We start from the raw sequence: 54,704 nt of genomic DNA on the forward strand, positions 1-54,704 counted from the left end.
ATCATGGCGGTCGCGGCGGATGTGCTCGCCGAGATCGATCCGGCCGCGTCGGTGCCGCGGTCGGTTCGGGAGACGGAGGTGCGGCCCCGCGCCCATGCCGTCGATGCGAGCGAATTGCGCAGTGCGGTAGCGCAATTGGTAGCAGCGGAGACCGGCCCTGGTACCACGGCCGTCATCACACCGCACGAGATGGTCGCGGACTTTGCCGAGTTGGCGGGCGAATCCGTCCGTGTGCTCACGGTGCATGAAGTCAAGGGCCTGGAATTCGACGCGGTCTATCTGGTGGAACCCCAGGGGATCCTCGACGAATCGCCGCGTGGGATGAACGACCTGTACGTGGCGCTGACCCGGGCGACCCAGCGACTCGGCGTGGTGCACACCGGCAACCTGCCACCGGTGCTCAGCGCACTGGATTGACGACGACAGCCGCACACTCCGGGGAATGTGCGGCTGTCGCTTCGGCTTTACTGCTTACCTGACGGTGTGCACGATCAGCACATCGGAGCGGGACTTGCGCGCCACATCCGAAGGCACCGAACCCAACAATCGGCCGGCCAGGGTGTTCAGGCCGCGGTTACCGACGACCAACAGATCGCCCTCGACCTCCTTGATGAGCGCGAGCAGGGATTCGACGGGCTCACCCACGATCGCACGCTCGACGATCTGCTCGGCGCCCGCGGCGGTCGCGCGGTCGCGGGCGGTGCGCAGGATCTCGTTGGTGGGCGCGGAGCCGCGCACCTGGTAGGCCTCGTCCTTGAGCACATCGGCGGCGGCGGCCACATCGCGATCGTCGGTCGGGTAGTACGCGCAGGCCACGACCAGGGTCGCACCCGCGGCCGCGGCCAGCGAAGCGGCCTTGTCGACGGCGACGTACGACGAGTCCGAGCCATCGGTACCGACGACAATGGTCCGGTAGGCGGTCATGCCTCCACCTCGCTAGCGCTCGGCTCCGGCATGACCGCCTGTGGCGCTGCGCCCATTCGCTCGCTTCGCTCCCTCACGGCTTTCTCCTCCAACTATGTGGTGTCGGGTGCCTGCGCCGGTGCCACGTGGAGTCGTGGCACCGGCGCGGCGACTGGGGTCGACCATAGCGGCAAATCGGCCGGAAATAGCAGAAATCGCAACACATCACACTTCGGGTGTTCTGGGTTTACCGACACAGGTTCATCCGGCGAATGCCGCAGGACCTTTGCGACCTGGGCGGATCTAATTTCGGGGTCCGCGACTTGTGATCCATCACAACCGGCGCGAACGCTCTTGCCCCCCTGGGATATTCATCACATATACCCGACCGCAGCCGCTATACGACGGCAATGTCGACCCGACCGGGACCAGTAAGAACGTACTCGACCGGGCCGACGCCATCCACCCGGTTCCGCAGTTACCGCGATGGAGCTCCGTCGACCCGAAAATGCCGACGGCGTCTTTACGGCTCACAATATCGGCGCGATCGGCGCAATCCGGTCGTATCTATAGACCGGTGAAAAGCGGTCCGGTGATGGTCAATCCGAGTTCGTCGACATGTGCGAAGAAGGCGAACAACATCAGCGAGGCGCCGGCGAGCGCGAGATCCTTGTTGAAATGGATCATCTCGCCCTGCTGGGCCTGCGGATCGGTCTCCTTCCAGAACTGGTGCATCAGGAATGCCGTCGGCACCAGCATGATCACCAGCAGCAGCGCCCCGAGGTCGGCCCATACGCCGAGCAGCACGCTGAGGCCGCCCACCGCGAGAACGACGCCACCCGCCAGCACCGCGACCCGCGGCTGCGGCAGCCCGCGACTCCGCGCATAATCGGTCATCGCATCGGTCTGCGTGAAATGCCCGAACGCGGAACTGAAGAACAACACCACGAAAAGTACTCGCCCTATCAAGACCAAGACATCCATCACGAACTCCTCATTCACTGATGTGGAGGGCCGATTCCGATTCGTGCTCGAATGGTCGAACGCGAGCGATCCTGCAAACTATATTCTGGTCGGGACGACCTTCGAAGTCACCTCGTTACGGGAGCGTAGCGAATTCTTGGCGTATTCCAGTGGAGCCATTCCGACTTCCGCGGTGAACTCACGCGAGAAATGCGCTTGATCGAAATAACCCAACTCCGTGGCCAGTGCGGCCAGATCTTCGATGCGCCCGCGTGCGAGTAGATCCGCACCGTCCTGGAGCCGGTATCGGCGCAGCACCCATTTCGGTCCGGCGCCGACATAGCGCCGGAACATCCGCTGTAATGTGCGGATCGGGATATCGAACCGATCGGTGACCTGATCGACCCTGGTCAGTTCTTGGTCCTGTTCCATGGCGTCGACGATGCGTAGCACCAGTCGGTAGTTGGGATCCGTCGCGGCCATTCGGCCGATCAGGAAATCCTCGATTATGCTGCGGCGCTTGATATCCGAGGATTCGGCCGATACGCGCTCGGCCAGCCCGGCGGCCTCGGGCAGCACGTCCGTGAGCGGCACGGCGGTGTCCCGGAACGCACCGACATCCAATCCGGTGAACGCACCGAATCCACCGGCGCGAAAACGTGCGCCGAACGTCTCCCCCGCGCCGCTGAGTTCCCGGACGAACTTTGTGGTGCAGACGCCGTTGACAAATCCGCCGGTGCGGGTTTCGGTGCGTTCGAAGGTGACGTTCACGCATGGGAACGGCAGCACCTCGGCGTAGTACGGCGGCCGACCGGTCAGATCCCAGCGCACCGACCAATACCACTCGACGAACCGCCCGACCTCAGGCCCGGCCGACAACCGCGCCAACGAGCGATGTCTGGCCTGCTCATCGGGATGCAGAATGCCCTTCACATTGTCGAGCGCGGGCACCGGAACCGGCCCGTCGGCTGCGCCGGTCACGGTTGTCGCTTTCTTACAAGACCACTTCGCCGCGCTCGACGAGGCTTATCGGCATGAGCGAACGAAGTGAGCGAATCATCGACACAGCGCGCGTCGCGCATGGCGGAGCCGAGCGCCAGCGAGGCGCAGCCATGAGCGAAACAGCGAACACCGTGAACCCCATCGCCGACGGCTACCACTCCATCACCTGCTTCCTGGCCGTCCCGGACGGGAATAAGGCAATCGAGTTCTATACCAACGTCTTCGAGGCCGAGGTGATCAGCCGCAACGATCTCCCCGACGGCCAGCCCGCACACGCCGAACTGAAGATCGGCGACTCGACCCTGCAACTGGGCATGCCCATTCCGGACAACAATGTCCTGGCTCCCAACGGCGAATGGGTGCACACCTCGATCGTGCACTACTGCCCCGATGTCGACGCGGTCGTCAAGCGGGCCATCGAAAACGGCGCCCGCAGTGCGGAAGAGCCGCAGACATTCGTCACCGGCGACCGCTTCGGCGTGGTCCTGGACCCCTTCGGCCACCGCTGGGCGGTGATGACCAAGGTAGAGAATGTCTCGCGCGAAGAGGCCGAGCGCCGCGTGAACGAATGGATGGCCACCCAGAGCTGAGCCATGCCGAGTCCGGCGGCGGCGAAAGACGCCGCCGCTCAACTCAACCCCGCGGCATCCATCCCGCGCAGTTCCTTCTTCAGATCCGCGATTTCGTCCCGCAACCGACCGGCCAATTCGAACTGCAGCTCGCGGGCCGCATTCATCATCTGCGCGGTGAGTTCCTTGACCAGATCGGCCAATTCGGCCCGCGGCATCGACTTGACGTCGCGGCCCTCGTACACCCCCGCGCTGACCGCCCGCCCCGGCTCGCCCTGGGCGCGACGGCCGCGGCTGACATTGCGGCCGGAGCCACCGACGGCCACCTCGCTGTCGTCGGCCTCCTGATACACCTGATCCAGGATGTCGGCGATCTTCTTGCGCAGCGGCTGCGGGTCGAGGCCCATCGATTCGTTGTAGGCGACCTGCTTGGCCCGGCGGCGTTCGGTCTCCTCGATCGCGTGCTGCATCGAGTCGGTGATCTTGTCCGCATACATGTGCACTTCACCGGAGACATTGCGCGCCGCACGTCCGATGGTCTGGATGAGGCTGGTGCTGCTGCGCAGGAAGCCCTCCTTATCCGCGTCCAGGATCGCGACCAACGACACCTCGGGCAGGTCGAGACCTTCGCGGAGCAGGTTGATGCCGACCAGCACGTCGTACTCGCCCAGTCGCAGCTGTCGCAGCAGCTCGACCCGGCGCAACGTATCGATCTCCGAATGCAGATACCGCACCCGGACACCGAGCCCGAGCAGATAGTCGGTGAGGTCTTCGGCCATCTTCTTGGTCAGCGTGGTGACGAGCACCCGTTCGTCACGCTCGGTCCGCAGCCGGATCTCGTGCACCAGATCATCGATCTGGCCCTTGGTCGGCTTGACGACGACCTGCGGATCGACCAGACCCGTCGGCCGGATCACCTGCTCGACCACCTCGCCGCCTGCCTGACCGAGTTCGTACGGCCCCGGCGTTGCCGACAGATAGACCGCCTGCCCGATCCGCTCGGCGAACTCCTCCCAGGTGAGCGGTCGGTTGTCGATCGCCGACGGCAGCCTGAACCCGTACTCGACCAGATTGCGCTTGCGTGACATATCGCCCTCGTACATGCCGCCGATCTGCGGAACGGTGACATGCGACTCGTCGATGACGAGCAGGAAATCCTCCGGGAAGTAATCCAGCAGCGTGGCAGGTGCGGACCCCGCCGGACGCCCGTCGATATGGCGCGAGTAGTTCTCGATGCCCGAACAGAATCCGACCTGTCGGATCATCTCCAGGTCGTACTGGGTGCGCATACGCAGCCGCTGCGCCTCCAGCAGTTTGCCCTGGCGGTCGAGCTCGGCCAGCCGCTGTTCGAGTTCGGCTTCGATATCGCGAACAGCACGCTCCATCCGGTCCGGACCCGCGACGTAGTGTGTGGCCGGGAAGATCCGGACGGTATCGACCTGCCGCACCACATCGCCGGTGAGCGGATGCAGGTAGTAGAGCGCCTCGATCTCGTCGCCGAAGAATTCGATGCGGACCGCGAGTTCCTCGTAGGACGGGATGATCTCGACGGTGTCACCGCGCACCCGGAACGAACCGCGGGTGAAGGACATGTCGTTGCGCGTGTATTGCACGTCGACCAGCAGCCGCAGGAATGCGTCGCGATCGATTTCGGTGCCGACATCCAGCTGCACCGACCGATCCAGATACGACTGCGGGGTACCGAGGCCGTAGATGCACGACACCGACGCGACCACCACGACATCGCGACGCGAGAGCAGACTCGAGGTGGCCGAATGCCGCAGCCGCTCGACATCGTCGTTGATCGAGCTGTCCTTCTCGATATAGGTATCGGTCTGCGCGATATAGGCCTCGGGCTGGTAGTAGTCGTAGTACGAGACGAAGTACTCGACGGCGTTGTTGGGCAACATCTCTCGCAGCTCATTGGCCAGCTGCGCGGCGAGGGTCTTATTCGGCGCCATCACCAGCGTCGGCCGCTGCAGCCGCTCGATCAGCCACGCGGTGGTGGCCGATTTACCGGTGCCGGTCGCGCCGAGCAGTACCACGTCACGCTCGCCCGCATTGATGCGACGCTCGAGTTCGGCGATGGCCGCGGGCTGATCACCGGCCGGCTGGTGTTCACTGACGACCTGGAACTGCCCATCGGCCCGCTCGATCTCCCCGACCGGCCGGAACTCCGAATGCGCCAGCGGGGTGCCCCGGTCCTCGTAGCCTTCCGCCGGGATTTCGGTTGCGAATGCCATGGTCACCAGCCTAGGCGCAGGCACCGACAGATTCTGCGGCCCGGCGGATCCGCCGGCGTAGGGCTCGTCACCGGATCACGATCGGCGTATTCTTTCGCGATCTGAAGCATCATCGCGCCCAGGGCTGATGCGCAATCCGTTACCTGTCCTATAGGACAGGTAAACGGACATTAATGTCCGTTGCCGCAACGAGATTCGGCATTTTCTCGGCATCGGCGAGCCGGCCGCGGCAGGTGTAGCCTGATTTGGTTGTCGGACATGAGGATGAGGCCAATGAGCGCTCTGATTCCATTGCTTGCCGCCGCGCCCGCTGTGACCGGTATCGCCGGTTACGTTGCGCGTGACTTTCGGGGGGTCGCGCCCCTGATCCAGCCAACCACCACCGCCGCACCGGGATCGCCGATGACTACCACGCAGCTAAGACCGAAGATCGAACATTTCAATATCGCCGAGCTGACCATGACCGATCCCAAGGGTTTCGTGCGCCAGATCGACCGCGTGCACGTCGAGCCGTGGGGACTGTATGTGGCACGCACCGTCGGCGGTCCACGGATCCAATACATGGAGACCTGGCTGCTGCCCGAACTCTGGTTGCGCGTGACTATCGTGCACTACCAGCCAGGACATCACCGCGACCTGGACTATTGCCTGCATATCGGCGAGTACACCCGGATCGAGCCCAAGCGCTGGAAGTCGATGGACCAGTACCTCGAGATCGCGGTGCGCCACTCCCGCGCGGCCGAATTGCGCGGAGTGGACGATCTGCTGGCCGCCCATTCGGCGGGTCTGATCGACACGACGCATGCGCATCACGCGCTGGACCGGGCGACCAAGGCGATGGAGGGCCTGGCCGCGCACGGACACGAGGTCGAGCCCTGGCTTGCCACCAAGGAGATCACACTGACCTGGATGTAGCCGATCCGCCGGACGATGTGCCCAACCGCTGCCGTACCACTCGACGGCGCGGCAGCGGCGGTAGATTCTATTTGCATGACACAGGCACCATCAGTGGACGTGCACAGGCCCAAGGTCGAGTACTTCAATCTCGCGGACCTGACCAACACGGACCCGAAGGGCTTCGTCCGGCCGGTCGAGCGCTATTGGACCGAGCCGTGGGGCCTGTACATGGCGCGCACCTCGGATCATCCGCAGTTCCACTACATCGAATCGTGGCTGCTGCCCGGGCTTTCCATTCGGGTGACAATCTTCCACTATCACCCGGCGCATCAGCGCGATCAGGACTACTATGTCGACCTCGGCCAATTCGCCCAGGTCGGTCCGAAGAAGTGGAAGTCGGTGGACCACTACCTCGATATCGTGGTGCGCTCGGGACGTGAGATCGAGCTGCTCGACGTGGACGAGTTACTCGCCGCGCACACCGCGGGATTCATCACCCTCCGCGAAGCCCAGGCCGCCATCGAACACGCGTCCATCGCGATCGATGGCATCGCCGCCAACGGCTACTCGCTCGACAGCTGGCTCGCCACCCTGGACATCACCCTGACCTGGCTGTAGTACCGCCGCTCAGCGTTCGACGCTGTCGCGCCAGGCCGCGGCTCGCGGGTAGGCAGCATCGAACCATGGTTCCTTCACATCCAGATACGCCAAGGTCGCCGCCTCACCGGTCAGCCCGGCCGCCTTGTCCGCACCCTCGCGCTTGACCTCCAGATACTCCTCGCGCACCGCCGCATCGGCGATCAGCCAGTCCCGGAACAGCAGCGCGAACTCCTGCCCCGGCGAGCCCGCCACCCGGATATGTACATTCGCCAACCGCCCCGGATCGGCACTCTGGTGAAAACGCTTGGCCCACAACGCCGTATCGCTGCCCGCCGGATCCGCCGCGGTCGGCTTCGGGTTGTCGCGGGTGACATCGGGCCGAACCGGAAAACCGGCCGCCCCCAACGCGTCTCGCAGCCCGTCGGCGGCTGCCAGATCCGCGACGGTGATCTGCACATCGATCACATCCTTGGCGGGCAATCCCGGCACCGCGGTCGAGCCGATGTGGTCGATTCGCGATGCCGCCGGACCACACGCCACCCATAGCCGGGCGATGAGCCGCTGCGCCTGCGCCGCCCACTCCGGATTCGCGGGCACGACGCGCAGCTCCTTGCGCCGCGCCGGTGTCGCGGTGCGCAGGTTCTCCTCGAACGGCACCAACCGTTGCGTCCACAATTGCCGGACAACCGGATCGATGGCCCCCGGTTCACCGCTATTGTCCAACAGCACATCCGCGACGGCGTGGCGCTGTTCATCGGTGGCCTGCGCCGAAATACGCGCCCGCGCATCCGTTTCGGAAACGTCACGGAATTCCACCAATCGCCGTATCCGAGTTTCCGCGGGCACGTCGACGATCAATACGAGATTCATCAGCGGTGCGAGACCGTTTTCCACCAGAAGTGGAATATCTTGAACGAGAATCGCATCCGACGGCGCGGCGGAAATCAATTCCGTGGTTCGTTTACCGACCAATGGATGGACAATGGAATTCAACGTCGCGCGGGCGTCGTCGTTTCCGAATGCCTTGGCCGCCAGCGCCGGCCGGTCCAGGCTGCCGTCGGCGGCGAGGATGTCGGGGCCGAACGCCGCCGCCAACGCCGTGAGGCCCTCGGTACCCGGCTCGACGACCTCCCTGGCGATCACATCGGAATCGATGATCACCGCGCCGAGCTCGGCGAGAATCCGCGCCACCGTCGACTTGCCCGCTCCCATGCCTCCGGTGAGGCCGATCCGCAACATTCGACCAGTCTCGCATCCGCGATGTCGCGCCGAACCGACCCCCTGTGCGCACATTCCACCCAATGGGCCGGAATACCCACTCGCGCCGCACATTCCACCGTCTGAAACGCCATTTGCCCGATCCGTGACTAGGCCGAGACCATCTCGCAACATTTCCGGTCGATTCCCGCCCCCGGACCACAACTTTCCGACACGCCGAGGCAATTACTCGTGCAAAATACTGTGCCGAACACTTTCGTTCGACTAATCTTCGCCGTGGCGATCCAGGCCAGCACCAGCAAGCAAAGGAACATCATTGGGCACCAAAATCAACCAGGCGGGTCGCCACCGCTTGGGTAAGGCGGGGGGCATGCACTGCATCAAGCACCCTGCCGTCGCGGCCGCGCTCGCCGAGCACCGCCGCTCGTGGTTCACCGCTTTGATCAGCCCCGCCCGGCACAGCTTCGCGGCCATGCGAAAACGCTCCGCTGCCGCGACCGCGTACTGGGCGCCTGCGACCGCCAGCTGATTTCAGCCGCCTATCCGGCCACAAACTTCCGGTGACCCAGCCCCATCAGGGGTTGGGTCACTTCGTGCTGCCGTCAGCATTCCGCGCAGCGCACCGTCGACATACCGGAGTTCCGCACGGTGATCGATCGGGCGCTGGGTCACTACCCGTGCCGCCGCTGGTGTGGCAGGTGCGATCGGCCCGTTGGAAGGCAACGCCACGGCCCAGATCTCGGCCGACCGGCACACCGCCTTCGACATTGTCGGCGTCGATGGCGAAACACCGGAGCGCGTCGCGATCGCCCGACAGCTGAAGTCCGAATTGGCTGCCGCTTCGGATTCGGGCGTCGAGGTCATGATCACCGGGTTCGCGCCCGCACAGGCCGATCTCATCGACGTCGAGACCACCGATATGCAACGCGCCGAGGCCATCGGCTTGCCCGTGGCGACCGCGGTGCCGGTGCTAGCCCTCGGTGCGGTGGTCGCGGCCACCCTGCCCATTTACGGTTACGGCGGCGGGCATCGCCGTGGCCGTGGGCGCGCTATTCGGCCTGACCGCCCTTTCTGACCTTCGATTCGCCGGCGCTCTCGGTGGCCACGATGATCGCCACCGGCACCGCGATCGATACGACCGGCCGCACCATTCTGGCCTCGGGATTCATCGAGATGATCTCGCTGAGCACACTGTCGGTGGTCGGGCTGCCGATGCTGAACGGTGTCGCGATCGGTGTGGTGGTGACCGTCATCGCCACGCTGATCGCGGCCTTCACCCTGTTGCCCGCACTGCTGGCGACGCTGGGCCCGGCGGTGAATCGCGGTGCGCTGCCGATCCGGCTGCGGCCCGCCGAGGTGCGGTCCGTAGCGGCCTCGAGTGCGTGGGCGCGGTGGGCGCATACCGTCATGGGACGACCTGTGCTCTTCGACACGATCGGGGGCGGTCTGCTACTGGCCGCGGCGGCACCGATCACCGGCATCCGCTACGACGTCGATATGGGCCTCACCTCGCTCTCGGATCGACCGACCGGGCAGGCGACCGAACTCGTCAGGAACAACTTCGGTCCCGGGCTGCTCGCGCCGATCGAGGTGGTCGCCACCGGCAGCGCGCTCGCACTGACCGTCGCGGTATTCCAGCACGGCGTCGGCGAATTCGCACTCGGCTTCCACAGCACCGGACTCCTGCAGGTGTATCTACCGATGCTGGTATTCGCCGTATTGTTCGGCCTATCCATGGATTACGAGGTATTCCTGATCCGGCGGACGAAGGAACATCGCAACCAAACCGGCGACAATACCGCCGGGGTCGCGGATGGGCTACAACGCACCGCCCGGCCGATCCTTCAGCGGTTCGGTGAAATCCCCGGCCGCCCAATGATCCAGGACCGCAACACATCCCCACACACCGAAGGCCGCGGCGATCCCGATCGTCAGGTCGTCGGCCTTGCGGCCCATCCGTTCGGCGACGGCGAAAATACTCGCGAGCTAGCCCCGCACGATGCCACTCGGACGGCGTCGCGAGCCGCGCTGCTGGGTCGGCATCTGGTTGGGCGGCACCGGATACGGAACACCCGAGGTTTCGGTGCCCAGTGCGATATTCGGGCCGCACTGGGCGATCGCGGCATCCATCTTCGGCTTCGGATCACTCAGCACCGGCTTCGCCGCATCCGGGGTCGAGCCGAAATCGAAGGCCGAGGTCATATCGCCGGTGACACTGCGCCGCCACCGCGTCAGGTTCGGCACCTCGACGCCGAAGCGGGTTTCCACCAGCCGCAGCTGGGACGTGTGATCGAAAGTCTCCGAGGCGACCAGCCCGCCGCGGCTGTACGGCGAAATCACCAGGCCGGGAACGCGATACCCCAAACCGATCGGACCCGCGACACCGTTCGACGCCTTCACCCGATCCAGCGGCACGGTGACGAATTCGCCCGGTGTGCCCGCGGGCGCGGTCGGCGGGGTGACGTGGTCGAAGAAGCCGCCGTTCTCGTCGTAGCTGATGATCAGCGCGGTCTTCTCCCACACCTTCGGATTGGAGGTGAGGATATCGAGCAATTGCACGATGCCGTATGCGCCGAACGCGGCGGGCAACGCGGGATGTTCGCAGTTGATCAACGACGGAATCACCCAGGACACAGCGGGCAGCGTGTCATTGGCGACATCGGCCTGAAAGTCGTTGGGATACACCGGCGCAAGACCGCGCCGAGCCAATTCGGAATTCGGATCCGAGGATTGGGTGAAACAGCCGAGCATGCCGTCCAGAATTACCGAGGACAGCGGGCCGACATCGCGATTGTTGTAGACCTTCCAGCTGACGCCCGCCTCGGAGAGGTTCTCCGGGAAGGTCCGCCAACTGTAGACGTGCTGCGGAATCAGCGTGGGCGTCTCCAACAGCGGCCCACCGGCCACGCCGTCCGGGTCGATGGTCGCGCTGATCCAGTACAGCCGGTTCGGGTCCGTCGGGCCCAGGACCGAGCAGTGGTAGTTGTCGCAGATGGTGAACGCATCCGCGAGTTCGTGGTGGATCGGAATGTCCTCACGCAGGTAGTAGCCCATGGCCGCGGGTGCGTTGGCCGGGCCGACGCCGGCAATGGACATCGGCATCCACTGATCGTTGGCGCCGCCGTTCCAGGCCCGGTGCATACCGCCCCAGCTATGGTCCGGATCGTTGATGCATTCACCGTCGAGGGTCGCGCCGCGCGTGGTATCGAGGCGGAACGGATTCACGAAGCCGTCCGGGGTCGGACCGACACCGGGCGTCCATCCGTACTGCTGCCACGCCTTTGACGCCTCGCCGAAGCCGCGCACACCGGACATGGTGCCGAAATAGTGGTCGAAGGAACGGTTTTCCTGCATGAGCAGCACGAAATGCTCGATATCACCGAGACCACCGGTGCCGACTGGATCGGCGGCATAGGCGCGTTCGATGATCGGGTTGGCCCAGGACGCCAATGCGCCCACCGCTCCCGCCGCGGCGGCCTTCGCCAGGAACTGCCTACGGTTGAGACCGCTGAACGGACTCGCTGCGCACATGCGTGGTGTTCTTTCTCATCCGGACTGATTTGTCGGGGTTGATCTTGCCAGCGGGCTACCGACTCGCCTGCACCCTATCGCTGAGTCGGGCACACATTCCGGCAAAGTTGGTCGATTGTCCGACTTGTCGCTATCGGCGGTTCACCTGATCCCCGACTCGTCGATGCCTGCCCTGCTCTCGCTCACCTGCCTTGCCGCCGACCATGTTTCGAGCACCCGCGTCAGCTGCCCGATGAGCGCGGACAGCCCGGACAGATCCCCGCCGAGCTGATACGTCGTCAACTCACCAGGCGTCGGCAACTGCGCGACGATCTGCGGGAGCGAATCGACCAGCTGCGCCTGCGTAGCGGCCGCCGAACGGTGATTCGTATTGTCGATGCGAATCCGATCCCGCTCCAGATCGAGCAGAGCATCATCATGCGCCGCACGCGAGCGCCGGGCCGCGACGGCGATCTCACCGTCGAGTTCCAGCTCACGCAATTCCAGCTTCCTGCGCAGGTTTTCGGCCTGTTCGCCATGTTGCTCGCGCTCCAATCGCAGCGCGTGCAGTGCGGTCTCCTTGGCCAGATCGGCGACCGCGCGCTGATCGTCGTGCTCACGGGTGGTGCGCCGCAACCGTTCCGCGGTCTCCCGGTCGAACCGCGCGGCCTCGTTGCGCGCCCGCAGTTCGGCCAATTCCCGCTCGTTCTCGATCCTGCGTTCCTCGGCGACCCGATTCGCGTCCGTCTCGCGGGCCGAAAGCACTTCCTGCGCGGCGAGTTCCGCGAGGCGGGCGATCTGGTTCTGTTCGCTACGGTAGGGCTTCTGCAGGTTCTCCCACAGCGTCGAGGAGCTGACCACCGCCTCCTTGATCTGCACCGTGACAATGCGCAGGCCGAGCCCACGATCGCTGTCCGCCTCGGCATTTCGATCGGCGCTGCCCTCGGCGACCGCCCGTAGCCGCGCGGTCAACTCTTCGATGATCGGCTGCTTATCGCTGAGCACATCGCGCACACCCATCGTGGAGACCTTGTCCTTGATGGCCGCCTCGGCCTGCTCGCGCAGCTGAATGTTGACCAGCCGCATGGGATCTTCGGCATCGGAGAAGTCCAGCTTGCGGTACGCGGTGGCGAAATCCTCGATGATCCACTGCACATAGCCCTGCACCAGCACGCCCTGCAGTTCACTGCAGATGCAGTAGGCGTTGATGAGAATCGTCTGCATCGCGCCCGGCACAACGAGATACGAATCCGTCGCAGGGTTGAACCGGAACGACACCCCGAGGCCGATGTGCAGCGGTTCCCCGCGACCGCGCCGGGTGTGCACGACGAAGGCATTGGGCGGCACCAAAACCGTTTGCCAGCGCCAGAATCCGGTAACCCGGACCTCCACCGGCCCCGGACCACTGCCCTGTGGGGTGGGCCCGACCCATTCGGCCCGCTTGGCGATCGCACCGCGCCGTTCCGGACCGCCCGGTGCCGCAGGCGCTGCGGCCGCCGCCATCGGCGCCAGGGCGACGGGTTTGCGACTGCGCAGGTCCCCCTCGAGCGCCGCCTGCTGCGCTACCACGTGGTCGAGATAATCGTTCTTGCCCGGATTGCTCCCCATGTCCGGGCACACTACCGGTTGCCGCAACACAAAGGCCCCGGTCCGATCGGACCGGGGCCTTTGGCTACTGCTCTACGAATCAGGCGTTGCCGGAGAGCTTCTCACGCAGGGCCGCGAGCTGGGCGTCGCTGGCGAGCGAACCGCCGGCGGGCTCGGCCTGGCCGGAGGACGCCTGCGCACCACTCTCGGAGGAGTAGTTGCCCGACGCGCCGCCGCCGTTCGCGGCCTCGGCCGCGGCGTCGGCCGCCATCTTCTCCATCTGCGCGGTGTGCATCTTGTGGCGACGCTCCGCCTCGGCGTAGCGGCCTTCCCACTCTTCGCGCTGCTTGTCGAAGCCCTCGAGCCACTCGTTGGTGTCGGGGTCGAAGCCCTCGGGGAAGATGTAGTTGCCCTGGTCGTCGTAGCTGTCGGCCATGCCGTACTTCGACGGGTCGAACTCGGCGTGGTAGTCCTCGTTCGCCTGCTTCAGCGACAGCGAGATCCGGCGACGCTCCAGGTCGATGTCGATGACCTTGACCATCGCGTCGTCGCCGACCGCGACAACCTGATCCGGGACCTCCACGTGGCGCTCGGCCAGCTCGGAGATGTGCACCAGGCCCTCGATGCCCTCTTCGACGCGCACGAACGCACCGAACGGAACCAGCTTGGTGACCTTGCCCGGCACGATCTGGCCGATCGCGTGGGTGCGGGCGAACTGACGCCACGGGTCTTCCTGGGTCGCCTTGAGCGACAGCGAAACCCGCTCGCGGTCCAGGTCGACGTCGAGGACCTCGACGGTGACCTCGTTGCCGACCTCGACAACCTCGGACGGGTGGTCGATGTGCTTCCAGGACAGCTCGGAGACGTGCACCAGACCGTCGACGCCGCCGAGATCGACGAACGCGCCGAAGTTGACGATCGAGGAGACCACACCCTTGCGGACCTGGCCCTTCTGCAGCTGGTGCAGGAACTCGCTGCGGACCTCGGACTGGGTCTGCTCGAGCCAGGCGCGGCGGGACAGGACCACATTGTTGCGGTTCTTGTCCAGCTCGATGATCTTGGCCTCGATCTCCTTGCCGACGTACGGCTGGAGGTCGCGGACCCGGCGCATCTCGACCAGGGAGGCCGGGAGGAAGCCGCGCAGGCCGATGTCCAGGATCAGACCGCCCTTGACGACCTCGATGACGGTGCCCTTGACGGCCTCGTCCTTCTCCTTGAGCTCCTCGATGGTGCCCCACGCCCGCTCGTACTGCGCCCGCTTCTTCGACAGGATCAGGCGGCCTTCTTTGTCCTCCTTGGTGAGAACAAGAGCCTCGACCTCATCGCCCACGGAAACGACCTCGTTGGGGTCGACATCGTGCTTGATGGAGAGTTCGCGAGAGGGGATGACGCCTTCGGTCTTGTAACCGATGTCGAGCAGGACCTCGTCGCGATCGACCTTGACGATGGTTCCTTCGACGATGTCGCCGTCGTTGAAGTACTTGATCGTGGCGTCGATGGCGGCGAGGAAGTCCTCGGCGGAGCCGATGTCGTTGACGGCTACCTGCGGCGAGGTGACGGTGGTGGGCATGTGTCGGTTTGCTCCGGACGGATTGTGGTCGGTTGCGGACATTGGAACTTTCGGTACGCTGCGATCTCACCGCGATGACGCGACGTGACGGACATAATGAACGTACCGCACGCAAACGCTTGTGAAACTCAGCACGGGTGTTGGCGTTACTTTCTGTACAGTTGCCCCCGCAGATTGTTACTGCAATGACACCGGTACGGGCAGTACCCAAGACACTCGCGCGTTCAGCGTACGCGACCTTGGTCCAGCCGGGCAAACCGGTCCCGACGCCACGCCGGGATAGTCTGACGGCGTGTCGGAAGATCGCCATGCGCAGGCAAATGCACTGCTAGGGACCACCGCGACCGCGCGGACCAGAATCGGTTCGGCCGCCAGTCAGCAGGCCAGTCGGCGCTGGTGGGACGCCGATGCCGACCAGTATCACGAAACCCACGCCGACTTTCTCGGCGTCGACTCCCCTGAGGGCGAATTCATCTGGTGCCCGGAGGGCTTGCACGAGGGCGATATGCATTTCCTCGGCGAGGTCGCCGGTAAGCGGATCCTGGAGATCGGATGCGGATCCGCACCGTGTTCACGCTGGTTGGCCGGGCAGGGAGCGCAGCCGGTCGGGCTCGACCTGTCCATGGGGATGCTCGCGCGCGGACTCGCCGCGATGACGCGGGGCGGACCGCGGGTGCCATTGGTGCAGGCGGGGGCCGAGGCATTGCCGTTCGCCGATGAATCCTTCGATCTGGCGTGTTCGTCCTTCGGCGCGATCCCGTTCGTCGCGGACTCCGAACTGGTGATGCGCGAGGTTGCGCGGGTGTTGCGGCCGGGCGGTCGCTGGGTGTTCTCGGTGAACCATCCGATGCGCTGGATATTTCCGGACGACCCCGGACCCGCCGGCCTGACCGCCTCGATCCCCTATTTCGACCGCACGCCGTATGTAGAGGTCGACAGCGAGGGCGCGCCGACCTACGTCGAACACCACCGCACCATCGGGGATCGGGTGCGCGAGATCGTCGCCGCGGGGCTGGTGCTCGATGACATCGTCGAACCGGACTGGCCGGAATGGCTCGAGCGGGAGTGGGGACAGTGGAGTCCGCTGCGGGGTGAGTTGTTCCCCGGCACCGCCATCTTCGTCACCCACAAACCGGCCGACGCCTGATTTCTCAGAACGCCGGGAGGGCCGCGAAGTTCGGATCGAGACGGGCGGCAGGGCAGGTATATGCCGCCCAGCGGCGGGCACGCGAGAGCGGATGATCGGGGAAGCGCTCGTCCCAGCGCAGGTCATCGGCCATGTTGTAGGGCAGCGCGCCCTGCAGACCGGGTGCGTACGGATGGGGCGGGTACATATTGTCGAAGCCGATCTCCAGTGCGAGTACCGCCTCACGGATTCCGGTGGTGCCGGTCTCCGGGCAGAGGATCTGTAGCACCGCGCTGCAATTCGCTTTCGGCACGGTGAGCGAGGCGGCGAAGACCAGGCCTGTCGGCTGATCCGGCAGTCGCATCTTCTGCAGCCGCAGCAGCGCGGGTTGCGAATCGATACCGACGACGAAAGCCTCGATGAGACAACCGCTTTCGGCATGGATCTCGGCGAGCCCGCGGCGCAGCGTAGCCAACTCCGTCAGTGGCGCGGGCAGATCTGGTACCAGATCGAAGTAACTCAACTGGACAATGTCGCCCGTGGCGGGGTCCCGCCACACGTTGCTGTCGAGCTGCTGTAATCCACTGGTGTCGAACGAAATTGGCACCCGATCACGCTACTGCGGACTCGGCATCGCCTGAAGTGCCGGGTCAGATACCGGCCGAACGAAATTCATCGAGCAGTGCGGTTCGCGCATCGCCGATGTGCGAACCGAGGTCGCCGCCGGTGTGCAGCCAGATCTCGTAGCCCGCGAAGAAGCATGCCATACCGACCTTGGCCCACAGCAGCGGCCGCACATCGGTGCCCGCCGCTACGCCCAATCGGCGCGCAAGGTGTTCGGCGACAAGGGATTCCACCGCATTTCGCTTGGCCAGCTCGCGGGCCTGCAGGGCCGGATTGTCCGCGATCAGCGCATTGCGGGCGCGGGCGTCGGCGATGCGATCGGCGAAACGCTCGACCAACGGGGCGATCACCGCTGCCATGGTTTCCTCCGGGGATTCGTCGGCCGGACGGTCGGCCAATAGCCGAGCCAGCTCCGCGCGATGCTCGTCGTCCTCGGCGAACAGCAATTCGTCCTTGCTCGCGTAGTAGCGATGCAGGGTGCGTGTCCCGACTTCGGCCTCGGCGGCGATATCCGCGACGGTCACGGCGTCGTACCCGCGCTCGACGAACAATCGCAGCGCGGCATCGGCGATCGCTCGCCTGGTCCGCTCCTTCTTCCGATCCCGCAACGACATCGGAATATTGTCGCACAGCGCGCCATATGGCAGACTCTGCCATATGACAACAAGTGACAGAACTGTTGTGATCACCGGCGGCACCAGCGGACTCGGCCGTGAATGCGCGAGGGCGCTCGCCGCCGATCCACGATGGACGGTCGTCGTGACCGGGCGCGACGCCGAGCGGGCCCAGACGGAGGCCGCCGCCATAGGCGCGCGAGCGGCAACACTCGACCTCGGCGCACTGGCCTCCGTCGCCTATTTCGCCGAGGAATTCCGCAGGAGCGGACTGCCTCCGTTGCACGCGCTGGTCTGCAATGCCGGACTGCAATTCACCCGCCGCAGCTACACCGAGGACGGCATCGAGGCCACCTTCGGCGTCAACCATCTCGGACACGTCGCGCTGGTCCAAGCACTGCTCGACGACCTGATCGCGCCCGCGCGCATCGTCTTCGTCACCTCGGGCACGCATAATCCGGATCAGTTCACCGGCATGCCCGATCCGCTGGATACCAATGTCCGCGAACTCGCCTATCCACCCGAGTCGACCGAATCCGCGCAGCGCGACGGTCGTCGCCGCTACAGCACGTCGAAGTTGGCGAACCTGCAGACCACCTACGAATTGGCGCGACAATTCGAGGCGCGCGGCATCACGGTGAACGCCTTCGATCCTGGACTGATGCCGGGCACCGGACTCGCCAGGGATGCCGGGGCGGCGGCACAACTGTTGTGGCGCACGGTCGCTCGAGGTCTGGTGTTATTGCCCGGTGTGAATACGCCGCGCCGATCGGGCGAGGATCTCGCGTGGCTGGTCACGGATCCGTCGCTCGACGAGGTGTCCGGCCGGCATTTTGTTGGCCGCACCGCGAAACCGTCGTCGAAGGCGTCCTATGACCGCGGCGCGCAACACGCGCTGTACGCCGACAGCCTCGAACTCCTCGGCGAACTCGCGCGCTGACATCGTCGGACCGAATACCGACGATGCCGAATACCCGTGGGCATTCGGCATCGTTGCGGCAGAGCTTGTTCCGGCTACTCCTCGGCCGGTTTCGCCTTCGGGCTTCGGCCCGCCTGTTTCAACGCGAGGCGCAGTGCGTACTCGATCTGGGCATTGATACTGCGCAGGTCGTCGGCGGCCCATTGGGCAATGGCCTCGTGTATCGCCGGGTCCAGGCGTAGCAGGATCTTCTTGCGCTCGGCCATGAGGCGACTCAGGAGTAGAGCGAGCCGGTGTTGACGACGGGTTGGGTGGCGCGATCACCGCAGAGCACGACCAGCAGGTTCGACACCATCGCGGCCTTGCGTTCCTCGTCGAGTTCGACGACGCCCTGTTCGGCGAGCCGGTCCAGTGCGAGGCGGACCATACCCACCGCGCCCTCGACAATGCGGGTGCGCGCGGCGACCACCTGGGCCGCCTGCTGCCGAACGAGCATGGCCTGGGCGATCTCAGGCGCGTAGGCAAGGTGGGTGATCCTGGCCTCGATGACCTCGATACCCGCCAGATCGGTGCGGTCGCGCAATTCGATGGTCAATTCCTCGGCCACCTCGGCACCGTCGCGCAGGCTGGTGGTGTTCTGGTCGTGGGCGTCGTAGGGGTGGGTCGTGGCCAGATGCCGCACCGCTGCCTCGGACTGGGTCTCCACGTACTCCTCGTAGTCGTCGACCGAGAAGGCGGCCTTGAAGCTGTCGACCACCCGGTAGACCACGACGGCTGCGATCTCCACCGGATTGCCGTCGGCATCGTTGACCTTGAGCTTCTGAGTTTCGAAGTTACGCACCTTCAGCGAGATGCTGCGCCGGTCGGTGAGCGGCACCACGGAGTAGAAGCCGGGTTCGCTCAGCGAGCCGATGTAGCGGCCGAAGAACTGAACGACCTTGGCCTCGTTGGGATTCACCACGGTGAGCCCGGTGGCCAGCAGCAGGAGCACGACCACGACCACGGTCGCGATGATCGCGCCGACGAGGGCGAGCACATTGTCGTTGTGCGCGGCCACGGCGTATCCGGCAATGGCGCCGCCACCGATCAGGAGCGTGAGGACAAACCACGACACCAGCACGAGAAAGCCGTTGACGTGGAACGCCGACCGAAGCTTCATGACATCCTCCGAGTATCAAAGTGATATCACGAAGATAGCATCAGACCGCCCGCCGCGATAGGGCGGTCGCGGCGATCAGTTCGCAGGTGTGATGTTGCGGTTGAAGCGGAACATGTTGCGGGAGTCGTACTTCGCCTTCAGCACGGCCAGCCGCGCGTAGGTGTCCGGCGCGTAGCCACCACGGGTCTGCGCCTCGTCGGCCGCGGCACCCGCACCGTAGAGGAAGTTCAGGCTGTGGCCGACGGTCCACGGCGCGAGTACCGCGCGGACCACCGCATGGTCCTCGGGTGCGGCATCACCCGCATCGGGCCCGGGCATGGTGATGACGCGAACGATGTACTCGGCATCCCGGTTGTCCACGGCAATCCCCGCAGGACCACGCCTGCCCAGCGCACCGCCGAGGTGCCGGATATCGACCACCGCCTGAATCGTCGATTCGGGTCCGGTGGCAGTGAGCAAGGCCGACAACGTTTCTCCGGTGAGCTCACCGAGCAAGGCGTTGGTGGCGGCGTAGGCATGCGGGTGGTCGGGATCGCTGTGGATGGTGTGCGATTCGGTGTACGGCAGAAGCCGCAGATCGTCCTTCAATCGATCCCCGACCGCCCGCAACGGCGCGACCAGAAGCTCGCCGTCCGCCGCGGATCCGTTGTACGCGATCCGTATCGACGCGACATAGCGCCCGCGCAGCGGTTCCGGAATCTGCGGAATGGGCGGGAAGGTCATGACGGTCACCGTCGAGGTCACCTCGTCGGGCAGCGTCGCGGTCCAGTCCTTCCAGGCTTCCATGGCCTGCTCGACCAGTGGGGTATCGAAGACCAACTGACCGCCGTAGACGGTGGCGACCGGCACGAGTTCCAGTTCCAGCGCGGTCACCACGCCGAAGTTGCCACCGCTGCCGAGCACCGCGCCGAAGAGTTCGTCGCCGGGGGTCAGCGTGCGGACTCGACCGTCGGCCGTGACGATCTCGATGACGCGCACATGTTCGGCGGCGTAACCGAATTGCCTTGCCAGCAGGCCCAATCCGCCGCCGAGGCTGTACCCGACGACCCCGACCGACGGCGAGGACCCGTTCAGCGGCGCCAGCCCGTGCGGTGCGGCGGCCTCGACCAGCGCGCCCGCCCGCACTCCGGCGCCGACACGGGCGGTGCGCGCCTGCGGGTCGATCCGGATATCGGTCATCCGGCGGGTGCTGATCAGTACGCCGCCGTCGGCCGCGACCGAGAGGCCGTGCCCGGTAGCCTGCACCGCGACCGGAAGTCCGTGGCGCGCGGCGTATTCGACCGCGCCGCGCACATCCTCGGCGTGCACCGCACCGACGACCAGTGCGGGGCGGTGGTGGTATGCGGCCTGGAAGCCGGCGATCTCTTCGTCATATCCGGCGTCGCCGGGGCGGAAGACCGGGCCGGTGAAGGTGTTGATGATCTCTGCGGTGTTTCCCATGTCATAGACGATGCCGCGCGCCGATCCAGAAGTATAACAGACAGTTCTGCTTGGACCTATAATCAACAGTTATGGAACTGCGCCAACTCCGCTACTTCGTGACCGTGGTGGAGGAGGCCAACTTCACCCGCGCCGCCGCCCGATTGCACCTGGCCCAACCCGGACTCAGCGCCCAGATCCGCCAGCTCGAACACGAACTGGGACAGCAACTTCTGGATCGCGGCGGCCGCTCGGTGACCTTGACCGAGGTGGGCGCGGCGGTGCTGCCGCATGCCAGGGCCGCACTGGCGGCGACCGAGCGGATTACCACGACGGTGGACGAATTCACCGGACTGCTGCGCGGACACGTCCGCCTCGGCTGCATCTCCGGCGCGGGCGACGAGGAATTCGATATCGCCTCGGTGCTCGCGGATTTTCACGACGACCACCCGCAGGTCGGCATCAGCCTGACCGAGGACACCTCCGAACGGATGCTCGCGGCGGTGCGCAGCGGTGAGCTGGATATCGCCCTGGTCGGATTGACCGGTGCGGAGATCGGCGCCGATATCGGCATAGATGTTGTGCTCGATACGCCGGTGGTCGCGGCGGTCGCGCTGGGCGGTAAGAAGCGTGCATCGATCACGCTCGACCAGTTGCGTGAGCACCCGCTGATCTGTCTACCGCGTGGCACCGGTATCCGGGGTGTCTTCGACCGCGCCTGTGCCGCAGCCGGATTCGAACCCGATATCGCATTCGAGGCCGCCGCTCCCCCGCTGTTGCTGCGGCTCGCCGCCCGCGGCCTCGGCATCGCGGTGGTGCCCGCGCTGACCGCCGAGGAAGCCACGGCATTCGGCGTGCGGGTGCTGCCGATCACCGAACCGGAGCTGCGCGGACAACTCGCGCTGGCGTGGCGGCGCGATCGCCCGGGCAGTCCGGCCTCGAAAGTCCTACTCGGACAACTCCGTATCGGCTTGGGCGGCCACTGAATTCAGAGCAACCGCGACAGGAACGCCTTGGTGCGTTCATGTTTCGGGTCGGCGAGCACTTCCCGCGGATTACCCGCCTCCACAACCACGCCGCCGTCCATGAACACCAGTTGGTCGGCAACCTCGCGGGCGAAACCCATTTCGTGGGTCACGACCACCATCGTCATGCCGTCGGCGGCGAGTTCGCGCATGACCCCGAGCACCTCGCCGACCAATTCCGGATCCAGCGCCGAGGTGGGCTCGTCGAAGAGCATCAGCTTGGGATCCATGGCCAGCGCGCGGGCGATCGCGACGCGCTGCTGCTGACCGCCGGAGAGCTGGGCCGGATAGGCATTCGCCTTGTCCCCCATACCGACTCGGTCCAGCAACTCGAGCGCACGAGACGTCGCGTCCGCCTTGCGGATGCCCTTCACCTGGATGGGCGCCTCGACAATGTTCTCCAGCGCCGTCCGATGCGGGAACAGGTTGAAATGCTGGAACACCATGCCGATATCGCGGCGCTGCTTGGCCGCATCGCGCGGGTGCAATTCGTAGAGTTTGCCACCCCTTTCGCGATAGCCGATGAGATCGCCGTCGACATAGAGCCGACCCGCATTCACCTGCTCGAGGTGGTTGATACAGCGCAGGAAGGTCGACTTACCCGAACCCGAGGGCCCGATCAGGCAGAGCACATCGCCACGCCCGACCTCGAGCGAAATGCCCTTGAGCACCTGCAGCGCACCGAAGTTCTTGCACACCCGATCCGCACGGATCATCGGCTGGACACCGGCCGGCTCTACCTTGTCTGCGCTCATTTCGCCTTCACAATCGTCTGAGCGTCGGCCAGTTCCTGCAGCTGCTTGGCGGTCAGCTGCCGCGAGGCGCCCCGCGAGTAGTAGCGCTCCAGGTAGAACTGCCCGACCATCAGCACGCTGGTGACCGCGAGATACCAAGTGGCGGTGACCAATAGCAATGGAATCGGCTGGAAGTTCACGCCGTAGATATCACGGGCCCGCCCGTAGAGGTCGGTGCTCAATGGTATCGCGGTGACAAGCGCAGTGGTCTTGAGCATTCCGATCAGCTCATTGCCAGTGGGCGGGATGATCACCCGCATGGCCTGCGGCAGCACGGTCCTGCGCATGGTCTGCGACCACGACATGCCGAGCGCCGTCGAGGCCTCGCGCTGTCCCTCGCCGACGGAATTGATTCCGGCACGGACGATTTCGGCCATATACGCGGCCTCGTTCAGCGCTAGGCCGATCACCGCGAAGGCGAACGCGGCCTGCAGTCCCTGCACGTCGATCCGCACGAACTCGGGCCCGAACGGCACACCGAACTGGATCGACTTGTACAGCGACGGGAACAGCCCCCAGAAGACCAACTGCACGAAAACCGGTGTGCCACGGAAGATCCAGAGATACACCCACGCCACGGCGCGCAACACCGGATTCGGCGACAGACGCATCACCGCGAGCAACGCGCCGAGCACGATGGCGATCGCCATCGCGAGTACGGTCAGCTCGAGGGTGACCGCCGCGCCGGAGGCGATCCGGCTGTCGAACAAATACTTTCGATAGGTGCCCCATCCGTACGCGGGATTGGTGGCCGCGCCGTAGATGAACAACCCGAGCAGGGCGAGCATGATCGCTGCGGCGATCATGCGGCCCGGCCTACGTAATGGTACGGCCTTGATCGGCTCCGGTTCTGCCGCGTCGATCGGCCCGCCGGGCCCGGTGTTGTCGCCGGGCGCCGACGTGGTTTCGGATGACGACATCGATCAGCCCGCGGCGCCGTTGATGACCGACTTGGTGATCGCGCCTTCCTGCACACCCCAGTTCTTGGTGATCTCGAGGTACTTACCGTTGTCGATCAGGTGCTGGACGGCGGCCTGCAGCGCCTTGCCGAGCGCCGAACCCTTGGGGATGGCCCAACCGTAGGGCGCGGAATCGAAGACCTTGCCCGCCGCCTCGATCTTGCCGTCGCTCTTCTTGATCGCGTACGCGGTCACCGGCGAATCCGCCGACATGGCGTCGACCTGGCCGAGCACCAGTGCGTTGGTCGCCGCGCTCTGCTCGTCGAACGGCTTCTTATCGATGGCGGGCTTGCCCTCCGCCTCGCACTTCTTGCTGCGCGCCGGAATCTCGTCGGTGTCCTGAACCGTGGTGGCCTGCACCGCGACCCGCTTACCGCAGGCATTGTCCGGGTCGATCGGCTTACCGGTCTGCTGCGCCCACTGGCTGCCCGCATTGAAGTAGGTGGTGAAGTCGACGCTCTGTTCACGTTCCTTCGAGTCGGTGATGGAGGACATACCGACGTCGTAGGTGCCCGCCTGGATCGCGGGAATGATCTTCTCGAAGGAGGACTCGAGGTATTCGGCCTTCAGGCCGAGGGTTGCGGCGACCGCGTCCATCAGGTCGACATCGAAGCCGACGATCTTGCCGCTCGGATCCTTGTACTCGTTGGGCTGATACGGGATATTGACTCCGACGACGAGCTTGCCCGACTGCTTGATCTTGTCCGGGAGCAGCGCGGCGGCCGTGTCGAGTTTGTCGATACCCTGTACCTTCGCCACTGCGGGCGAGTTGTCTTCGGAGTTACTACAGCCCGTCAACACCAGCGCACCACCGGCTAGTACGCACATCGCTTGCAGGGCGCGCCTGCCAAGAACCGATCGAACAGACACAGCAGCCCTCCACATTTCGGATTCGAGAAACCCGGGTGTCACCACCCGTTTGGCAATCTAAGCGATCGTGGCGTTTCGTGCTGGACAGTAACGGAAGATTATCCGTTCTGTGCGGAACACTCCGGGCACAGCAAACACTCAGGTACCGGCGGTGGACCCTACCGGACGGTCCGGTGTTCGAACGAGTCGGGTTCCCGGTCGCCCCGCCGGTGCGGGTCAGCGCCGGCGCACCCTGGCGCAGATCTGCTCGGTGAATTCACTGGTCGAGGCGAGACCGCCCAGGTCGGCGGTGGCAATGCCCGCGGCGAAGGCGCCCGCGACGGCGCGTTCGATGCGTTCACCAGCGCTCGACAGCGCGCGGTTGTTGTCGCGAATTCCCAGCCAGTGCAACAACATTGCCGCCGAGAGTTGGAGCGCCGCCGGGTTTGCGCGGTTGTGTCCGGCCAGTGTCGGCGCGGCGCCGTGCACCGCCTGTGCCATCGCCTTGGTTGCCGAGCAGTTGAGCGATGCGGCGATGCCGAGCGAGCCGCTCAGCTCACCCGCGAGATCGGAAAGGATGTCGCCGAAGAGGTTCTCGGTCACCACCACGTCGTAGTCGTGGGCGGCGCGGACCAGATGGGCGGCGACCGCGTCGACGTGTTCGTCGTCGACCTCGACGCCCGGATAGGCGCGGGCGACGTCATAGCAGACGTCGCGGAACAGGCCCATGGTCATGGGCAGCACATTGGCCTTGTGCACGATGGTGACCCGCTTGCGCCGCGCGGCCGCGATCCGGAAGGCCTCGTGCGCGATCCGCTCGCAGGCCGGCCGGGTGATCAGGCCGACCGCCATCGCCACGTCGGGGGTGGGCCGGAATTCGCCCGATCCGGCGAACATATTGCGGTCGGCATAGAAACCCTCGCTGTTCTCCCGGACGATCACCAGGTCGATATCGGGAGCGCTCGCATTGATTCCGGCGAAGGCACGGGCGGGGCGGATATTCGCATAGAGGCCGAAGCGTTTGCGGATGGCGCCCCCCGGTGCGATTCGATGTTCGGGCGGGTAGGCGGCATTATCGTGCGGGCCGAGGATCCAAGCATCGAGTTCATCGAGGGCCGCGAGGGTCAGTTCCGGCAGCGGATTGCCGAATTCCGCGATGGCGTGCCGGCCCATCGGCAACCGAACCCAGTCGACCGAGGCCGCGCCCGCCGCAGCGAGTGCTTCGTCGACCACCGCGCGGGTGGCGCGGACCACCTCGGGGCCGATGCCGTCACCTTCGATGAGGCCGAGTCGCATGGGTTCACGGTTCACCTGGCCATCCTCCCGCGACGCAAGTTGTTCGCCGACAACTGGGCCGCGTGTTCGCCGCCCATCGAGCCGCGCGGGCGGCTAACCTCTCGTGAACTATGGTGCAGTCGGTCGAATTGTTATTGGACGATGTGGCCGACGCGGAGATCCGGCGGCAGTGGCAGTTGCTCGTCGATGCAGGCATTCCGAGTTTGGCCGGAAAGCAGGCCGAAACCAACCGGCCGCACATCACCGTCGCGGTGGCCAGGCAGATCTGGCCGCGCATCGATCACGCGCTGGACCAGCTCACTTTCCGGCCGATTCCGATACGACTAGGCGGCGTGCTGGTCTTCGGTGCGCGCAATCCGATCCTGGTCCGTTCGGTGGTGCCGTCGGAACACCTGCTCGCACTGCAACGTCGTATTTTCGCCGTCGTTTCGCCGTGTCCCGGCATACCGTCGAATGTGCAGCCCGACGAGTGGACGCCGCATATCACCCTGGCCAGACGGGTACCGACGCAGCATTTGGGCGAGGCGATCCACGCCGTCGCCAGGGACCGTGATTTTCCCGCGACCGTCGTGGGTATCCGGCGTTGGGACGGCGATCAACGGCGCGAGTGGCCGGTCGCCCGAGGAAGATAGCGGCACCGCCGGAAGATATATACCGCGCCGGACGTTGTAGCTGGCGACAATCGACACGAGAGGACGTCATGGCCACCCAGACGCTGAACCAACAGAATTTCGATGAGATCGTCACCGGGAACGACGTGGTACTCGTCGATTTCTGGGCCGACTGGTGCGGTCCGTGCAAGAGCTTCGCACCCACCTTCGAGGCCTCCTCGGACAAGCATCCCGATGTCGTGCACGGCAAGGTCGACACCGAGGCCGAACAGGGCCTGGCCGCCGCCGCCAACATCCGCTCGATTCCGACCATCATGGCGTTCCGCGAGGGCGTGCTGGTCTTCGCGCAGCCCGGCGCCCTGCCGCCGGCCGCGCTGGAGGATCTGGTCACCCAGGTGAAGGCGCTGGATATGGACGAGGTGCGCAAGCAACTCGCCGAGCAGCAGACCGGTCAGTAAACCGCACCAACGGGCGGTTCACATTCCGCGGAATGTGAACGGCCCGTTGGGTTTTCGTGCGCTCAGGCGCCCAGCTTGTTGACGCCCGCGATCATGGCGCGGACCGTTGATTCGGCGCCGTCGTCGGCCAAGGCCGCGCCCCAGCCGCGCCTGCCGTTGCATTCGCACTGCACGAACGTCGCGGTGCCCGCAGCGGTGCGGCGCTGGTGGAATTGCAGGATTTCGACCGGATAGCCCTCGTCGTAGAGAGCCGAGGTCATCGCGGCGACCGGACTGCCTGCAGCGATCACCGTGCGCAGGTGGTCTGCGAATTCCAGGGTGGCGGTGAACTCCGCGCTCCGATTGCCCGCGGGCGACCAGTCGCCGACCCGAATCGGGCCGGAGTGCTCGCAATAGCGGTGGTGGAATTGCGCGGGTGTCAGATCGGCGCATTCGGCGCGCAGCGCCTTGGGGGCTGCGGCGAGGAACATGTTGGGGTCAAGAGTCAGGATGGTCATTGTGCGAAGGTCTTCCCGAGGATTGTCTTCTCAATTGACAGAGGGGACCAGCAGTAAGTAGTCAGTAGCCCGCAGCGAGGGGGCCGGTCCGAATCAGACCCCGCTACGGCGGGTTACTACGAGAAGTCGCCGGGTTGCCACCATCGCGGTAAGCGGAATTAGCACTGCGCTGTCGCGGTCTGCGACGTGGAGCGCGGCGCTGTGGCGGTCGGCGGGATTCGGCACGCCGACCAGAATAGGTCGATCTCGACGCAATAGCAACCACATTCCTCGCCCCGTCGCGCCTACTCGCGAGTACCATTTGCGCAGCTCAGGAGCATAGCGCCGAGGACGGATGGCAAGCCGTCGTCGGAGCGGTACTTTCGGTCACATGGGTGCCCTTGTCGCCATGACCATTCCCGGATTGGCCATCCTGCTGATCGGACTCGCATTCGTCGAGGTGCTGTGGAATCGGCTCACCGGCAGTCGGATACTGCCGTGGTTCAAGCACCGCAAGCACACGCCGGTCGCCGCAACCGGATTCGAACAGGTTGCCGCGACCTTTCAAGGTTCGAAGCATTACGAGTTCGAGCAGCGGCAGACGGCACTGATGCATAAAGAAGATAAGTCCGATGGAGCGCCGCCGCGCGATGAGATCGATCTGCGAACGGGATCGGCGAGACTGGTCCGGCGCGAGCAGTGATCATTCGAACGTGAACGATCCGCCGGTCTGACGTAGTACCCGCACCATCGGTTATGCGCCGATCGCCGAACGCAACCATCTCATCGGCGGGGCGCTGACCACGCGGTCCAATGGCGATCTGCACAACCGGAAGTTCATGACGATCTCGATCATGCGATTCCCGAGCGATGCCGCCGCCCGCGCCGCGGCGACCGAATTCGACCTGGACACTGCGAATTCCCTGCCCGGCCGCCACAGCATCGCGCTGGACGGCGTCACGAACGCAACGGCATCCTCGGTCACCGACGCCAAGGGCTGGGTGTACGCCTGGCGGGGCCCGTTCGTGGTGCTCAGCATGGTGACCGTGCCGAACCGGATCCCAATGCGATTGCCACGCAATCGAAAAAGATGCTGCGACTGCAGGACGCGCGGCTCGCGGAGCTGAATCCGACACCGGTCGATGACATCCTGGATCTGCCATTGGATACCGACCGGATCATGAGCCTTGCGCTGCGCACGGCGAAGGGTTCGCCCGGCATCTTTCTGCGCGAAGAAAACATCGGCATCTACACTCCGGCCGGACAACTGCATTTCGAGCGTGACGCTGCGGTCGCGACGAAGGCATTCGCCGACGCGGGTGTCGATCTGGTCGGGCAGAACGACGGAACTGTCTATCGGACAAGGGATCTCGCCGCCGCCTTCCGCCTGCAGACCGCAGTCACGGTGCTCGGCAAGGACGACGAGGAGATCACCGATCCCCCTGGCGTGACCGATGCCCGGTGCATCGAACTCGACGAGGCCGAGCCCATTCGCAACGATAAGTACCTGTGCGCCATGGTCTATGGCCGCTACGTCGCGGTTATCGGCGCGAATGCCGCGTTCAGCGCGGTAATAGCCCGGAAGCCGCCTTCTATCAGCGTGCCGCCGCCCAGTATTCGATCCTGGCCAAAACGGGTGAGCAGCCGATGAAGTCTGCACGGATCGCATTCGGCGGTGTGCTGCCGCTGGTCGCGGTGCTCACGATTACCAGCGGCTGTGGTGAATCGGGATCGACCGCACCGCCCGCCATCGATATTTCGAAACTCGACTCGGGCAACCACCCCGCGCACGATCGAGCGGTCCGAGGAGCAGGGTGCGATTCAGGAGGCACTGCGCCTCGGCGAGCATGTGCCGCTGCTGATCGATGTCGATAGTCGAATGGTCTTCAATATCACCAGGAGCGGCAATCGGGCCTTCACGCAGAAGCATCCGCCGCCGGCCAATAGCGGTGTCGGCAATGTCGAGGAATTCTTCGGGCCGGTGCCGGGATTGATCGCTGGATTCGGCACCTACGCGCAGCGCGCCAGGAGTTTTCGCTCGGCTCGAGTGTGGAGATGGCTATTCTGCGCTTCTCGACTGCCGAGCAGGCCACCGCGGCGATGAACTATCTGGCCGCAGTGGACGACAAGGAGTATCCGGCCAAGGCGACAGCGACCATCCCCGGCTACCCGCAGGCTCGCACCCGGGTCAGTGAACTGGATTCGCTGACCACCTGGCTGACCAGAGGCGAATACCTGCTGCGGATCTGGACCAATAATCCGCTCGCCACGCCGCCCGACCCGGTGCCGCTTGCCGAATTCACCAAACGGGTCCTGGATAAGCAATTCGAGATGTTGCGCGACTACCGGCCGACACCGCCCGACAAGCCATGTGATCGGGCGAATCGCCACCGTGGTCGGCACTGGCGGAGCTCCCCGTCGATGTCGATGGACTGCTCGGGCGAACCATCCCGGGTAAGACGGCGGTCAACCGGACGCCTGGCGTCTACACCCCGCATGCCGCCCTGCATGTGCACGGTCGATCGGACCTGACCAGTCGGCTGTTCACCGATACGAAGGTCGATGCGTTCGCGCTGGACGATTCGGGTGTCTATCGAACCGCCGACGCCGCCGCGGCGGCTCGACTCATCGCGGGATTCGTCGACCAGGCGACCGACAGTTTCGCGGTCATCGATCCGCCGCCCGGATTGCCCGATGCGAAATGTTTGAAGAAGCTCGACGATCCGGTCGTCATCGATCTGTCCGCCGACTATCAGTGCTACATCGCCTATGACCGCTACGTGGGAAACGTCGGAGCATCCCAGGTCCAGGACCTTTATCAGCAGGCCGCCGCACAGTACAAATTACTGGCCGCTGGGCACTGAATTACGGTGCGGCACACCGGATTCCGGCGCGCCGCACCCAACGCTCAGTGCGCGGCGGAGTCCCAGCTGCGGCCGGTGCCGACGGAGACGTCCAACGGCACCGACAGTGTGATCGCCGAGGACATCTGTTCGCGGGCGAGTGCGTCGAGGGTGTCCCTCTCCCCCTCGGCGACCTCGAAGACCAGTTCGTCGTGGATCTGCAGCAGCATGCGCGAGCGCAGGCCCGCCTCCTTGATCGCCTTGTGCACGTTGATCATCGCGACCTTGATGATGTCGGCGGCGGTGCCCTGGATGGGCGCGTTGAGGGCCATACGTTCGGCGGCCTCGCGGCGCTGGCGGTTGCTGGAGTCCAGATCGGGCAGGTAGCGGCGGCGGCCGAATAGCGTTTCGGTGTAGCCGACCTTGCGTGCCTGTTCTACGACCTCGTAGAGGTAATCGCGAATGCCGCCGAAGCGGTCGAAGTAGACCTCCATCTGCTCCTTGGCCTCCTGCGTGCTGATCTTCAGCTGCGTCGAAAGGCCATAGGAGCTCAGGCCGTACGCGAGACCGTAGGACATCGCCTTGATCCGGCGGCGCATCTCGGGCGTCACCTCCGACAGCGGGATATCGAAGGCCTTGGAGGCGACGAAGGTGTGCAGATCCTCACCGGAGTTGAAGGCCTCGATCAGGCCCTCGTCACCGGAAAGGTGGGCCATGATGCGCATTTCGATCTGGCTGTAATCCGCGGTCATCAGCGACTGGTAGCCCGGGCCGACCACGAAGGTGTCGCGGATCTGGCGGCCGGTGTCGGTGCGGATCGGGATGTTCTGCAGATTCGGCTCGGTCGAGGACAGTCGGCCGGTGGCGGCGATGGTCTGGTTGAAGGTGGTGTGGATGCGGCCGTCATCGGCGACGGATTTGAGCAGACCGTCCACGGTGACCTTGAGCCGGGTGGCGTCGCGGTGCTCGAGCAGATGCCGCAGGAACGGATGCTCGGTCTTCTCGAACAGCGATTCCAGCGCGTCGGCGTCGGTGGTGTAGCCGGTCTTGGTGCGCTTGGTCTTCGGCATATCGAGTTCGTCGAAGAGCACCACCTGCAGCTGCTTGGGTGAGCCGAGGTTGATCTGCTTGCCGATCACGCCATAGGCGGCGTTGGCCGCGTCGGTGACCTTATCGGCGAACTGGCGCTGGAGGTTCTCGAGCTGCTCGATATCGACCGCGATGCCGGCGTTCTCCAGTTCGGCGAGCACGCTGAGCAGCGGCAGTTCCATATCGTCGAGCAGTGCGCTGGATTCGATCTGGCGCAGTTCGCCGTCGAGTGCCTCGGCCAGGTCGAGAACCGCCCGCGCGCGCAGCATTTCGGACTGCGCCAGCTCGGCGTCCACGGTGTCGGCATCGTCGAGCAGGGACAGCTGCGGGGTCTCGTCGGTTTCGGCGCGCAGTTCGCGATGCAGGTAGCGCAGCGAGAGATCGTCGAGGTTGAAGCTGCGCTGGCCGGGGCGGACCAGGTAGGCGGCCAGGGCGGTATCGCTGGTGAGACCGGCCAGGGTCCAGCCGCGACCACGCAGCGCGTGGATGGCGGCCTTGGCCTCGTGCAGCGCCTTCGGCACGGCCGGATCGGCGAGCCAAGCGCCAAGTGCGGCTTCGTCTTCCGGGGTCAGCACGGCGACATCGATGTAGCCGCTCTCACCGTCTGCGGCGGCGATGGCGAGCGCGCGCGTGTCCCCATTACCTGGGGTATTGGTGCCGACCACCGAAATACCGTGTCGGACACCAACTTTCGCATGTTCAGCGAGCCACCCGGTGACCGCGCCCACCTCGAGCGCGCCGCCGCTGATCTCGAAGCCGGATTCGGCCTCGGGCTCCGGCGGGGCGAGGGTTTCGAAGAGCCGGTCGCGCAGCACCCGGAACTCCAGGTCGTCGAAGAGCTGGTGGATCTTGTTGCGATCCCACGGCTGCTGGGCCAGCTGATCGGGGGTGTATGGCAGCGGAACGTCGCGGACCATCTCGGTGAGCTGGCGGTTGAGCACCACACTGCTGAGGTTGGCGCGCAATGCGTCACCGACCTTGCCCTTCACCTCGTCCACCTTGTCGACGAGGGTGGTCAGATCGCCGTATTCGCGAATCCACTTGGCGGCGGTCTTCTCCCCGACACCAGGAATACCGGGCAGGTTGTCGCTCGGGTCGCCGCGCAGGGCCGCGTAATCCGGGTACTGGGCCGGGGTGAGCTGATATTTGGCCATCACCTCATCCGGGGTGAACCGGGTGAGATCGGAGACGCCCTTGCGCGGGTAGAGCAGCGTGACCTCATCGCTGACCAGCTGGATGGCATCACGGTCACCGGAGACGATCAGAACGCGGAAACCCTCGCCCACGGCCTGGGTCGCGATGGTGGCGATCAGGTCGTCGGCCTCGAAACCGTCGATCGCCATCACCGGGATGCCCATGGCGCCGAGCACATCCTTGGTGAGTTCGACCTGGCCGCGGAACTCATCGGGCGTGGCATTGCGCCCCGCCTTGTACTCCGGATACGCCTCGGTGCGGAAGGTCTTGCGGCTGACGTCGAAAGCGGCCGCGATATGCGTCGGCTTCTCGTCCCGCAACAGATTGATCAGCATCGCGGTGAACCCGTACACCGCATTCGTTGTCTGCCCGGTGACCGTCTTGAAGTTCTCCGCGGGCAGCGCGAAGAACGCGCGATAGGCGATCGAATGCCCGTCCAATAGCAACAACGTCGGCCGCTCACCACCCGCATCACTGGCTGCCGTAGGCACGACGCTGGAACGCTGATCAGTAGTCGCTGGGGTCACGTGCAAGAGTCTAGGGAGCCCTACCGACAACCCACAGCCGCGGCACCCTCTTGTTGTGCGAGTCCAGCGAGCCGTCCGATTTCCGCCGGAAACGCTACGCCGCGGCGACCATGATTTCCCGGTGACCACAACCCGCGCTGCACTGCAGAACTTCTTCGCCGCCGAGGCCGCCTACATCACCGACGGCGCGCACTTCGATGCGATGGCCGCCTGCTTGGCCCCCGATGTCGTCATGTATCAGGCCGAGCACCTCCCTTACGGCGGCGAATGGCACGGCCCCGACGGCATCGAGCACTTCATGGCTGCGATGAGCCGGACCTGGGCCTCGCTGGAGTTCCTCGAGCAGCGGTTCGTGGTGGACGGCGACGCGGTGGTCATCTATAACCGCGGCCGCATGCTGGCCCGCGCCACCGGCCGAATGCTGGAGACCTCGGTAATGCAGCTGATGGCCTTCCGCGACGGACTGATCACCGAGATCCGGCCGTTCTATCTGGATACCGCGGCCGTGCTCGAGACACTGACCGAAGATCGACGCGGAGTGCGGCGCTAGCGGTCCCAGTCCGCCCGCAGGATCTCCTCGACCCGCTCGGGCAAATCGGATCGACCGCTGTGTCCAACTCCGGCCGCATCGAATCGGCGGATGTCATCGTCTCCATCGAACTGTAGCTCGGTAGCCCGTCCAGTCATGCAGTTCACGATATGCCCGATCGCAGGACCGGGCGCACTCATTCGACGTGGGCCGGGGAGCTGTACCAGGTGTTGCACTCCCAGGTGTCGCCCTTGTCGGAGCCCCATTTCCACCAGCCCCACACGTTTTCCTCGGTGCCCTGCATGCGGGGATCGCGGGTGGCGTGGCCGCCCTGGACGGCGTGGGAGGCTTCGGTCCAGGTTTGCTCATCGATATCGGCGCGGCCGAAGTTGGTACCGAGGAACATGCCGGAGAAGCAGCGGGCCTGCAGTTCCATGCGGCGGCTCTGTTCGCGACCGGCGGTGGTTTCCTTGCCGACGGTCGCCCGTTTCTCGTTGTAGGCCTGCATGACGCCGATCAGGTTCTGCACGTGGTGCCCGTATTCGGTACTGAGGACGGCCAATTGGGCGCCCCGGCGCGAGCCGCTGGACAGCGGCCGCATGGCGTCGTACGGCAGGACCACGGTTTCGTCGAGCGCGCAGTAGAAGGTTGTCGGGCCGTTGCGCAGTCGCTGCACGCATTGGCTTGCCACCTCACGAGATTCGGTGGGGGCCAGTAGCCGCGGCGGATGAAACGGCAGTCCGGCGCCGCGCAGTGTCGGTTCCCATGACGCGTCCAGGCAGGCGATCGCGGACCGGTAGAAGGCCCGCGCCGTCTCCGGATCGTCATGCCAGGCGGGCAGTTTGCAATCGACCCTGCCGAGTCCGACGTGCTGAGCGAAGAGCGGATGATCGGCCAGCGCCTGCACCGCGCGGCTCGACGCGACCGGCATCCCGGCCGGCGATAACCCGGCCAACGGCGCGAAGGCGACCGGGGGCGCGGCATCGCCGATCGGATTCGCCGAGTCGGGCAAGGCGCCCGCGAATCCCGGTGTCGTCGAATCGGAAATCGTACGCGCGGTACGCATTTCACCCGCGCTGGCGGAGCGTCCGGTCACGAGCAGACCCGCCGCGGTGAGCGCACCGATCACACCGAACACCACACAGATAAGGATGAAGCGATTGCCGCGCAACAGACCGAGCCGAGAGCTGAACGTGCTGTTCATGACCTACCTAGAGAGCTCGATCACCGCACATTCATTGGAACTCCGCCCACATCAGTCCGCAACTCGAGGAGCCGCTCAACGGGTCACAGTGTGGCCACAAGTTCGCGCAGCACCGGCAGGCTGACCGAGCCGGAGCCGAGCACCACATCGTGGAAGGCTTTGATGTCGAAGGCGGCACCGAGCCGCTCGGCGGCCTGCCGACGTTGCCGACGAATCTCGAGCTGACCGACCTTATAGGCCACGGCCTGACCGGGGATCGCGATATAGCGGTCGATCTCGACCTCGATCTCGGTCAGCCCGACCGGTGCGTTGGCCACCATGAAGTCGATGGCCTGCTGACGACTCCAGCCCTTGGCGTGGATTCCGGTATCGACGACGAGTCGGCACGACCGCCACGAATCGGCGGCCAGCATGCCGACGCGCGCCAAATCGTCGTCGTACAAACCCATTTCGTCGGCGAGGCGTTCGGTGTAGAGCGCCCAGCCCTCGACGAAGGCGGTATTCGCGAAGGACTGCCGCTGGAATCGCGGCAGCTGATCGAGTTCATTGGCGATGGTGAGTTGCAGGTGATGCCCCGGAATCGCCTCGTGATAGGCCACCGCGGCCGTCTCGTAGCGGCTGCGGCCGGTGGGTTCGTGCTGGTTCACGAAGTAGGTGCCGGGCCTGGATCCGTCCGCGGCGGGCGGAAAATAGTACGCCGCAGGCGCATCCGCGGCCAGGAATTCCGGCACCGGGACGATATCGCAGGATTCCTTGGGCAGGCGGCCGAACCAGTTGCCCATCTCCGCGACCGCCGCACCGAGCGCGCGTTGCGCATCGGCCATGATCTCCTCGCCGCTGACGTAACGCAGTTCGGGATCCCGGCGCAGGCGGGTGAAGATTTCGGCGGTATCAGCGGTACCGAAAAGCCGGGTCCCGACCGCAGCGTATTCGGCACGCAACAGCGCCAATTCGGAGAGACCGAGTTCATGGATCTCGTCCGCGCCGAGATCGGGCAGGGTGGTGTGGCGGCGCAGCTGCCGTCGATAGATGTCTTCGCCGTCGGCACCGAGCCAGCACAGGCCGCATTTGTCATCGGAACGGGCGGCGGGCCGCAATTCGTCGGCCAGTACATCCCGATAGCGTTGGAACGCCGGTCGAATCACCTCGCGGGCGACCTCGGTGAGTTCGGTGCGCCAGTCGGCTTCCCCATCCCAGTCCGCCGGTCCGGCGAAAGTGACGAACGGATCAGCGGCGATATCGGAAGCCAGGTAGCCGTCCAACTGGTTGAGCGAGCGTTCGATGGTGATGCGCGCGGGCGTGCGGCCCGCGGCCAGGCCGTTGCGGAACTGCTGGACGGCTTGCTCGAACAGCGTGCCGAACTGGCGATACCGCCGGACCAGGGCGTGCGCATGTTCGGGCTGCGGCGCCTTGGTCTGGGGGGCCATCATGAGCATGCCCGCGTGCACACCGTCCATCTGGTCCGATGCCAATTCGGTCGGCCGCCACGCCAGATTGTCGATGGCCGTATCCAGTTCGGTGCGCAGCAGACCGCGGGTGACCCGGCCGGTTCCGTCGAGCTTTTCGGCGTCTAGACCGACGACCTGATCGCGCAACTCACGCAAGGTCGCGAGCAGTCGTTGTTCGGCCTCGGGCGAGCGATCCTCGACGCGGTCGTCGAAGCGGTGGTCGCCGAGCAAAGTGGCTGTGCTCGGCGCGGCCGCCAGCACACTGTCCCAGTAGCGGTCGGCCAGATTCGTCAGTTCGTCATGCCCGTCCACAGCGCCATTCCTCCAGTAGTGGTCATTGGGCGCGCCAGCGCCCAACGCAGGCCAGCGTCTGATGTGCACGGCGAACACCGAGCGCCAGCTCGGCCTTCGCCGTGCACATCCCGCCATCATGCCTGAAGGCGGCCACGGACGGGTCCGACTTTCAGCCCACGCCGAGGTAAGCCGACTTCACGGCCGGATCGGTGAGCAGATCCCCACCGATACCGCTCTTGGTGACCTCACCGGTCTCCAGGATGTAGGCGCGATCGCTGCGGGTCAGCGCCTGCTGGGCATTCTGCTCGACCAACAGCACCGTGGTGCCCTGCTGGTTGATCTCGCTGATGATCCGGAAGATCTGCTGAATCACCATGGGCGCCAAGCCCATCGACGGTTCGTCGAGCAGCAGCAGGCGCGGGCGCGCCATCAGCGAGCGGCCGATGGCCAGCATCTGCTGCTCACCGCCGGAGAGCGTGCCGCCGACCTGCTTGCGCCGCTCGGACAGCCGCGGGAACAGCTCGAAGACCCACTCCAGCGTCTGGCCGTACTCCGCCTTCTGCTTGAAAGCCCTTCCGTAGCAACCCATATCGAGGTTTTCCTGGACCGTCATACCGGGGAAGACACCCCGGCCCTCCGGCGCCTGGATCAACCCGTGCGTCACCCGCTCGTGTGCCTTCATCTGGGTGATGTCGCGACCCTCGAACCTGATCTTGCCGCGGGTCAGCGGAAGCAACCCGGACAGCGCACGCATGGTGGTGGTCTTCCCCGCGCCGTTGGCGCCGAGCAGGGTCACCAGCTCACCCTCGGCGACACGGAGCGAAACCCCGTGCAGCGCTTGGATTCTGCCGTAGTTGACAACCATATCGTCGACCTCGAGCAGCGGCGGCGCCGTGCTGAAGTCGCGCGGCTCCGCTTTGCGATGCTCGCCACCGGCCGGAGTCGATTCGTCGACGGGCTGTTCCGGTTCGATCACTTCGGTTACGGCAGTGGCCTTTTCGGCCGCCGCGGCCTCGGCATCCGGCACACCCAGATACGCCGCGATCACGTCCGGGTTGTCGCGGATCTCCGCGGGCAGCCCATCGGCGATCTTGCGACCGAACTCCAGCACCACGATCCGGTCCGTGACACCCATGACCAGGCGCATATCGTGCTCGATCAGCAGCACGGTGAACCCGTCGTCGCGGATCTTGCGGATCAGATCCATCAGCGCCGATTTCTCGCTCGGATTGAACCCGGCGGCGGGTTCGTCCAGGCAGAGCAGTTTCGGCTCGGTGGCCAGTGCGCGGGCGATCTCCAATCGGCGCTGATCGCCGTAGGAGAGATTGCGCGCCTTCTCCACCGCACGCGGTGCGATTCCGACGAATTCGAGCAGGGCCATGCCGCGCTCGATCGCGTCCTTCTCCTCGCTGCGGTGCCGCGGGGTGCGCAAGATCGCACCGGGCACCGAGGTCTTATGCCTGGCGTCGGTGCCGACCACCACATTCTCCAGCGCGGTCATCTCGCCGAAGAGCCGCACATTCTGGAAGGTGCGGGCGATACCGAGCCGGGTGATCTCGTTGCGCTTGGTCTTCGTCAGCGGTTTGCCGTCGAAATACACCAGACCCGAGGCCGGCTTGTAGACACCGGTGATGGCGTTGAAGCAGGTGGTCTTGCCCGCGCCATTGGGTCCGATCAGTCCGAGGATTTCACCGCGGCGAATCTCGAAGCTGACCTTGTCCAATGCGGTCAGACCGCCGAACTGCACCGTGAGCTCATCGGTGCGCAGCAGCGGCGCACCCACCGCGGTCTCGATATCGCGGTGCGGCGCAACCACATCCGCGACCACCTCGGCATCGGCGAGCACCGGGATCACGGCGGTGACATCGACCTCGCCCGCGCTCTCGACCTCGGGCGGGGCCGCATAACCGGCGGCCATATCCTCATTGTCGAACAGGGCGTCACCCGCGCCTGGCCCGGTCATCGTCGCGCTCCGATCAATTCACGCTCACCCGGTTTACGCACGGCCTGATACACCTGCCTACCGAAGGTCAGCAGCTTCTGCCGCACCGGGAACAGACCCTGTGGCCGCAGAATCATCATGACCACCAAGGTAATTCCGAAGTACATGTACTTGAGGTCACCGAGGGACTGCGCACCGCCGACCCGGAACAGCAACACGCTGCCCAGCAGCAGTGCACCCAAGACGCCGGTGACCACCATGCCGGTGATACAGCCGCGCCGCGGCCACGCACTCAGACTGTCGCCCTTGTACTTCCACACGAGGATCAACCCGACGAAGACCAGCACATCGATAGCCAAAAGGATGTACCCGGTGGACTCGTTGCTCACCAATTTCACCGACTGCAGCCGCGCCGGCAGATAGGCAATGATGAACGCGCCGAAGATGACTCCGAGCTTATTGCCCTGGCCGCCGATGACAACCGCGCACAGGAACAGCATCGAGTTGATGATGTTGAACCCGGTCGGATTGATGAACTGCACCTGACCGGCGTAGATCGCACCGGACATGCCGCCGACGGCAGCGCCGATCAGGAAGGCCCACAGCTTGAATTTGAAGGTCGGCACGCCCATGATCTCGGCGGCGTCCTCGTCCTCGCGAATGGCCACCCAGGCGCGGCCGACCCGGCTGCGTTCCAGATTGCCGACGATCAGCAGCACGATGATCACGAGCACCATCGCGAACCAGTACCACCAGGTGCCGTAACTGGCTCGGTCGAGCAGATTCGCGCTGTCGGCATTTCCGCTGTTACCGCCGGAGAACACACCCTCCGGCTTGCTGGCGGATTCGCCGACATGCGGGAAGGCAACACCGGACAAACCCAGGCTGCCATTGGTGATATCGGAGAGATTGTCGGCGAGCAACCGCACGATCTCACCGAAGCCGAGGGTGACGATCGCAAGATAGTCACCGCGCAGTCGCAGCGTGGGGGTGCCGAGGATGATGCCGGAGATGGCCGTCACCGCGACCGCGATCGGCAGACAGGCCATCCAGGCCCAGGTCGGATTCAGCCAGCCGCCGTCGGTCTGATTCCACGGACTGTTCGGACTGGTGAGCAGGCCGACCGTATACGCGCCGATGGCGTAGAAGCCGACGTAGCCGAGGTCGAGCAGACCCGCCTGACCGACAACGACATTCAGGCCGATGGCGATCAGCGCGTACATCGCGACCTGCGCCATGACCAGACCGAAGTTGTAGCCGGGGGTATCCAGCAGCGGCGGCGGGAACAGCGGAAGCAGTGCGAGCAGAATGAGGATCGGCACGCCGACGCCCCATTGCGCGGGGCGGCTCAGGCCGTCCCACCAGGTCCGAATCGCGTCTCCCACACCATGTTTGGGTGGGGCCGCATTGGTCGTCTCGGGTACCGAGTCCGGGGTTTTGGTCGAGTCGGTCATGCGCGGGCCCTCCCGAGACTCTCACCGAGGATGCCGGTCGGGCGCACCATCAGCACCAGCACCAGCACCACGAACGCGACGACATCGCGCCACTCCGAACCGAGCAGCGACTGGCCGTACTGTTCCACCACTCCGAGCAGGATGCCGCCCAGCAGTGCGCCGCGCAGATTGCCGATGCCGCCGAGCACCGCGGCGCTGAATGCCTTGATGCCCAGGATGAATCCGCCGGAGTAGATGATGCCCTGCGGGATCTTGATCGCGTACAGCAGCGCGGCCGCGCCGGCGAGAACACCGCCGATGAAGAAGGTCAACATGATGACCCGCTCCCGCGAAACGCCCATCAGCGTCGCGGTATCGGGATCCTGGGCGACCGCGCGGATGCCGCGCCCGAATTTGGTCCGGTTGATCAGCACCTCGGTCACGATCGCGAGCGCGATCGCCGCGAGCACGATCAGAAGTTTGATGTTGTCGACCTCGGCGCCGAAGAAGCTGAACTGCACGCTCGGCTCGACCAGTTTGATCGGCTGCTGCGCATTGGTGCCGCCGAGTTTGGGATTGATCTTCGGCAGGATGAAGTGCACGAATTCCTGGATCACGAACGACATACCGATCGCCGTGATGAGGAAGCTGAGCGGTTTGGCCCCGCGTTTGCGCAATGGCCGATAGGCCACGCGCTCCAATCCGACCGCGGCGCCACCGGATACCAGCATGCCGATGATCATCGCCAACGCGAGATAGGTGACCGTCAGGATGATGCCCTGGGTGTACACATCGGGATTCGCCACGAATCCGAACAGCATGAGCCCGACCAATTGGCCGAACATGCCGAGCATGAATATTTCCGAATGGGCGAAATTGATCAGCCGCAATACGCCGTAGACCAGGGTATAGCCCACGGCGACCAAGGCATAGATTGAGCCGTAGGTCACCCCGTCGACGGTCAGTCGCCAGAAGTTATCGATCACTCCGTGGTAGTTGAAGTCGATCGAGCCGGCGAGTTGTGCTGCACCGGCAAATGCCGTTGATGTCATTCGTCTTTTGCCCTCATTCATTCGCCCACCCGACACGGCGGCACGTACGGGGATTCCACGAACCCCTGTACGTGCCGCCGTGGGGATTGTCTAGGGCTACTTGACCTCGTAGATCCAGATCAGCGCGTTGGACAGTTCACCGGTCGGGTTCCACTTGTACTGGCGCGCAAGACCGGGGCCGTCATAGGACCGCACGTATTCCAGCAGGTCCGGACGGGTCAGCTTGCCGCCGTCGATGCCCTTGGCCAAGATCGTGGTCAGATCGTAGCCCTCGACCGAGTACACACCGGGCTCTGCGCCGTTGAGGGCCTTGTAATCCGCCGTGAACTTATCCGGCGCCGGACCACACGGGCAGGACAGCACCGCGCCCTTCGCCGAGCTGCCGGCCTGGGCGACGAACTGCGGATCGTTGGTGCCGTCGGCGGAGACGAAGACCGCCTTCACGCCACCGGACTTCAGCTGCTGGGCCAGCGGGGCGCCCTCGGAGTAGTAGCCGGAGTAGAAGACGGCGTCCGGCGCGGCGCTCGCGATCTTGGTGACCGTGGCGGAGAAGTCCTTGTCGCCCTTCTTGATGCTGGCGTTGCAGGACGCATCGTTGGCCGAGCCGAGGCCCTCGATGATCGTCTTGGCCAGACCGGTGCCGTAATCGGTGTTGTCCTGGATGACGCAGACCTTTTTGTAGCCCGCGGTGTTGACCAGGTACTTGCCGACCGACGGACCCTGCACGCCGTCATTGGCGAGACCGCGGAAGAAGCTGGTCCAACCGTTCTGGGTCAGCGTCTCATTGGTGGCGGAGGCCGTCGTCGAAACCAGGCCGGCGTCGCTGAGGATCTTGCCGGTCGCCTTGGTCTCACCGGAGAACGCCGGACCGACCAGGCCGATGATCGACTTGTCGTTGACGATCTGCGGGATGACCTGGGTGGCCTTCTGCGGGTCGCCCTCGGTGTCGAACTGCTTGAGCTCGATCTTGCAGCCCGGGTTGGCCTTGTTGTGCTTGTCCAGCGCGAGCTTCACACCGTCGACGATATTGATGCCGAGGGCCGCGTCCGGACCGGTGAGCGCGCCCGCCATGGCGATCGCGGTACCCGCAGGGCAGGTGGCCTTACCGTCGCCCGCCGGGTCGGCGGCCGAGGCGCTGTCCGACTTCGGCACCTGCTTGCCGTTGGCATCGATCTGCATGACCGGCTGGATCTTCAGACCGCCCGCGCCACTGGTGCCGGAGGTGCCCGAACCACCGTCGGTCAATTTATCGCTACACCCCGTCAGCACGAGCGCGGCGGCGGCACCGATGGCCAATGCACCCCGCATCGAACGACTGCGCCATGTCGAACTAAGCACGTTTCACCTCTACGTCCTGTGCTCCCCCGGGCTCTCCTCCGAGGAGGCCGACCACGTCAGCCCGGTCAGAACATAGCGTTGGTACGTTAGCTGCGCATCACATTCGGATCATCCGATCGACTTCGTTTCGAATTTTTCATCGCGATCGGGTTTCCGGAAAGTAAAATTTCCGGCCTTGTACCGCCGAGGCGCAAGGACGGGCCTACTTCGGGGCGAGATTTTCCAGCACGACCTCGGCTACCGCCTTCATGGTAGTGCGGCGGTCCATCGCCGTACGCTGAATCCACTTGAATGCCTGCGGCTCCGACAATCCCTGGGTCTGCATGAGCACGCCCTTGGCCCGCTCGACCAGCTTGCGCGTCTCGAGGCGGTCGGCCAGATTGGCGACCTCGCTCTCCAGCGCGGTGATTTCGTGGAAGCGGCTGGCCGCCAATTCGATGGCAGGCACCAGATCCGACTTCGTGAACGGCTTGACCAGATACGCCATCGCACCGGCATCGCGAGCCCGCTCGACCAGATCGCGCTGACTGAATGCGGTCAAAATCACAACCGGCGCAACGCGTTTCGACGCGATCTCGGCCGCGGCATCGATACCGTCGCGGCGCGGCATCTTGACATCCATGATGACCAGATCCGGCCGATGTTCCACCGCCAGATCCACCGCCTGCTGGCCGTCGCCGGCCTCACCGACAACCTGATAGCCCTCTTCGGTCAGCATCTCCACCAGATCCATGCGGATCAGCGCCTCGTCTTCCGCGACGACGACCCGCTTCGCCCCGGCGTCCCGCTTCGTGCCGGCGCCCCCTGCTGTGTTGCTCATAGGTAGACCCCTCTGGTTCCGATGCCGTGTCCCCGACATGCGAACGAGTGGCCGCGGTCCGGGCACCGGTCCAACGCCCCACTATCGCCGTCGAGTGATGTAAAGAGTACCTTTCAGTTCCGCATACAACCCATATACCCTGCGCAAACCGGGCGTCTATCACTTCTGACCCAGCCCATTCGTGATTTTCGACAGTGACCCGCTATGCTTTCCCACCGGTGCGCCGATTTGGCGGAACTGGCAGACGCGACGGTCTCAAAAACCGTTGTCCGAAAGGACGTGTGGGTTCGAGTCCCACAATCGGCACCAACTGGTAGGCGGCCCCATGCTCTTGGAGCATGGGGCCGTTCTCACACAGGCCCGCCCGGGCGGTGATCGAACTAGGGCGCGGGCTGTCTCGTTTTTCCGGCGTAGGGTTTGCAGTGGGCGGCCCGATGCGGAGGTGCCTCGATGCGGGTGAACAGGACCACTGTCGATCTGTCCGGGTATCCGGATCTGGTCGTCATCTATCTCGGGATGCGCGTACGCAAGCCTCGCGGGATCCTGCGATTGCTCGGTCTGGGCCCGAAACTGTACCGATCGCACAAGGATCGGCCGGACGGATTGCTGCTGCACGAGGACGTGATCTGGTCGCTGTTTCCGCCGCATTGGGGGGCGCGGCAGTATTGGCGGGATCTGGATTCGCTGGAACAGTGGACACGCTCTGCGCCGCATCGGGATTGGTGGCAGAAGTTCCTGCGCGACTCCGGGGGGACCGGGTTCTGGCACGAGGCCTACTTCATGCGCGGCGGTATCGACGCGATGTACGACGATATGGAAGGCGCCTCCGGTCTGCCGCGGTTCGCACCCGTCGTGGCCTCGCGCGGCCGGAAGTTCACGACCCGGGGACGGGTGCACGGCGAAGCGGACAAGACAGCGCCGGTCGTCGCCGAATCCGCTTACTACCGTGGGGAGTCCGAGTAAATCCGATCCCCAACCGTGGCAATACTGTGATGGTTGAAACCACGCGCGCCGGGTACCTTCAGCAGGACGCCCAGACCTCGATTACCGATCGGCTGCATTGCGGCAACACGGATCGAGCGTCTATCCGAATACCGGGGCGTACTTCGTGTACGGCACTTGACCAGCAGATGAATATGTGTTCCGTGGGCTGTGATTCGATCTCCACAGCCTTCTGGTCGGCCCATGCGCGGCCTACCGTATCCGCATGCACGTCCTGTTCGTCTGCAACGGCAATGTCTGCCGTTCGGTAATCGCCGAGCGGCTCACCCGCGCCGTAGCGGTCGAATACAACCTGCCCGGGCTCACCGCGGAGAGTGCGGGAACCCGTGCGCTGGTTGGCTTTCCGATCGAACCGCTCGCCGCGCGGACGATCGAGGGGCTCGGCGCGGACGCCGACCATTTCCGGGCACGCAAACTCAAACCGGAGCTGATCGACCGCGCGGATCTGGTGCTCGCCATGACCGAGCAGATCCGGGATCAGGCGGCGCAGATGGCGTTCGGCGCGGGATCGCGCACCTTCACCCTCTTGGAGGCGCATCGCATCGCCAAGGTCACCGGCGCCGAGACGATCGCCGATCTGCACCGCGCCCGCCACGATCTCGCACTCGTCGGCCGGGAGAATATCGCCGACCCGGTCGGACTGTCGGAGGCCGCGTTCTGCGAGGTGGGCGACCGCATCGCCGAGGCATTGGTGCCGCTGCTGCTGGCGTTGGCGCCGCACGAGCAGCACCGGCCGGACGAGGACGAGCGCGCCGGCCTCGTGGTGGCTCCCGGAGCACGTCCCGCGCCGCTGGCCGCCTTCCTTGCCGCCCAGCGAATCCGGTGACACACAGGGCCCGGTGTCCGATTAGCGGGTAAAGGGATTACACTCGCGCGCGGAATAACTTCCGCCGTTGATGGTTCGACACACGACAGGAATCAGACATGCCGAAACGAATTTCGGATGTTTCGCTCCATGTTTATGTGACACCGGAAACCCTCGATCGCGTCGTCGATTCGGTGCGGGAGGTGGTGGACGACCACCTCCAGGACCGCGATGTCTTCGCCTGGCGCTTCACACTGCCCGTCGAGCCCGATGCACCGGAACACCTACTACTCGAAACCCAGTGGCGGGTAGAGCATCCCGGCCAGGAGCAGGGCGCCAGACGCACCTATGAGATCGCACTCAGCCTCGTCGGCGCGCCGCGCGATCTGACCGCACCGAGCCTGAGCGCGCTGGAGAAGCGCCTGATGTTGGAAACCGCAAGCTGCCCAATGGATCCGGAGATCCCGCGGACCATCCGAGTGCAACGCCGCGACAGCTTCGACTTCGAAACCGAGCGCGAATCCCTATGATTTGCGCTCGGTTTCGCGGTATCAGCGCCGCGCCGGGAAGTGGCGGATAATGCCTTCTTGGACCGTGGTGGCGAGCAATTCGCCACTGCGAGAGAAGAATCGGCCCGTGGCAAGGCCACGCGAACCAGCGGCCACCGGGGATTCGGTGGCGTAGAGCGCCCAATCGTCGAAGCGGAACGGGCGGTGGAACCAGATCGAATGGTTGATCGTCGCGGCCACGATGCGGTCCAGCCCCCAGGACAGGCCGTGCGTGGTGATGATCGAATCGAGCACCGTGGTGTCGGACGAATAGCCAAGCGTCGCAACGTGAATCAGCGGATCGTCGGGCAGCCTGCCATCGGCCCGCATCCACACGCGGTTGTGATTGAGCCGCTCCCCAGTGCCCTTCAGGATCCAGGCCGGGTCATTGGTGTAGCGCATATCGATCGGATGCGGCGCCTTGACGAACATCTCCAGCTTGTCTTCCAAGCCTGCGAAGCTCTCCTCGACGCGCGGCAGCGTCTCCGGATCCGGCACCTCCGGCTGGGCGTGCGCGTGCTCGAGCCCCTTGCCCCAATCCTGGAACGCGGCGAGCATGACGAACAGCTCCTGACCGTCCTGGGTCGCGGTGACCGTGCGGTTGGCCAGCGAGCGTCCGTCGCGGTGGCGGTCGACCTGATATTCGATCGGCTTCTTCACATCGCCACCACGCACGAAATGCGCGTTGACGGCGTGCAACGGACGGTCGCCGTCGACCGTCCGTCCCGCCGCCATGATCGCCTGCGAAACCAGCTGACCGCCGAACGTACGGCTCCAGACCTTCTCCGGATGCTGGCCGACGAAGACATCCTCGTCGACCTGTTCCAGATCGAGCAGTCCGAGCAGCACGTCGAGGTCGGTACCCTCCGCTGTGGCCCTGAGGCCGACAGCGCCACCTAGCGAAGCGCTCACGACTAATGGTCCTCCTCACCGATACGGTGCACGTGGATCAGATTGGTGGAGCCGACAGTACCGGGCGGGGAGCCTGCCACGATTACCACCAGATCACCTTTTTGGTATCGCTCCATGGACAGAAGTGCTACATCCACCTGGTGGATCATCGCATCGGTGCTGTCCACGGTCGGGACGATGAAGGTTTCGGTGCCCCAGGTGAGCGACAGCTGGCTGCGCACTTCGGGAAGGGGGGTGAACGCCAGCAACGGCAGCGGGGTGTGCAGACGCGCCAGCCGGCGAACCGTATCGCCGGACTGGGTGAAGGCGACCAGCGCCTTCGCATTGAGCCGCTCGCCGATATCGCGGGCGGCGTAGGAGATGACACCGCGCTTGGTGCGCGGCACGTGGGTCAGCGGTGGCACCTGGGTGGATTCGGTCTCCACCGCGTGCACGATGCGCGCCATGGTGCGGACCGTCTCGATCGGATACGCGCCGACCGAGGTCTCACCCGACAGCATCACCGCATCGGCGCCGTCGAGCACCGCGTTGGCCACATCGGAGGCCTCGGCGCGGGTCGGGCGGGAGTTCTCGATCATCGACTCCAGCATCTGGGTGGCGACGATGACCGGCTTGGCATTCTCGCGAGCCATCTGGATGGCCCGCTTCTGCACGATCGGCACCTGCTCGAGCGGGAGTTCGACGCCGAGGTCACCGCGGGCGACCATGACCGCGTCGAAGGCCAGCACGATGGCCTCGAGATTGTCGATGGCCTCGGGCTTCTCCAACTTGCCGATCACCGGAACTCGGCGACCGACCCGATCCATCACGTCGTGCACCAGCTCGACATCCGAGGGTGAACGCACGAAGGACAGCGCGATGAAGTCCACGCCGAGCTTGAGCGCGAATTCGAGGTCCTCGATGTCCTTCTCCGACAGCGCGGGCACGGAGACGTCCATACCCGGCAGCGAGACACCCTTGTTATTGCTGACCGGTCCGCCCTCGGTCACCCGGCAGACGACATCGTTGCCCTCGACCCGAGTGACGGTGACGCCGACCTTGCCGTCGTCGATGAGCAGGCGATCGCCCGGCTTAGCGTCCTTGGCCAGCTCTTTGTAGGTAGTGGAGACGCGATCGTGGGTGCCATCGATCTCGTCGACGGTTATGCGGACCTCTTCACCGTTGGCCCATACGGTCTTGCCCTCTGTGAAGCGGCCCAGCCGGATCTTCGGTCCCTGCAGGTCGGCGAGAATGCCGACCGCGCGGCCCACATGGTCCGAGGCCTGCCGCACCTTCTTGTAGTTCTCGGCATGGTCGGAGTGCTCGCCATGGCTGAAATTCAGCCGCGCCACATCCATGCCGCTCTCGACGAGTTCCCGAATACGTTCCTCGGTAGCGGTCGCTGGGCCGAGAGTGCACACAATCTTCGTCCGTCGCATCACGAGTAGAGCCTAGTCCCGTGTAGTGCCCCTAGCCTGCTGTGGCCTCGGTGAAAGCTAGGTGAAAAATATGTACGAAGGCTTAGCGGAAAGTACAAACGGGCCTCGTCAGCGGGCGACATGGCGGGACAGCCGAGTTTCCAGACGGGTCTGGCCGAAGCCGAGGACCAGACAGATCACCCAGTAATACAACGCGGCGACGCCGTACAGGGCGAAGAAGTCGAAGGTGGGCGCCGCGGCCAGCTGCGCGGTGCGCAGGAGTTCGGTCACCAGGATGGTCGAGGCCAGCGAGGTGTCCTTCACCAGAGAGATGAGGGTGTTGGACAGCGGCGGCACGGCGATGCGCGCGGCCTGCGGCAGGATGATCAGCCGCAACTCCTGCGCATACGACATGCCGAGCGCCTTGGCCGCCTCCCACTGCCCTTCCGCGACGCTCAGGATGGCGGCGCGCACGACCTCGGCGGCGTAACCGCCGACATTGAGGCTGAAGGCGATCACCGCCGCCGGGAACGGATCGATGACGATATCGAACTGCGGCAGCGCATAGAACACGATGAACAACTGCACCAGCAGCGGCGTGCCCCGAATGATCGAGATGTAGAACCTGGCGGGCGCCGAGAGGAACCACAGCGGTGACATCCGTGCCAGCGCCACGAACAACGCGATGACCAGACCGATGACGAAGCTGATGGCGGTGAGCGGGATGGTCTTGTCGATCGTGGCCTGCAGCATCGGCCACAGGTTGTGCCAGATCAGCTCCCTGGTTGCGGGATCCACGGACAATTACTTGCTGACGTCGGTGCCGAAGTATTTTTCCGAGATCTTGGCCAGCGTGCCGTCCGCGCGCAGCTGATCCAGCGCGGTGTTCACCTGGCCGATCAGCGCGTCGTCCTTGCGGGCGGCGAACGCCTGGTTGCTGACCTCGCCGGCCTTTGCAGCGATCTTGACGCCGGTGTCGCCGTTCTTCTTGAGGTAGTCGAGCGCGACCAGGCTGTCGTTGACGGTCGCGTCGACGCGGCCGGTCTTCAGCAACTGAACCGCCTGCACGAAGCCCTCGACCGCCTCGACCTTCGCACCCGCAGCCTGGGCGACCTTGGCCCAGTTACTGGTTGCCGACTGCGCGCTGGTCTTGCCGTTCAGGTCCGCGAGCGAAGTGATGTTGTTGCTGTCCGCGCGAGTGAGAACCACGCCCTCGGAGGTGGTGTAGGACTGCGACAGGGCGTACTTGGCCTTGCGCTCGTCGGTGATCGACACCTGGTTGGCGACCAGGTCGAAGCGCTTGGACTCGAGACCGGCGAAGATCGCGTCCCACGGCGTCTGCACGAACTCGATCTTCTTGCCGATCTTGTCCCCGACCGCCTGGATCACCTCGATGTCGTAGCCGGTGATCTTGCCGTCGGAGCCCTGGTAGCTGAACGGCGAGTAGGTGCCTTCGGTGCCGACCTTCAGCACGTTCGGATCGCTGCTGCTGCCGCAGGCGGTGAGCCCGGTGGCGGCGACGATGGCGAGCATGGCGGCGGCGAACAGCTTGCGGCGCACGGAAGTCCCTCTCTCGACACAAAAACCCGGCTCAGGCTACGCCAGGAAGATACCGACCGACAGTATTGCGATCACGGTGCGCCGAATCCTCGCACAGCCTGCCGAAAATGGCGACGGGCCCCGTCACATCGTCATCCGATGCGACGGGGCCCGTCGGTCGACTGTTCGCGGCGGTCAGTCGCGCAATGGCCGCCCGAGGCTGTCGGGCACCTTGCCGGTCAGCATCATGATGCCGTCGATCAGCGGCCAGATGCCGCCGATACCGCAGGTCAACCAGGTGACCGCGATCTGGGCAATCGCAATGCCGGTGTGGCCGGTGTAGAAACGGCCGATACCGAAGCCACCGAGGAAGATCTGGAGCAGACCGGCGGTCAGCTTCTGCTTATCCGAGAACGGCACGCCGAACGGATCGCGACCGTAGGGCGCTTCCGGATCGTTCGGGTTGTAGCCGCCGCCCTGGTACGGCGCGGGCGGGTAGCCGCCCGGCTGCTGACCGTAAGGATCGGGCTGGCCGTACTGCGGCTGGCCGTACTGCGGCTGGCCGTACTGTGGCTGACCGTACTGCGGCTGCTGCTGGTTGTACGGATCCGACGGATACTGCTGTCCCGGTGCATCGGGCTGCTTGTTCAGGTCCGGCCCCGTCCCGGGCGGACCATACTGTGGGCCGCCGAAGCCTGGCTGGTTCTGGTAGGGGTCGGTCACTAAATGTCCTCCATCATTCGTGCATTTCGACGGGCGCTCACCCGCCTCCCCGCGTATTTAGCCGGGCAATTGGGCGCCCGCAGGTATCGTCGCGGACACGCGATCGCGTGTCTACTCGGTGCACCGACGTATTGCCCAAGTCGTTATGGGATCAGGCGTCCCTTTTCGAGGTATCGACCTTGCCCTGCTCGGCGTCCGAGGTTTCGGACTCCGTTGAGTTATCGCCGGCGGTATCCGGTTCGTTGCCGGAGTTCTCGGATTTTGTCGGATCCGGATGCTCGGCACGGTGCTTCGGCGGCGCTGCTTCGGCCACCGCGGCCGCCTTCGACGCGGCCTCGGATTCGGCACCCGCCGCCCGCAGGGCCCCGATCTGCCACGGCCACGGCCGCGAGACCGTCGACGGTTGCAGTTGATCGGCGGTCTCCCTGCCCTTGGTCGCGAAGACGAAATAGGCGACGGCGGCGAGGAATACGAGTGCCGAGGTGAACGAGTTGATGCGGATGCCCGCGATCTTGGTCGCCTCGTCGTCACGCAGCAGTTCGACGACGAAGCGGCCGAGGCAGTACCCGGCGACGTAGAGCGCGAACAGACGGCCGTGCCCGATGCGGAAATGCTTATCGATCTGCACCAGCAGCACCACGATCAGCAGGTTCCAGATCATCTCGTACAGGAAGGTCGGCTGCACGACCTTGTCGACGACGCCCTGGGAGACGCCGTTCATCATGTCGAGCTTGCCCTCACCGTCGAAGCGCAGGTAGATCTCCAGACCCCACGGCAGATCGGTCTTGCGGCCGTAGAGCTCCTGGTTGAAGTAATTGCCGAGCCGGCCGATGGCCTGGGCCAGCAGAATCGGTGGCGCGATCGCATCGCCCAACGCGGGCAATGGAATTCGGTAGACCCGGCAGCCGATCCAGGCGCCGACGCCGCCGAGGAAGACCGCACCCCAGATGCCGAGGCCACCCTGGTAGATCTTCAGCGCATCGATCGGATGACCGTCGGCGCCGAAGTATTTCTGCCAGTCGGTGGCAACGTGGTACAGCCGCCCGCCGACCAGACCGAATGGCACCGCGAACATCGCGACATCCAGAATCGCGCCCTTCTGCCCACCGCGCGCCTGCCAGCGCCGCTCACCCCACCAGATGGCGACGACGATGCCGGCGATGATGCACAGGGCATAGGCCCGTAGCGGGAATGGACCGATATGCCAAACGCCCTGGGACGGGCTGGGAATGTAGGCCAGCACATCAGCGGTGACGGCACCGTTGCTCAGGACGCTGTCTGCGAGGACTCGTAAGGTCACGGCCCCAACCGTAGCGGAGCACGGCCGCATCGCGAGATTCGCGGTCGGCGTGCCCCTCTCGGGGGCGCCTAGGAGGCGACAGTCGCGGAACGAACACCCTCGGCCAGTTCGGCAGTGAGGGTGCGAACCGCGTCGAGTCCCTGGGCCGCAGCCGTCACCAGTGCCGAGCCGACGATGACTCCGTCTGCGTAGGAGGCGATTTCGGCCGCCTGCACACCGTTGCGCACGCCGAGGCCGACACCGATCGGGATATCGGAGTGGGCGCGGATGCGCGCACACAGGGCCGGAGCCGCAGAGGAGACCACATCACGGGCACCGGTAACACCCATCGTCGATGCCGCGTAGACGAAGCCGCGGCTGGCCTCCAGCGTCTTGACCAGACGCTCCTCGGTGGACGACGGCGCGACCAGGAAGATGCGGTCCAGATCGTGTGCGGCCGAGGCGACGAACCAGCTGTCGGCCTCTTCCGGAATGAGGTTGGGGGTGATGATGCCGGACCCGCCCGCGGCGGCCAGATCGCGCGAGAAACGGTCGACGCCATACTGCAGCACCGGATTCCAGTAACTCATCACGACGGCCTTACCGCCCGCCGCGGTGATCGCCTCGACCACCGAGAACACATCGCGCACCCGGACACCGCCGCGCAGCGCCTGATCGGCGGCGGCCTGGATGGTCGGTCCGTCCATCACCGGATCGGAGTAGGCGACGCCGACTTCGACTATGTCGCAACCGGATTCGACCATGGTGCGGCACACCTCGATCGAACCGGCCAGATCCGGATAGCCGGCGGGCAGGTAGCCGATCAGCGCGGCCCGGCCCTCCGCGCGACATGCGGCGAAGGTGTTCGCAAGGCGGGACTGCTGACTCACTGCTGGCTCTCCTTGTCGGCGGCGTGGTCGTCGAACAGCCCGAACCATCGTGCCGCCGTGTCCATATCCTTGTCACCGCGCCCGGACAGGTTCACCAGGATGATCGCGCCCTTGCCGAGTTCCTTGCCGAGCTTCATCGCACCGGCCACCGCGTGTGCGGATTCGATCGCCGGGATGATGCCCTCGGCGCGGCTGAGCAGCAGCAGCGCGTCCATCGCCTCGGTATCGGTGATCGGCTGGTATTCGGCGCGACCGATGTCCTTGAGGTAGGCGTGTTCCGGACCGACACCCGGATAGTCCAAGCCGGCCGAGATCGAATGCGATTCGATGGTCTGGCCGTCCTCGTCCTGCAGCAGGTACGAGTACGCGCCCTGGAACGCGCCTGGGGTGCCACCCGTGAAAGTCGCGGCGTGCCTTCCGGTTTCGATGCCGTCGCCAGCCGCCTCGTAACCGATCAGCCGCACACCGGGATCGTCGATGAAGGGGTGGAAGATGCCGATGGCATTGGAGCCGCCGCCGACGCAGGCCGTAACCGCATCCGGCAGCCGCCCGGTGAGCGCCCGCACCTGGGCACGGGCCTCCAGCCCGACGATGCGCTGGAGATCGCGCACCATCATCGGGAACGGATGCGGGCCCGCGGCGGTGCCGAAGCAGTAATAGGTGGCATCGGCATTGGTGACCCAGTCGCGCAGCGCCTCGTTGATCGCATCCTTGAGGGTCTGCGAACCGGTCCGCACCGAGATCACCTCGGCGCCGAGCAGCCGCATGCGGGCCACATTCAGCGCTTGGCGGGCGGTATCGACCGCACCCATGTAGACGACGCATTCAAGGCCGAGCAGTGCGCACGCGGTCGCGGTGGCGACGCCGTGCTGACCGGCGCCGGTCTCCGCGATGACCCGGGACTTGCCCATGCGCTTGGCGAGCAATGCCTGGCCGAGCACGTTATTGATCTTGTGCGAACCGGTGTGGTTCAGATCCTCGCGCTTGAGAATGATGCGCGCACCACCGGCGTGCTCGGCGAGCCGCTGGCATTCGAAGATCGGCGACGGGCGACCGGTGTAGTCGCGCTGCAGCCGGTCCAGTTCGTCGAGGAAGGCGGGATCGAGGCGACACTTCTCGTATTCGGCGGTGACCTCCTCGATCACCGCCATCAGCGCCTCGGGCACATGCCTGCCGCCGTAGACGCCGAAGTGGCCGCCCGGATCCGGCTCGTGGTCGCTGCGCTCATGGATACCGTCGGAAGCCTTGGGCAGTGCCGTCACGACTCCGCCTCGCCGGCGCTCGGATCCGTCATGCGCGCACGAGCCGCGGTGTCGATGGTTCCCTCGCTTCGCTCGCTCACTGTCGTCACCGACCCCGCCGCGCGGGCTTCGGGCAGGACGGATGGGTGCCCGCGGTCACCAGTTCGGAGACGGCCGCGCGCGGGTCGCCACTGGTGACCAGCCCCTCGCCGACGAGCACGGCATCCGCGCCGGCACCGGCGTAGGCCAGCAGGTCGGCGGTGCCGCGGATACCGGATTCGGCGATGCGGATGACCTCGGTGGGCAGACCGGGAGCGATGCGCGCGAAGACATCGCGATCCACCTCGAGGGTCTTGAGGTTTCGGGCGTTCACGCCGATCACGGAGGCGCCGGCCTCGAGGGCGCGGTCGGCTTCTTCCTCGGTGTGCACCTCGACCAGGGCGGTCATGCCGAGGGATTCGGTGCGGTCGATCAGCGAGCTCAGCACGTCCTGTTCCAGGGCGGCCACGATGAGCAGGATGACGTCGGCGCCGTGCGCACGGGCCTCGTGGATCTGGTAGGGCCCGACGACGAAATCCTTGCGCAGGATCGGGATATTCACGGTCGCGCGGACCGCGTCCAGATCGTCGAGCGACCCGTGGAAGCGGCGGCCCTCGGTGAGCACGCTGATGATGCGCGCTCCGCCGTCCTCGTAGGACTTGGCCAGACTCGCCGGGTCCGGAATATCCGCGAGCTCCCCCTTGGAGGGGCTGGCCCGCTTGACCTCGGCAATGACGCCGATGCCGTCTTCGAGGAGCGCGGCGCGGGCGTCCAGCGGCGCGGGTACCGCGGCCGCGGCCGCCTTGATCGCCTGGAAGTCCAGAAGGGCTTCCCGAGCGGCCACATCCGCGCGGACCCCGTCGAGAATCGAGTCGAGTACCGTCATCTGGCTCGAATCCTTTCTGGGGAGACGGACTTGCTGCCTGAGAATCCCCCCAGGCGCTGTCTCACCGATGCTGACAAAGAATAAATGGCTGCTTGTGGCGCAACTGCGCCGGGGTTTGTAGTCACCTGCTCAGACACCTCGATGTCTTTGTTTCCCCTGATCATGATCGGCGGAATCGTCGGTCGCCGGAGCGGGCCGACTCGCTTCCTCGGTCGGGTCGGTCCCCGCGTCCAACGCATCCCAGAGCACTCGCTCGGAAAGCTGACCCGTATCGCCGGCCGCCTCGTCGGTGCGCTGACGCGTCACCTGTTCGGTGGCGGCAGCCCTGCGGAAGACCGG

The 54,704-nt window shown here is 65.2% G+C and carries 60 protein-coding genes, 1 tRNA gene and 3 pseudogenes (2 of these 64 cut by a window edge); 24 read left to right on the forward strand and 40 right to left on the reverse strand.

The annotated features are described in order from the left end of the window. On the forward strand, positions 1-417 hold the end of the coding sequence (locus ACFYOW_RS39615; protein WP_387295514.1) for a HelD family protein. It extends 1,929 nt beyond the left edge of the window; 417 of the gene's 2,346 nt are visible here — the last part of the coding sequence; its start codon lies beyond the left edge, outside the window; its stop codon occupies positions 415-417. 54 nt (positions 418-471) lie between these two features. Here the strand turns inward: ACFYOW_RS39615 and ACFYOW_RS39620 are convergent, their stop codons facing one another. From ACFYOW_RS39620 to ACFYOW_RS39630, 3 genes are all read right to left on the reverse strand, one after another. Then, complete coding sequence (locus tag ACFYOW_RS39620; protein WP_387295516.1) at positions 472-924, reverse strand: universal stress protein; 453 nt, start codon at positions 922-924, stop codon at positions 472-474. Between the two features lie 546 nt (positions 925-1,470). Next, a complete protein-coding gene (locus ACFYOW_RS39625; protein WP_387295518.1) occupies positions 1,471-1,887 on the reverse strand; it encodes a DoxX family protein in 417 nt (138 codons plus the stop codon). A gap of 78 nt (positions 1,888-1,965) precedes the next feature. Beyond that, a complete protein-coding gene (locus ACFYOW_RS39630) occupies positions 1,966-2,847 on the reverse strand; it encodes a DUF6597 domain-containing transcriptional factor (RefSeq protein WP_387295520.1) in 882 nt (293 codons plus the stop codon). A gap of 131 nt (positions 2,848-2,978) precedes the next feature. Here ACFYOW_RS39630 and ACFYOW_RS39635 point away from each other — a divergent pair, with 131 nt between their 5' ends. Further along, positions 2,979-3,458, forward strand: coding sequence for a VOC family protein (locus ACFYOW_RS39635; protein WP_387295522.1), 480 nt, complete (start codon positions 2,979-2,981; stop codon positions 3,456-3,458). 38 nt (positions 3,459-3,496) lie between these two features. On the opposite strand, the gene uvrB is transcribed toward ACFYOW_RS39635, so the two are convergent. Then, a complete protein-coding gene (gene uvrB, locus ACFYOW_RS39640; RefSeq protein ID WP_387295524.1) occupies positions 3,497-5,680 on the reverse strand; it encodes an excinuclease ABC subunit UvrB in 2,184 nt (727 codons plus the stop codon). Positions 5,681-5,953: 273 nt separating this feature from the next. On the opposite strand from uvrB, the gene ACFYOW_RS39645 reads away from it, so the two are divergent. Both ACFYOW_RS39645 and ACFYOW_RS39650 read left to right on the forward strand, forming a co-directional pair. After that, a complete protein-coding gene (locus tag ACFYOW_RS39645; RefSeq protein ID WP_387295526.1) occupies positions 5,954-6,595 on the forward strand; it encodes a DUF402 domain-containing protein in 642 nt (213 codons plus the stop codon). 75 nt (positions 6,596-6,670) lie between these two features. Then, a complete protein-coding gene (locus ACFYOW_RS39650; RefSeq protein ID WP_387295528.1) occupies positions 6,671-7,195 on the forward strand; it encodes a DUF402 domain-containing protein in 525 nt (174 codons plus the stop codon). A gap of 9 nt (positions 7,196-7,204) precedes the next feature. On the opposite strand, the gene coaE is transcribed toward ACFYOW_RS39650, so the two are convergent. Further along, positions 7,205-8,416 (reverse strand): dephospho-CoA kinase, encoded by a 1,212-nt coding sequence (gene coaE, locus ACFYOW_RS39655; RefSeq protein WP_387295530.1) that lies wholly within the window; start codon positions 8,414-8,416, stop codon positions 7,205-7,207. Positions 8,417-8,711: 295 nt separating this feature from the next. Between coaE and ACFYOW_RS39660 the strand changes: the two genes are divergently transcribed. From ACFYOW_RS39660 to ACFYOW_RS39670, 3 genes and pseudogenes are all read left to right on the forward strand, one after another. Further along, positions 8,712-8,924 (forward strand): hypothetical protein, encoded by a 213-nt coding sequence (locus ACFYOW_RS39660; RefSeq protein ID WP_040688985.1) that lies wholly within the window; start codon positions 8,712-8,714, stop codon positions 8,922-8,924. Between the two features lie 183 nt (positions 8,925-9,107). Continuing rightward, positions 9,108-9,470 carry an MMPL family transporter gene (locus tag ACFYOW_RS39665; protein ID WP_387295532.1) on the forward strand — a complete coding sequence of 121 codons (363 nt, stop codon included), beginning with the start codon at positions 9,108-9,110 and terminating at the stop codon, positions 9,468-9,470. 98 nt (positions 9,471-9,568) lie between these two features. Then, positions 9,569-9,757 (forward strand): annotated as a pseudogene (locus tag ACFYOW_RS39670) (MMPL family transporter); the annotation flags it as partial. Positions 9,758-9,844: 87 nt separating this feature from the next. On the opposite strand, the gene ACFYOW_RS39675 reads toward ACFYOW_RS39670, so the two are convergent. Beyond that, positions 9,845-10,066: a hypothetical protein gene (locus ACFYOW_RS39675; RefSeq protein ID WP_387295534.1), complete on the reverse strand. Its 222-nt coding sequence runs from the start codon at positions 10,064-10,066 to the stop codon at positions 9,845-9,847. A 30-nt stretch (positions 10,067-10,096) separates the two neighbouring features. Between ACFYOW_RS39675 and ACFYOW_RS39680 the strand changes: the two are divergent. After that, positions 10,097-10,177, forward strand: a pseudogene (locus ACFYOW_RS39680) (hypothetical protein); the annotation flags it as partial. A gap of 36 nt (positions 10,178-10,213) precedes the next feature. On the opposite strand, the gene ACFYOW_RS39685 reads toward ACFYOW_RS39680, so the two are convergent. From ACFYOW_RS39685 to rpsA, 4 genes are all read right to left on the reverse strand, one after another. Then, the gene (locus ACFYOW_RS39685) at positions 10,214-10,351 is read right to left on the reverse strand and encodes a hypothetical protein (RefSeq protein ID WP_387295536.1); all 138 of its coding nucleotides are present in this window, start codon (positions 10,349-10,351) and stop codon (positions 10,214-10,216) included. A 30-nt stretch (positions 10,352-10,381) separates the two neighbouring features. Continuing rightward, positions 10,382-11,926, reverse strand: a complete 1,545-nt coding sequence (locus ACFYOW_RS39690) for a phospholipase C (protein ID WP_387295538.1) — start codon at positions 11,924-11,926, stop codon at positions 10,382-10,384. 141 nt (positions 11,927-12,067) lie between these two features. Then, a complete protein-coding gene (locus ACFYOW_RS39695) occupies positions 12,068-13,513 on the reverse strand; it encodes an SPFH domain-containing protein (protein ID WP_387295540.1) in 1,446 nt (481 codons plus the stop codon). Between the two features lie 79 nt (positions 13,514-13,592). Next, a complete protein-coding gene (rpsA, locus tag ACFYOW_RS39700; RefSeq protein ID WP_062987216.1) occupies positions 13,593-15,062 on the reverse strand; it encodes a 30S ribosomal protein S1 in 1,470 nt (489 codons plus the stop codon). 292 nt (positions 15,063-15,354) lie between these two features. On the opposite strand from rpsA, the gene ACFYOW_RS39705 reads away from it, so the two are divergent. Then, positions 15,355-16,209: a class I SAM-dependent methyltransferase gene (locus tag ACFYOW_RS39705; RefSeq protein ID WP_387295543.1), complete on the forward strand. Its 855-nt coding sequence runs from the start codon at positions 15,355-15,357 to the stop codon at positions 16,207-16,209. Positions 16,210-16,213: 4 nt separating this feature from the next. Here the strand turns inward: ACFYOW_RS39705 and ACFYOW_RS39710 are convergent, their stop codons facing one another. Beyond that, positions 16,214-16,795, reverse strand: a complete 582-nt coding sequence (locus tag ACFYOW_RS39710; protein ID WP_387295545.1) for a hypothetical protein — start codon at positions 16,793-16,795, stop codon at positions 16,214-16,216. Positions 16,796-16,838: 43 nt separating this feature from the next. Beyond that, positions 16,839-17,426, reverse strand: a complete 588-nt coding sequence (locus ACFYOW_RS39715) for a TetR/AcrR family transcriptional regulator (RefSeq protein WP_387295547.1) — start codon at positions 17,424-17,426, stop codon at positions 16,839-16,841. 43 nt (positions 17,427-17,469) lie between these two features. On the opposite strand from ACFYOW_RS39715, the gene ACFYOW_RS39720 reads away from it, so the two are divergent. Then, on the forward strand, positions 17,470-18,366 hold the full coding sequence (locus ACFYOW_RS39720) for an SDR family NAD(P)-dependent oxidoreductase (protein WP_387295549.1): 897 nt from the start codon (positions 17,470-17,472) through the stop codon (positions 18,364-18,366). Positions 18,367-18,440: 74 nt separating this feature from the next. Here ACFYOW_RS39720 and ACFYOW_RS39725 read toward each other — a convergent pair whose 3' ends face one another. From ACFYOW_RS39725 to ACFYOW_RS39735, 3 genes are all read right to left on the reverse strand, one after another. Then, positions 18,441-18,611, reverse strand: coding sequence for a toxin-antitoxin system HicB family antitoxin (locus tag ACFYOW_RS39725; RefSeq protein ID WP_387295551.1), 171 nt, complete (start codon positions 18,609-18,611; stop codon positions 18,441-18,443). Between the two features lie 8 nt (positions 18,612-18,619). Further along, on the reverse strand, positions 18,620-19,504 hold the full coding sequence (locus ACFYOW_RS39730; protein WP_387295553.1) for an SPFH domain-containing protein: 885 nt from the start codon (positions 19,502-19,504) through the stop codon (positions 18,620-18,622). A gap of 75 nt (positions 19,505-19,579) precedes the next feature. Next, a complete protein-coding gene (locus ACFYOW_RS39735) occupies positions 19,580-20,944 on the reverse strand; it encodes an FAD-binding oxidoreductase (protein ID WP_387295555.1) in 1,365 nt (454 codons plus the stop codon). 71 nt (positions 20,945-21,015) lie between these two features. Between ACFYOW_RS39735 and ACFYOW_RS39740 the strand changes: the two genes are divergently transcribed. Then, positions 21,016-21,909: a LysR family transcriptional regulator gene (locus ACFYOW_RS39740; RefSeq protein ID WP_387295557.1), complete on the forward strand. Its 894-nt coding sequence runs from the start codon at positions 21,016-21,018 to the stop codon at positions 21,907-21,909. A 2-nt stretch (positions 21,910-21,911) separates the two neighbouring features. Here the strand turns inward: ACFYOW_RS39740 and ACFYOW_RS39745 are convergent, their stop codons facing one another. The 4 genes from ACFYOW_RS39745 to ACFYOW_RS39760 all read right to left on the reverse strand — a co-directional run bounded on the left by ACFYOW_RS39745 (position 21,912) and on the right by ACFYOW_RS39760 (position 25,846). Then, on the reverse strand, positions 21,912-22,664 hold the full coding sequence (locus tag ACFYOW_RS39745) for an amino acid ABC transporter ATP-binding protein (protein WP_387295656.1): 753 nt from the start codon (positions 22,662-22,664) through the stop codon (positions 21,912-21,914). A gap of 35 nt (positions 22,665-22,699) precedes the next feature. Beyond that, the gene (locus ACFYOW_RS39750) at positions 22,700-23,662 is read right to left on the reverse strand and encodes an amino acid ABC transporter permease (protein ID WP_387295559.1); all 963 of its coding nucleotides are present in this window, start codon (positions 23,660-23,662) and stop codon (positions 22,700-22,702) included. Positions 23,663-23,665: 3 nt separating this feature from the next. Then, positions 23,666-24,586, reverse strand: a complete 921-nt coding sequence (locus tag ACFYOW_RS39755) for an ABC transporter substrate-binding protein (protein ID WP_387295658.1) — start codon at positions 24,584-24,586, stop codon at positions 23,666-23,668. A gap of 201 nt (positions 24,587-24,787) precedes the next feature. Beyond that, complete coding sequence (locus tag ACFYOW_RS39760) at positions 24,788-25,846, reverse strand: isocitrate/isopropylmalate dehydrogenase family protein (protein WP_387295660.1); 1,059 nt, start codon at positions 25,844-25,846, stop codon at positions 24,788-24,790. A 110-nt stretch (positions 25,847-25,956) separates the two neighbouring features. On the opposite strand from ACFYOW_RS39760, the gene ACFYOW_RS39765 reads away from it, so the two are divergent. Together ACFYOW_RS39765 and trxA are read left to right on the forward strand one after the other, a co-directional pair. After that, complete coding sequence (locus ACFYOW_RS39765) at positions 25,957-26,478, forward strand: 2'-5' RNA ligase family protein (RefSeq protein WP_387295561.1); 522 nt, start codon at positions 25,957-25,959, stop codon at positions 26,476-26,478. 68 nt (positions 26,479-26,546) lie between these two features. Beyond that, positions 26,547-26,915, forward strand: a complete 369-nt coding sequence (trxA, locus tag ACFYOW_RS39770) for a thioredoxin (RefSeq protein ID WP_387295563.1) — start codon at positions 26,547-26,549, stop codon at positions 26,913-26,915. A 62-nt stretch (positions 26,916-26,977) separates the two neighbouring features. On the opposite strand, the gene ACFYOW_RS39775 is transcribed toward trxA, so the two are convergent. Continuing rightward, positions 26,978-27,412, reverse strand: a complete 435-nt coding sequence (locus ACFYOW_RS39775) for a 2-keto-3-deoxygluconate kinase (RefSeq protein WP_387295565.1) — start codon at positions 27,410-27,412, stop codon at positions 26,978-26,980. A 370-nt stretch (positions 27,413-27,782) separates the two neighbouring features. Here ACFYOW_RS39775 and ACFYOW_RS39780 point away from each other — a divergent pair, with 370 nt between their 5' ends. The 6 genes from ACFYOW_RS39780 (at position 27,783) to ACFYOW_RS39805 (ending at position 30,255) form a co-directional block, all read left to right on the forward strand. Continuing rightward, a complete protein-coding gene (locus ACFYOW_RS39780; RefSeq protein WP_063044199.1) occupies positions 27,783-28,094 on the forward strand; it encodes a DUF6191 domain-containing protein in 312 nt (103 codons plus the stop codon). A gap of 151 nt (positions 28,095-28,245) precedes the next feature. Further along, a complete protein-coding gene (locus ACFYOW_RS39785; RefSeq protein WP_387295568.1) occupies positions 28,246-28,518 on the forward strand; it encodes a hypothetical protein in 273 nt (90 codons plus the stop codon). Further along, positions 28,482-29,042, forward strand: coding sequence for a hypothetical protein (locus ACFYOW_RS39790; protein WP_387295570.1), 561 nt, complete (start codon positions 28,482-28,484; stop codon positions 29,040-29,042). The genes ACFYOW_RS39785 and ACFYOW_RS39790 overlap by 37 nt, the downstream gene beginning before the upstream one ends. A gap of 69 nt (positions 29,043-29,111) precedes the next feature. After that, positions 29,112-29,495, forward strand: coding sequence for a hypothetical protein (locus ACFYOW_RS39795; protein WP_387295572.1), 384 nt, complete (start codon positions 29,112-29,114; stop codon positions 29,493-29,495). Continuing rightward, entirely contained in the window at positions 29,447-29,923 is a 477-nt protein-coding gene (locus ACFYOW_RS39800; RefSeq protein WP_387295574.1) for a hypothetical protein, read from the forward strand. The genes ACFYOW_RS39795 and ACFYOW_RS39800 overlap by 49 nt, the downstream gene beginning before the upstream one ends. After that, positions 29,902-30,255, forward strand: coding sequence for a hypothetical protein (locus ACFYOW_RS39805; protein WP_387295576.1), 354 nt, complete (start codon positions 29,902-29,904; stop codon positions 30,253-30,255). Before ACFYOW_RS39800 ends, ACFYOW_RS39805 begins: the two co-directional genes overlap by 22 nt. Positions 30,256-30,299: 44 nt before the next feature. Here the strand turns inward: ACFYOW_RS39805 and polA are convergent, their stop codons facing one another. Further along, positions 30,300-33,044 carry a DNA polymerase I gene (gene polA, locus ACFYOW_RS39810; protein ID WP_387295578.1) on the reverse strand — a complete coding sequence of 915 codons (2,745 nt, stop codon included), beginning with the start codon at positions 33,042-33,044 and terminating at the stop codon, positions 30,300-30,302. A 121-nt stretch (positions 33,045-33,165) separates the two neighbouring features. On the opposite strand from polA, the gene ACFYOW_RS39815 reads away from it, so the two are divergent. Then, complete coding sequence (locus tag ACFYOW_RS39815) at positions 33,166-33,594, forward strand: nuclear transport factor 2 family protein (RefSeq protein WP_387295580.1); 429 nt, start codon at positions 33,166-33,168, stop codon at positions 33,592-33,594. On the opposite strand, the gene ACFYOW_RS39820 is transcribed toward ACFYOW_RS39815, so the two are convergent. From ACFYOW_RS39820 to ACFYOW_RS39860, 9 genes and pseudogenes are all read right to left on the reverse strand, one after another. Then, the gene (locus ACFYOW_RS39820; RefSeq protein ID WP_387295582.1) at positions 33,591-33,731 is read right to left on the reverse strand and encodes a hypothetical protein; all 141 of its coding nucleotides are present in this window, start codon (positions 33,729-33,731) and stop codon (positions 33,591-33,593) included. The genes ACFYOW_RS39815 and ACFYOW_RS39820 overlap by 4 nt on opposite strands. Before the next feature lie 38 nt (positions 33,732-33,769). After that, positions 33,770-34,777: a neutral zinc metallopeptidase gene (locus ACFYOW_RS39825; RefSeq protein WP_387295584.1), complete on the reverse strand. Its 1,008-nt coding sequence runs from the start codon at positions 34,775-34,777 to the stop codon at positions 33,770-33,772. An 83-nt stretch (positions 34,778-34,860) separates the two neighbouring features. After that, positions 34,861-36,537 (reverse strand): DUF885 domain-containing protein, encoded by a 1,677-nt coding sequence (locus ACFYOW_RS39830; RefSeq protein WP_387295586.1) that lies wholly within the window; start codon positions 36,535-36,537, stop codon positions 34,861-34,863. A gap of 151 nt (positions 36,538-36,688) precedes the next feature. Further along, complete coding sequence (locus tag ACFYOW_RS39835) at positions 36,689-37,384, reverse strand: ABC transporter ATP-binding protein (protein ID WP_245567112.1); 696 nt, start codon at positions 37,382-37,384, stop codon at positions 36,689-36,691. A 141-nt stretch (positions 37,385-37,525) separates the two neighbouring features. Further along, positions 37,526-38,482 (reverse strand): annotated as a pseudogene (locus ACFYOW_RS39840) (ABC transporter ATP-binding protein); the annotation flags it as partial. After that, the gene (locus tag ACFYOW_RS39845; RefSeq protein ID WP_387295588.1) at positions 38,479-39,915 is read right to left on the reverse strand and encodes a branched-chain amino acid ABC transporter permease; all 1,437 of its coding nucleotides are present in this window, start codon (positions 39,913-39,915) and stop codon (positions 38,479-38,481) included. The pseudogene ACFYOW_RS39840 and the gene ACFYOW_RS39845, both read right to left, overlap by 4 nt. After that, entirely contained in the window at positions 39,912-40,946 is a 1,035-nt protein-coding gene (locus tag ACFYOW_RS39850; RefSeq protein ID WP_387295590.1) for a branched-chain amino acid ABC transporter permease, read from the reverse strand. Before ACFYOW_RS39850 ends, ACFYOW_RS39845 begins: the two co-directional genes overlap by 4 nt. 96 nt (positions 40,947-41,042) lie before the next feature. Then, complete coding sequence (locus tag ACFYOW_RS39855) at positions 41,043-42,254, reverse strand: branched-chain amino acid ABC transporter substrate-binding protein (protein WP_387295592.1); 1,212 nt, start codon at positions 42,252-42,254, stop codon at positions 41,043-41,045. A 232-nt stretch (positions 42,255-42,486) separates the two neighbouring features. Beyond that, positions 42,487-43,104, reverse strand: coding sequence for an ANTAR domain-containing response regulator (locus tag ACFYOW_RS39860; protein ID WP_040688928.1), 618 nt, complete (start codon positions 43,102-43,104; stop codon positions 42,487-42,489). A 222-nt stretch (positions 43,105-43,326) separates the two neighbouring features. Between ACFYOW_RS39860 and ACFYOW_RS39865 the strand changes: the two genes are divergently transcribed. The 4 genes from ACFYOW_RS39865 to ACFYOW_RS39880 all read left to right on the forward strand — a co-directional run bounded on the left by ACFYOW_RS39865 (position 43,327) and on the right by ACFYOW_RS39880 (position 45,441). After that, a tRNA-Leu gene (locus tag ACFYOW_RS39865) sits at positions 43,327-43,413 on the forward strand. 141 nt (positions 43,414-43,554) lie between these two features. After that, positions 43,555-44,067 carry a monooxygenase family protein gene (locus tag ACFYOW_RS39870; RefSeq protein WP_387295594.1) on the forward strand — a complete coding sequence of 171 codons (513 nt, stop codon included), beginning with the start codon at positions 43,555-43,557 and terminating at the stop codon, positions 44,065-44,067. 244 nt (positions 44,068-44,311) lie between these two features. Continuing rightward, a complete protein-coding gene (locus ACFYOW_RS39875; protein ID WP_387295596.1) occupies positions 44,312-44,932 on the forward strand; it encodes a low molecular weight phosphatase family protein in 621 nt (206 codons plus the stop codon). Positions 44,933-45,030: 98 nt separating this feature from the next. Beyond that, positions 45,031-45,441 (forward strand): hypothetical protein, encoded by a 411-nt coding sequence (locus tag ACFYOW_RS39880; RefSeq protein WP_387295598.1) that lies wholly within the window; start codon positions 45,031-45,033, stop codon positions 45,439-45,441. Positions 45,442-45,462: 21 nt separating this feature from the next. Here the strand turns inward: ACFYOW_RS39880 and ACFYOW_RS39885 are convergent, their stop codons facing one another. From ACFYOW_RS39885 to ACFYOW_RS39930, 10 genes are all read right to left on the reverse strand, one after another. After that, positions 45,463-46,371, reverse strand: a complete 909-nt coding sequence (locus tag ACFYOW_RS39885; RefSeq protein WP_387295600.1) for an acyl-CoA thioesterase — start codon at positions 46,369-46,371, stop codon at positions 45,463-45,465. A gap of 2 nt (positions 46,372-46,373) precedes the next feature. Beyond that, positions 46,374-47,792 (reverse strand): pyruvate kinase, encoded by a 1,419-nt coding sequence (gene pyk, locus ACFYOW_RS39890; RefSeq protein WP_387295602.1) that lies wholly within the window; start codon positions 47,790-47,792, stop codon positions 46,374-46,376. A gap of 105 nt (positions 47,793-47,897) precedes the next feature. Then, the gene (locus ACFYOW_RS39895) at positions 47,898-48,566 is read right to left on the reverse strand and encodes an amino acid ABC transporter permease (protein ID WP_329406399.1); all 669 of its coding nucleotides are present in this window, start codon (positions 48,564-48,566) and stop codon (positions 47,898-47,900) included. 6 nt (positions 48,567-48,572) lie between these two features. After that, entirely contained in the window at positions 48,573-49,328 is a 756-nt protein-coding gene (locus tag ACFYOW_RS39900) for an amino acid ABC transporter substrate-binding protein (RefSeq protein WP_387295604.1), read from the reverse strand. Between the two features lie 174 nt (positions 49,329-49,502). Then, positions 49,503-50,030: a TM2 domain-containing protein gene (locus ACFYOW_RS39905; RefSeq protein ID WP_387295606.1), complete on the reverse strand. Its 528-nt coding sequence runs from the start codon at positions 50,028-50,030 to the stop codon at positions 49,503-49,505. Positions 50,031-50,181: 151 nt separating this feature from the next. Beyond that, the gene (gene lgt / locus ACFYOW_RS39910) at positions 50,182-51,330 is read right to left on the reverse strand and encodes a prolipoprotein diacylglyceryl transferase (RefSeq protein ID WP_387295608.1); all 1,149 of its coding nucleotides are present in this window, start codon (positions 51,328-51,330) and stop codon (positions 50,182-50,184) included. Between the two features lie 68 nt (positions 51,331-51,398). Next, entirely contained in the window at positions 51,399-52,199 is an 801-nt protein-coding gene (gene trpA, locus ACFYOW_RS39915) for a tryptophan synthase subunit alpha (protein WP_387295610.1), read from the reverse strand. Further along, complete coding sequence (trpB, locus tag ACFYOW_RS39920; protein ID WP_387295611.1) at positions 52,196-53,461, reverse strand: tryptophan synthase subunit beta; 1,266 nt, start codon at positions 53,459-53,461, stop codon at positions 52,196-52,198. Before trpB ends, trpA begins: the two co-directional genes overlap by 4 nt. A gap of 85 nt (positions 53,462-53,546) precedes the next feature. Beyond that, positions 53,547-54,365, reverse strand: coding sequence for an indole-3-glycerol phosphate synthase TrpC (gene trpC / locus ACFYOW_RS39925; protein ID WP_387295612.1), 819 nt, complete (start codon positions 54,363-54,365; stop codon positions 53,547-53,549). 129 nt (positions 54,366-54,494) lie between these two features. Beyond that, positions 54,495-54,704: the end of a TIGR02234 family membrane protein gene (locus ACFYOW_RS39930; protein ID WP_387295614.1), read on the reverse strand. The gene runs 546 nt beyond the window's last position; only the last 210 of its 756 coding nucleotides appear in the window; the start codon falls outside the window, past its right edge; its stop codon occupies positions 54,495-54,497.

Origin of the sequence: Nocardia sp. NPDC006982, from assembly GCF_042869435.1 — a bacterium.
Taxonomy (GTDB): Bacteria; Actinomycetota; Actinomycetes; order Mycobacteriales; family Mycobacteriaceae; genus Nocardia.

What these genes read in the sequence shown, in the direction of transcription:
- ACFYOW_RS39620 (WP_387295516.1), bottom strand. Translation starts at nt 924, where the DNA reads ATGACCGCCTACCGGACCATTGTCGTCGGTACCGATGGCTCGGACTCG.
- ACFYOW_RS39750 (WP_387295559.1), bottom strand. Translation starts at nt 23,662, where the DNA reads ATGTCGTCATCCGAAACCACGTCGGCGCCCGGCGACAACACCGGGCCC.
- ACFYOW_RS39725 (WP_387295551.1), bottom strand. Translation starts at nt 18,611, where the DNA reads ATGGCCGAGCGCAAGAAGATCCTGCTACGCCTGGACCCGGCGATACAC.
- ACFYOW_RS39790 (WP_387295570.1), top strand. Translation starts at nt 28,482, where the DNA reads ATGCTGCGACTGCAGGACGCGCGGCTCGCGGAGCTGAATCCGACACCG.
- ACFYOW_RS39775 (WP_387295565.1), bottom strand. Translation starts at nt 27,412, where the DNA reads ATGACCATCCTGACTCTTGACCCCAACATGTTCCTCGCCGCAGCCCCC.
- ACFYOW_RS39690 (WP_387295538.1), bottom strand. Translation starts at nt 11,926, where the DNA reads ATGTGCGCAGCGAGTCCGTTCAGCGGTCTCAACCGTAGGCAGTTCCTG.
- trxA (WP_387295563.1), top strand. Translation starts at nt 26,547, where the DNA reads ATGGCCACCCAGACGCTGAACCAACAGAATTTCGATGAGATCGTCACC.
- ACFYOW_RS39850 (WP_387295590.1), bottom strand. Translation starts at nt 40,946, where the DNA reads ATGACATCAACGGCATTTGCCGGTGCAGCACAACTCGCCGGCTCGATC.
- ACFYOW_RS39820 (WP_387295582.1), bottom strand. Translation starts at nt 33,731, where the DNA reads ATGACTGGACGGGCTACCGAGCTACAGTTCGATGGAGACGATGACATC.
- ACFYOW_RS39685 (WP_387295536.1), bottom strand. Translation starts at nt 10,351, where the DNA reads ATGGGCCGCAAGGCCGACGACCTGACGATCGGGATCGCCGCGGCCTTC.
- rpsA (WP_062987216.1), bottom strand. Translation starts at nt 15,062, where the DNA reads ATGCCCACCACCGTCACCTCGCCGCAGGTAGCCGTCAACGACATCGGC.
- ACFYOW_RS39755 (WP_387295658.1), bottom strand. Translation starts at nt 24,586, where the DNA reads ATGTGGAGGGCTGCTGTGTCTGTTCGATCGGTTCTTGGCAGGCGCGCC.
- ACFYOW_RS39715 (WP_387295547.1), bottom strand. Translation starts at nt 17,426, where the DNA reads ATGTCGTTGCGGGATCGGAAGAAGGAGCGGACCAGGCGAGCGATCGCC.
- ACFYOW_RS39740 (WP_387295557.1), top strand. Translation starts at nt 21,016, where the DNA reads ATGGAACTGCGCCAACTCCGCTACTTCGTGACCGTGGTGGAGGAGGCC.
- ACFYOW_RS39855 (WP_387295592.1), bottom strand. Translation starts at nt 42,254, where the DNA reads ATGCGGGGTGCATTGGCCATCGGTGCCGCCGCCGCGCTCGTGCTGACG.
- ACFYOW_RS39785 (WP_387295568.1), top strand. Translation starts at nt 28,246, where the DNA reads ATGCGATTCCCGAGCGATGCCGCCGCCCGCGCCGCGGCGACCGAATTC.
- ACFYOW_RS39645 (WP_387295526.1), top strand. Translation starts at nt 5,954, where the DNA reads ATGAGCGCTCTGATTCCATTGCTTGCCGCCGCGCCCGCTGTGACCGGT.
- ACFYOW_RS39800 (WP_387295574.1), top strand. Translation starts at nt 29,447, where the DNA reads ATGGCTATTCTGCGCTTCTCGACTGCCGAGCAGGCCACCGCGGCGATG.
- trpC (WP_387295612.1), bottom strand. Translation starts at nt 54,365, where the DNA reads ATGACGGTACTCGACTCGATTCTCGACGGGGTCCGCGCGGATGTGGCC.
- coaE (WP_387295530.1), bottom strand. Translation starts at nt 8,416, where the DNA reads ATGTTGCGGATCGGCCTCACCGGAGGCATGGGAGCGGGCAAGTCGACG.
- ACFYOW_RS39870 (WP_387295594.1), top strand. Translation starts at nt 43,555, where the DNA reads ATGCGGGTGAACAGGACCACTGTCGATCTGTCCGGGTATCCGGATCTG.
- ACFYOW_RS39635 (WP_387295522.1), top strand. Translation starts at nt 2,979, where the DNA reads ATGAGCGAAACAGCGAACACCGTGAACCCCATCGCCGACGGCTACCAC.
- ACFYOW_RS39765 (WP_387295561.1), top strand. Translation starts at nt 25,957, where the DNA reads ATGGTGCAGTCGGTCGAATTGTTATTGGACGATGTGGCCGACGCGGAG.
- ACFYOW_RS39650 (WP_387295528.1), top strand. Translation starts at nt 6,671, where the DNA reads ATGACACAGGCACCATCAGTGGACGTGCACAGGCCCAAGGTCGAGTAC.
- ACFYOW_RS39735 (WP_387295555.1), bottom strand. Translation starts at nt 20,944, where the DNA reads ATGGGAAACACCGCAGAGATCATCAACACCTTCACCGGCCCGGTCTTC.
- ACFYOW_RS39730 (WP_387295553.1), bottom strand. Translation starts at nt 19,504, where the DNA reads ATGAAGCTTCGGTCGGCGTTCCACGTCAACGGCTTTCTCGTGCTGGTG.
- ACFYOW_RS39780 (WP_063044199.1), top strand. Translation starts at nt 27,783, where the DNA reads ATGGGTGCCCTTGTCGCCATGACCATTCCCGGATTGGCCATCCTGCTG.
- ACFYOW_RS39695 (WP_387295540.1), bottom strand. Translation starts at nt 13,513, where the DNA reads ATGGGGAGCAATCCGGGCAAGAACGATTATCTCGACCACGTGGTAGCG.
- ACFYOW_RS39825 (WP_387295584.1), bottom strand. Translation starts at nt 34,777, where the DNA reads ATGAACAGCACGTTCAGCTCTCGGCTCGGTCTGTTGCGCGGCAATCGC.
- ACFYOW_RS39880 (WP_387295598.1), top strand. Translation starts at nt 45,031, where the DNA reads ATGCCGAAACGAATTTCGGATGTTTCGCTCCATGTTTATGTGACACCG.
- ACFYOW_RS39860 (WP_040688928.1), bottom strand. Translation starts at nt 43,104, where the DNA reads ATGAGCAACACAGCAGGGGGCGCCGGCACGAAGCGGGACGCCGGGGCG.
- ACFYOW_RS39845 (WP_387295588.1), bottom strand. Translation starts at nt 39,915, where the DNA reads ATGACCGACTCGACCAAAACCCCGGACTCGGTACCCGAGACGACCAAT.
- ACFYOW_RS39625 (WP_387295518.1), bottom strand. Translation starts at nt 1,887, where the DNA reads ATGGATGTCTTGGTCTTGATAGGGCGAGTACTTTTCGTGGTGTTGTTC.
- ACFYOW_RS39720 (WP_387295549.1), top strand. Translation starts at nt 17,470, where the DNA reads ATGACAACAAGTGACAGAACTGTTGTGATCACCGGCGGCACCAGCGGA.
- ACFYOW_RS39875 (WP_387295596.1), top strand. Translation starts at nt 44,312, where the DNA reads ATGCACGTCCTGTTCGTCTGCAACGGCAATGTCTGCCGTTCGGTAATC.
- ACFYOW_RS39835 (WP_245567112.1), bottom strand. Translation starts at nt 37,384, where the DNA reads ATGGTTGTCAACTACGGCAGAATCCAAGCGCTGCACGGGGTTTCGCTC.
- ACFYOW_RS39760 (WP_387295660.1), bottom strand. Translation starts at nt 25,846, where the DNA reads ATGCGACTCGGCCTCATCGAAGGTGACGGCATCGGCCCCGAGGTGGTC.
- uvrB (WP_387295524.1), bottom strand. Translation starts at nt 5,680, where the DNA reads ATGGCATTCGCAACCGAAATCCCGGCGGAAGGCTACGAGGACCGGGGC.
- ACFYOW_RS39745 (WP_387295656.1), bottom strand. Translation starts at nt 22,664, where the DNA reads ATGATCCGTGCGGATCGGGTGTGCAAGAACTTCGGTGCGCTGCAGGTG.